Annotated in this window: 60 protein-coding genes (2 of these 60 cut by a window edge); 15 read left to right on the plus strand and 45 right to left on the minus strand. The window is 69.5% G+C overall.

Going from position 1 to position 55604, the window contains the following annotated elements:
• Positions 1-45, plus strand: the final stretch of a protein-coding gene (locus Q7L65_RS00790) for a mandelate racemase/muconate lactonizing enzyme family protein (RefSeq protein WP_304718303.1). The gene continues 1077 nt to the left of window position 1, outside the view; 45 of the gene's 1122 nt are visible here — the last part of the coding sequence; its start codon lies off the left edge, out of view; it ends in the stop codon at positions 43-45.
• An 82-nt stretch (positions 46-127) separates the two neighbouring features.
• On the opposite strand, the gene Q7L65_RS00795 is transcribed toward Q7L65_RS00790, so the two are convergent.
• The 9 genes from Q7L65_RS00795 to Q7L65_RS00835 form a co-directional block, all read right to left on the minus strand.
• Positions 128-613 carry a flavin reductase family protein gene (locus Q7L65_RS00795; RefSeq protein WP_304718304.1) on the minus strand — a complete coding sequence of 162 codons (486 nt, stop codon included), beginning with the start codon at positions 611-613 and terminating at the stop codon, positions 128-130.
• Between the two features lie 48 nt (positions 614-661).
• A complete protein-coding gene (locus tag Q7L65_RS00800) occupies positions 662-2488 on the minus strand; it encodes a sigma-54-dependent Fis family transcriptional regulator (protein WP_304718305.1) in 1827 nt (608 codons plus the stop codon).
• A gap of 4 nt (positions 2489-2492) precedes the next feature.
• Entirely contained in the window at positions 2493-3209 is a 717-nt protein-coding gene (gene ribB, locus Q7L65_RS00805) for a 3,4-dihydroxy-2-butanone-4-phosphate synthase (RefSeq protein WP_304718306.1), read from the minus strand.
• Positions 3210-3212: 3 nt separating this feature from the next.
• Positions 3213-4346, minus strand: coding sequence for an ABC transporter permease (locus Q7L65_RS00810; protein WP_304718307.1), 1134 nt, complete (start codon positions 4344-4346; stop codon positions 3213-3215).
• A gap of 55 nt (positions 4347-4401) precedes the next feature.
• Entirely contained in the window at positions 4402-5979 is a 1578-nt protein-coding gene (locus Q7L65_RS00815) for a sugar ABC transporter ATP-binding protein (RefSeq protein ID WP_304718308.1), read from the minus strand.
• On the minus strand, positions 5976-7064 hold the full coding sequence (locus Q7L65_RS00820) for a substrate-binding domain-containing protein (protein WP_304718309.1): 1089 nt from the start codon (positions 7062-7064) through the stop codon (positions 5976-5978). Before Q7L65_RS00820 ends, Q7L65_RS00815 begins: the two co-directional genes overlap by 4 nt.
• A 63-nt stretch (positions 7065-7127) precedes the next feature.
• A complete protein-coding gene (locus tag Q7L65_RS00825) occupies positions 7128-7799 on the minus strand; it encodes a gluconate 2-dehydrogenase subunit 3 family protein (protein WP_304718310.1) in 672 nt (223 codons plus the stop codon).
• Positions 7800-7809: 10 nt separating this feature from the next.
• Entirely contained in the window at positions 7810-9444 is a 1635-nt protein-coding gene (locus tag Q7L65_RS00830) for a GMC family oxidoreductase (RefSeq protein ID WP_304718311.1), read from the minus strand.
• Between the two features lie 35 nt (positions 9445-9479).
• Complete coding sequence (locus tag Q7L65_RS00835; protein ID WP_304718312.1) at positions 9480-10256, minus strand: alpha/beta fold hydrolase; 777 nt, start codon at positions 10254-10256, stop codon at positions 9480-9482.
• 269 nt (positions 10257-10525) lie between these two features.
• Here Q7L65_RS00835 and Q7L65_RS00840 point away from each other — a divergent pair, with 269 nt between their 5' ends.
• From Q7L65_RS00840 to Q7L65_RS00850, 3 genes are all read left to right on the plus strand, one after another.
• Positions 10526-11728, plus strand: a complete 1203-nt coding sequence (locus tag Q7L65_RS00840; protein ID WP_304718313.1) for a CaiB/BaiF CoA-transferase family protein — start codon at positions 10526-10528, stop codon at positions 11726-11728.
• A gap of 46 nt (positions 11729-11774) precedes the next feature.
• Positions 11775-12866 (plus strand): LLM class flavin-dependent oxidoreductase, encoded by a 1092-nt coding sequence (locus Q7L65_RS00845; RefSeq protein ID WP_304718314.1) that lies wholly within the window; start codon positions 11775-11777, stop codon positions 12864-12866.
• A 75-nt stretch (positions 12867-12941) separates the two neighbouring features.
• On the plus strand, positions 12942-13760 hold the full coding sequence (locus tag Q7L65_RS00850; RefSeq protein WP_304718315.1) for an enoyl-CoA hydratase/isomerase family protein: 819 nt from the start codon (positions 12942-12944) through the stop codon (positions 13758-13760).
• Between the two features lie 70 nt (positions 13761-13830).
• Here the strand turns inward: Q7L65_RS00850 and Q7L65_RS00855 are convergent, their stop codons facing one another.
• Both Q7L65_RS00855 and Q7L65_RS00860 read right to left on the minus strand, forming a co-directional pair.
• Positions 13831-14808 carry an alpha/beta hydrolase gene (locus Q7L65_RS00855; protein ID WP_304718316.1) on the minus strand — a complete coding sequence of 326 codons (978 nt, stop codon included), beginning with the start codon at positions 14806-14808 and terminating at the stop codon, positions 13831-13833.
• Between the two features lie 10 nt (positions 14809-14818).
• Positions 14819-16663, minus strand: coding sequence for a sigma-54-dependent Fis family transcriptional regulator (locus Q7L65_RS00860; RefSeq protein WP_304718317.1), 1845 nt, complete (start codon positions 16661-16663; stop codon positions 14819-14821).
• Positions 16664-16805: 142 nt separating this feature from the next.
• Between Q7L65_RS00860 and Q7L65_RS00865 the strand changes: the two genes are divergently transcribed.
• The 3 genes from Q7L65_RS00865 (at position 16806) to Q7L65_RS00875 (ending at position 18435) form a co-directional block, all read left to right on the plus strand.
• A complete protein-coding gene (locus Q7L65_RS00865; RefSeq protein ID WP_304718318.1) occupies positions 16806-17138 on the plus strand; it encodes a cyclic nucleotide-binding domain-containing protein in 333 nt (110 codons plus the stop codon).
• A gap of 116 nt (positions 17139-17254) precedes the next feature.
• Positions 17255-17833 (plus strand): type 1 glutamine amidotransferase domain-containing protein, encoded by a 579-nt coding sequence (locus Q7L65_RS00870; protein WP_304718319.1) that lies wholly within the window; start codon positions 17255-17257, stop codon positions 17831-17833.
• Positions 17834-17847: 14 nt separating this feature from the next.
• Positions 17848-18435: a hypothetical protein gene (locus Q7L65_RS00875; protein WP_304718320.1), complete on the plus strand. Its 588-nt coding sequence runs from the start codon at positions 17848-17850 to the stop codon at positions 18433-18435.
• Between the two features lie 101 nt (positions 18436-18536).
• Here Q7L65_RS00875 and Q7L65_RS00880 read toward each other — a convergent pair whose 3' ends face one another.
• The 4 genes from Q7L65_RS00880 to Q7L65_RS00895 all read right to left on the minus strand — a co-directional run bounded on the left by Q7L65_RS00880 (position 18537) and on the right by Q7L65_RS00895 (position 23874).
• Positions 18537-18830: a hypothetical protein gene (locus tag Q7L65_RS00880; RefSeq protein ID WP_304718321.1), complete on the minus strand. Its 294-nt coding sequence runs from the start codon at positions 18828-18830 to the stop codon at positions 18537-18539.
• 311 nt (positions 18831-19141) lie between these two features.
• Complete coding sequence (locus Q7L65_RS00885) at positions 19142-20803, minus strand: carboxypeptidase-like regulatory domain-containing protein (protein ID WP_304718322.1); 1662 nt, start codon at positions 20801-20803, stop codon at positions 19142-19144.
• 225 nt (positions 20804-21028) lie between these two features.
• Positions 21029-22585, minus strand: a complete 1557-nt coding sequence (locus Q7L65_RS00890; RefSeq protein WP_304718323.1) for a hypothetical protein — start codon at positions 22583-22585, stop codon at positions 21029-21031.
• Positions 22582-23874 carry a S8/S53 family peptidase gene (locus tag Q7L65_RS00895; protein WP_304718324.1) on the minus strand — a complete coding sequence of 431 codons (1293 nt, stop codon included), beginning with the start codon at positions 23872-23874 and terminating at the stop codon, positions 22582-22584. The genes Q7L65_RS00890 and Q7L65_RS00895 overlap by 4 nt, the downstream gene beginning before the upstream one ends.
• A gap of 837 nt (positions 23875-24711) precedes the next feature.
• Between Q7L65_RS00895 and Q7L65_RS00900 the strand changes: the two genes are divergently transcribed.
• Together Q7L65_RS00900 and Q7L65_RS00905 are read left to right on the plus strand one after the other, a co-directional pair.
• On the plus strand, positions 24712-25035 hold the full coding sequence (locus Q7L65_RS00900) for a hypothetical protein (RefSeq protein ID WP_304718325.1): 324 nt from the start codon (positions 24712-24714) through the stop codon (positions 25033-25035).
• A gap of 141 nt (positions 25036-25176) precedes the next feature.
• Positions 25177-25731: a hypothetical protein gene (locus Q7L65_RS00905; RefSeq protein WP_304718326.1), complete on the plus strand. Its 555-nt coding sequence runs from the start codon at positions 25177-25179 to the stop codon at positions 25729-25731.
• Positions 25732-25848: 117 nt separating this feature from the next.
• Here Q7L65_RS00905 and Q7L65_RS00910 read toward each other — a convergent pair whose 3' ends face one another.
• Both Q7L65_RS00910 and Q7L65_RS00915 read right to left on the minus strand, forming a co-directional pair.
• Complete coding sequence (locus Q7L65_RS00910) at positions 25849-26181, minus strand: hypothetical protein (RefSeq protein ID WP_304718327.1); 333 nt, start codon at positions 26179-26181, stop codon at positions 25849-25851.
• Between the two features lie 17 nt (positions 26182-26198).
• Positions 26199-26894 (minus strand): DUF3800 domain-containing protein, encoded by a 696-nt coding sequence (locus Q7L65_RS00915; RefSeq protein WP_304718328.1) that lies wholly within the window; start codon positions 26892-26894, stop codon positions 26199-26201.
• 57 nt (positions 26895-26951) lie between these two features.
• Here Q7L65_RS00915 and Q7L65_RS00920 point away from each other — a divergent pair, with 57 nt between their 5' ends.
• From Q7L65_RS00920 to Q7L65_RS00940, 5 genes are all read left to right on the plus strand, one after another.
• Positions 26952-27626 (plus strand): hypothetical protein, encoded by a 675-nt coding sequence (locus Q7L65_RS00920; RefSeq protein ID WP_304718329.1) that lies wholly within the window; start codon positions 26952-26954, stop codon positions 27624-27626.
• Positions 27627-27691: 65 nt separating this feature from the next.
• Positions 27692-28381 (plus strand): hypothetical protein, encoded by a 690-nt coding sequence (locus tag Q7L65_RS00925; protein ID WP_304718330.1) that lies wholly within the window; start codon positions 27692-27694, stop codon positions 28379-28381.
• A gap of 119 nt (positions 28382-28500) precedes the next feature.
• Positions 28501-28701, plus strand: coding sequence for a hypothetical protein (locus tag Q7L65_RS00930; RefSeq protein ID WP_304718331.1), 201 nt, complete (start codon positions 28501-28503; stop codon positions 28699-28701).
• Positions 28698-29261, plus strand: coding sequence for a hypothetical protein (locus tag Q7L65_RS00935; RefSeq protein ID WP_304718332.1), 564 nt, complete (start codon positions 28698-28700; stop codon positions 29259-29261). The genes Q7L65_RS00930 and Q7L65_RS00935 overlap by 4 nt, the downstream gene beginning before the upstream one ends.
• 62 nt (positions 29262-29323) lie before the next feature.
• The gene (locus Q7L65_RS00940; RefSeq protein WP_304718333.1) at positions 29324-29980 is read left to right on the plus strand and encodes a hypothetical protein; all 657 of its coding nucleotides are present in this window, start codon (positions 29324-29326) and stop codon (positions 29978-29980) included.
• Between the two features lie 37 nt (positions 29981-30017).
• Here Q7L65_RS00940 and Q7L65_RS00945 read toward each other — a convergent pair whose 3' ends face one another.
• The 28 genes from Q7L65_RS00945 to Q7L65_RS01080 all read right to left on the minus strand — a co-directional run bounded on the left by Q7L65_RS00945 (position 30018) and on the right by Q7L65_RS01080 (position 55058).
• Complete coding sequence (locus tag Q7L65_RS00945) at positions 30018-30854, minus strand: N-6 DNA methylase (RefSeq protein WP_304718334.1); 837 nt, start codon at positions 30852-30854, stop codon at positions 30018-30020.
• Between the two features lie 235 nt (positions 30855-31089).
• Complete coding sequence (locus tag Q7L65_RS00950; protein ID WP_304718335.1) at positions 31090-31773, minus strand: hypothetical protein; 684 nt, start codon at positions 31771-31773, stop codon at positions 31090-31092.
• Entirely contained in the window at positions 31770-32075 is a 306-nt protein-coding gene (locus Q7L65_RS00955; RefSeq protein WP_370552501.1) for a helix-turn-helix transcriptional regulator, read from the minus strand. The genes Q7L65_RS00950 and Q7L65_RS00955 overlap by 4 nt, the downstream gene beginning before the upstream one ends.
• On the minus strand, positions 32072-32608 hold the full coding sequence (locus tag Q7L65_RS00960; RefSeq protein WP_304718336.1) for a hypothetical protein: 537 nt from the start codon (positions 32606-32608) through the stop codon (positions 32072-32074). Before Q7L65_RS00960 ends, Q7L65_RS00955 begins: the two co-directional genes overlap by 4 nt.
• Before the next feature lie 182 nt (positions 32609-32790).
• On the minus strand, positions 32791-33885 hold the full coding sequence (locus tag Q7L65_RS00965) for a PIN domain-containing protein (protein ID WP_304718337.1): 1095 nt from the start codon (positions 33883-33885) through the stop codon (positions 32791-32793).
• A gap of 95 nt (positions 33886-33980) precedes the next feature.
• Positions 33981-34379, minus strand: coding sequence for a hypothetical protein (locus Q7L65_RS00970; protein WP_304718338.1), 399 nt, complete (start codon positions 34377-34379; stop codon positions 33981-33983).
• An 86-nt stretch (positions 34380-34465) separates the two neighbouring features.
• The gene (locus Q7L65_RS00975) at positions 34466-34828 is read right to left on the minus strand and encodes a hypothetical protein (protein WP_304718339.1); all 363 of its coding nucleotides are present in this window, start codon (positions 34826-34828) and stop codon (positions 34466-34468) included.
• Entirely contained in the window at positions 34825-35217 is a 393-nt protein-coding gene (locus tag Q7L65_RS00980; protein WP_304718340.1) for a hypothetical protein, read from the minus strand. The genes Q7L65_RS00975 and Q7L65_RS00980 overlap by 4 nt, the downstream gene beginning before the upstream one ends.
• A 4-nt stretch (positions 35218-35221) precedes the next feature.
• Positions 35222-35518: a hypothetical protein gene (locus Q7L65_RS00985; protein ID WP_304718341.1), complete on the minus strand. Its 297-nt coding sequence runs from the start codon at positions 35516-35518 to the stop codon at positions 35222-35224.
• 81 nt (positions 35519-35599) lie between these two features.
• Entirely contained in the window at positions 35600-36148 is a 549-nt protein-coding gene (locus Q7L65_RS00990) for a hypothetical protein (protein ID WP_304718342.1), read from the minus strand.
• A gap of 62 nt (positions 36149-36210) precedes the next feature.
• Positions 36211-36687, minus strand: coding sequence for a hypothetical protein (locus tag Q7L65_RS00995; RefSeq protein WP_304718343.1), 477 nt, complete (start codon positions 36685-36687; stop codon positions 36211-36213).
• A 39-nt stretch (positions 36688-36726) separates the two neighbouring features.
• On the minus strand, positions 36727-37731 hold the full coding sequence (locus tag Q7L65_RS01000; RefSeq protein WP_304718344.1) for a PD-(D/E)XK nuclease family protein: 1005 nt from the start codon (positions 37729-37731) through the stop codon (positions 36727-36729).
• Positions 37728-38132 carry a hypothetical protein gene (locus tag Q7L65_RS01005; protein ID WP_304718345.1) on the minus strand — a complete coding sequence of 135 codons (405 nt, stop codon included), beginning with the start codon at positions 38130-38132 and terminating at the stop codon, positions 37728-37730. The genes Q7L65_RS01000 and Q7L65_RS01005 overlap by 4 nt, the downstream gene beginning before the upstream one ends.
• Positions 38132-38953, minus strand: coding sequence for a hypothetical protein (locus tag Q7L65_RS01010; RefSeq protein WP_304718346.1), 822 nt, complete (start codon positions 38951-38953; stop codon positions 38132-38134). The genes Q7L65_RS01005 and Q7L65_RS01010 overlap by 1 nt, the downstream gene beginning before the upstream one ends.
• Before the next feature lie 354 nt (positions 38954-39307).
• Positions 39308-41101 carry a ParB N-terminal domain-containing protein gene (locus tag Q7L65_RS01015; RefSeq protein ID WP_304718347.1) on the minus strand — a complete coding sequence of 598 codons (1794 nt, stop codon included), beginning with the start codon at positions 41099-41101 and terminating at the stop codon, positions 39308-39310.
• A gap of 69 nt (positions 41102-41170) precedes the next feature.
• A complete protein-coding gene (locus Q7L65_RS01020; RefSeq protein WP_304718348.1) occupies positions 41171-42931 on the minus strand; it encodes a vWA domain-containing protein in 1761 nt (586 codons plus the stop codon).
• The gene (locus tag Q7L65_RS01025) at positions 42928-43968 is read right to left on the minus strand and encodes an AAA family ATPase (RefSeq protein WP_304718349.1); all 1041 of its coding nucleotides are present in this window, start codon (positions 43966-43968) and stop codon (positions 42928-42930) included. Before Q7L65_RS01025 ends, Q7L65_RS01020 begins: the two co-directional genes overlap by 4 nt.
• A 79-nt stretch (positions 43969-44047) precedes the next feature.
• Positions 44048-46774, minus strand: coding sequence for a helicase-related protein (locus Q7L65_RS01030; protein WP_304718350.1), 2727 nt, complete (start codon positions 46772-46774; stop codon positions 44048-44050).
• A gap of 418 nt (positions 46775-47192) precedes the next feature.
• Positions 47193-47366: a hypothetical protein gene (locus Q7L65_RS01035; RefSeq protein ID WP_304718351.1), complete on the minus strand. Its 174-nt coding sequence runs from the start codon at positions 47364-47366 to the stop codon at positions 47193-47195.
• Positions 47367-47403: 37 nt separating this feature from the next.
• Positions 47404-49386 (minus strand): ATP-dependent helicase, encoded by a 1983-nt coding sequence (locus Q7L65_RS01040; protein ID WP_304718352.1) that lies wholly within the window; start codon positions 49384-49386, stop codon positions 47404-47406.
• Positions 49386-49919, minus strand: a complete 534-nt coding sequence (locus Q7L65_RS01045) for a winged helix-turn-helix domain-containing protein (RefSeq protein ID WP_304718353.1) — start codon at positions 49917-49919, stop codon at positions 49386-49388. Before Q7L65_RS01045 ends, Q7L65_RS01040 begins: the two co-directional genes overlap by 1 nt.
• Before the next feature lie 61 nt (positions 49920-49980).
• Complete coding sequence (locus Q7L65_RS01050) at positions 49981-50517, minus strand: hypothetical protein (protein WP_304718354.1); 537 nt, start codon at positions 50515-50517, stop codon at positions 49981-49983.
• A gap of 132 nt (positions 50518-50649) precedes the next feature.
• Positions 50650-51525 carry a hypothetical protein gene (locus Q7L65_RS01055; protein ID WP_304718355.1) on the minus strand — a complete coding sequence of 292 codons (876 nt, stop codon included), beginning with the start codon at positions 51523-51525 and terminating at the stop codon, positions 50650-50652.
• Positions 51526-51558: 33 nt separating this feature from the next.
• Entirely contained in the window at positions 51559-51828 is a 270-nt protein-coding gene (locus tag Q7L65_RS01060) for a hypothetical protein (protein WP_304718356.1), read from the minus strand.
• A 311-nt stretch (positions 51829-52139) separates the two neighbouring features.
• Complete coding sequence (locus tag Q7L65_RS01065) at positions 52140-52382, minus strand: hypothetical protein (RefSeq protein WP_304718357.1); 243 nt, start codon at positions 52380-52382, stop codon at positions 52140-52142.
• 684 nt (positions 52383-53066) lie between these two features.
• Positions 53067-53243: a hypothetical protein gene (locus Q7L65_RS01070; protein WP_304718358.1), complete on the minus strand. Its 177-nt coding sequence runs from the start codon at positions 53241-53243 to the stop codon at positions 53067-53069.
• A 53-nt stretch (positions 53244-53296) separates the two neighbouring features.
• Positions 53297-54022, minus strand: a complete 726-nt coding sequence (locus Q7L65_RS01075) for a hypothetical protein (RefSeq protein WP_304718359.1) — start codon at positions 54020-54022, stop codon at positions 53297-53299.
• Positions 54023-54026: 4 nt separating this feature from the next.
• Positions 54027-55058, minus strand: coding sequence for an MBL fold metallo-hydrolase (locus Q7L65_RS01080; protein WP_304718360.1), 1032 nt, complete (start codon positions 55056-55058; stop codon positions 54027-54029).
• A 205-nt stretch (positions 55059-55263) separates the two neighbouring features.
• On the opposite strand from Q7L65_RS01080, the gene Q7L65_RS01085 reads away from it, so the two are divergent.
• On the plus strand, positions 55264-55604 hold the 5' portion of the coding sequence (locus Q7L65_RS01085) for a hypothetical protein (RefSeq protein WP_304718361.1). The gene runs 49 nt beyond the window's last position; only the first 341 of its 390 coding nucleotides appear in the window; its start codon is at positions 55264-55266; its stop codon lies off the right edge, out of view.

A 55604-nucleotide genomic window follows, 5' to 3' on the forward strand; every position in this document is an offset into this window, starting at 1 on the left:
GATGCCGACGCCGTCGAGCGCCGCGCCGTCGACGCATGGCGCTGAGGCGCTGAGCCGCCGCCGGCGGCCGGGGGCGGACGCGCGTGCGCCCCCGGACCGCCGGCGCCGGCCCCGCGCCGGTGCCCGCCTACGGGCGCGGCCCGACGATCCCGTACTCGCGGCGGAAGTAGACGACCGGCTGCTTCTGCGCGGGGTGCGCCTCGCCGGCCTCGATGCGGCCGATGAAGATGACGTGGTCGCCGGCCTCGATCTCGCGCTCGACCTCGCACTCGGCCCACGCGACGGTGTGCTCGGGCAGGTACGGCAGACCGCCGTGGCTGGAGTCCCACGCGAGACCCTCGAACTTGTCCTCGGCGCGCGAGGCGAACAGGGTGCAGATCTCTTCGAAGCCGCTCTCGATGAAGTTGACGACGAACCGCTGCGTGTGCTGCAGCGCCGGCAGCGTGCGGCTCGTGCGCGCGACGCAGACGAGCAGCAGCGGCGGCTCCGCGGAGACGCTCGAGACCGCGGTCGTCGTGAGCCCCTTCGGCTGCCCGCGCTCGTCGACGGTCGTGATGACCGCGACGCCCGCCGGGAAGGCGCCCATGATCGAGGTGAAGGTTTCGGTCTCCATGCTCTGGTCCTTGCGTGATCGGTCGATTCGCGGGCGCGCGGCGCCCGCCTAGTACGCGGTCCTGTCGAGGTCGAGGCCGAACGCGCGCAGCTTGCGGTAGAAGGTCGCGCGCGAGACGCCGACCAGCTCGGCGGCGCGCGACTTGTTGCCTCTCGCCTGCTGCAGGGCGGTCGTCATCGCCTCCAGCTCGACACGCTGCAGGTAGGAGAGGACGCGCCGCGGCGCCTGGCTGCGGATGTCCTCGGGCAGGTCCTTGGCGCGGATGTCCGCGCTGCGGCGCCCGGACAGGATCCGCCGCACCAGGTTCTCCAGCTGGCTGACGTTCGCCGGCCACTCCAGACGCGTCAGCATCTGCACGGCGTCGGGCGTCCATTGCGGCTGGATCCCGCCGACCGAGTGCCGGCGCGTGAGCGCGGCCAGCAGCTCGGCGAAGTCCTCCGTGCGGTCGCGCAGCGGCGGCAGCTGGATCGCGCCGGCGCTGGCGCGATCGATCAGCGCGGGCGCGGGACCGGACGGGCCGTCGTGCGGCGTGTGCGTGCCGACCAGCCGCGGTCTGCGCGGCGCAAGCGCCTCCAGCAGACCGCAGAGCGCGCGGGTGGCCGTCTCCTCCAGCGCCTCGACGTGGCGTACGAGCACGACCGCGTCGTCGCCCGCGACGATCGCGTCGCGCACCGCGGTGACCCATCGCGCCGCGCCCTCGATCGGCTGCAGCGCGGCCTCGAAGACGTGCACGCGGCCTGCCGCGCGCTCGGCCTCGAAGAGCGCGTCGAGCAGCGCGAACTTGCCGCTTCCAGGCGGGCCGACGAGAAAGAACGAGAGTCCCGACTCGCGGTATGCGATCGCCTGGTCGACGACCGTGCGCCATGCGACGCTGGAGCCGGCCAGGCCCGGCAGGCGGCCATCGGCGCCGGCCCGCCCGGCTCTCAGCGCGCGTGCCCGCGACGGACGCGGCGCAGGCTCGCTGTCGAGCTCGACGAACGCGCCGATCACCGCGCCGCCGTCGCGAACGGGATGGCAGCGCGTCGCGATCCGCTCGCCCGTCGGCAGCTCCAGCAGGTGCGCGTCGGACGCCCCGCCCGCGATCACGTGCGCGACCTGCTCCCACAGGACCGTCTGGCTGACGCCGTCGAGGATCCGGCCGGCCGCCGGGCTGCTGATGATGATCTCTTCGTTGAGCGTGACGACGGCGTGCGCGCCGGTGCGGGACTGGACCGACAGGAACTGCTCCAGCAGCAGCCGCTCCTTGCGCGAGCCGGCGAGGTACAGGCGGCGCTCGATCTCGTGTCCGGCCTCGAGCGCGAACGGCAGCAGCAGCGCGTTGTACTCGGCCGTCGGGCAGGTCACGTTGAGCACGCCGCGCAGCTGGCGCGTGATCGGATGGCGGATCGGCACGCCGACGCAGGTGAGGTCGTTGAAGCCGCCGATGAAGTGCTCGTGGCCGACGATCCGCATCGCCTCGCGCGTCTCCAGCACCGTGCCGATGCCGTTGGTCCCGACGACCGACTCCTGGAAGTTGTAGCCGCGCGCGACGTCGTGCTCGTCGAACAGCTCGGCGAGGCGCCCGTCGGTCGTCGTCACCTGCAGGACGCGGCCGCGGTGGTCGGCGAGGATCAGGCCCGCCGAGGTGTCGGCGAGCTGCTCGCGGCGCTTCTCGAGCACGGACTCGGCCGCGGTCCACACCTGCCCCTCCGATGCGCCGCCGGCCTCGTACGTCGCCGACGCCAGCTCGGGCCGCAGCCCGCTCAGCGCGCAGCGCCGCCACGAGGCGGCGATCTCCGCGCGCACGACGCCGTCGTCGTCGACGAGCGTGCCCGTCTCGAGGAAGCGCTCGCGGGCGCGCACGAGCGCCTGCGTCTGCTGCGCGCGCTCGGACATGGCGTCAGCCCGCGTCCGCCAGCGCGTCCGTCCGCAGCCGGTACGCGACCAGCTCGCTCGTCGAGACGAGCCGGATGCGGTGGCGCTCGCACCAGCGCAGCAGGTCGTCGGGACGCGCCATCGTGCCGTCGTCGTTGATGATCGTGCAGACGACCGCGGCCGGGCCGACGCCGGCCAGGCGCGCGAGGTCGACCGCTGCCTCCGTGTGCCCGGCCCGCTCCAGCACGCCCCCGTCACGAGCGCGCAGCGGCAGCACGTGGCCGGGCCGCACGATGTCCTGCGCCGTCGTCGCCGGATCGATCACGACCGCGATCGTGTGCGCGCGGTCGTGCGTCGAGATCCCCGTCGAGACGCCGGCACGCGCCTCGACCGAGACGGTGAACGCGGCGGCGTGCGGGCGCGCACCGGTGTCTGGCAGGCGGCGCAGCCCGAGCGTGTCGCAGCGCTCGCCCGTCAGCGCGACGCAGACGAGACCGCGCGCGTGCGTCGCCATCATGTTGATCGCGTCGGGGCCGGCGAATGCCGCCGCGATCACGAGGTCGCCCTCGTTCTCGCGCTCCTGCGCGTCGAGCACGACGACGAAGCGCCCGGCGCGCACGTCGGAGATCGCCTCCTCGGCGGTCGCGAAGCCGGCCGGCGGCCGCGCCCCCGGCCCGCCGATCCACTCGTTCCAGACGACCGCGCGCTGCGGCCGCGTACGGTCTGCCGCGCAGACGGTCATCGCTCAGCCCTCCTCGGCTGCCGCCGTCGCCGCACGTTGTCTGCGCGACGCGCCGCTCCCGCGGCGGATCCGCCGCACGAGCGCCCGCGCCGCGCGCGTGCCGCTGCCGCTGGTGACGTAGACGGCCAGCACGATCACGCCGCCCTGCACGATCAGCTGCGCCTCCGCGGCGATCCCGCGGATGTCCATGATGTTCGAGATCGCCGCGATCACGAGCGCGCCCAGCACGGCCCGCACCGGGTCGCCGGTCCCGCCCATCAGCGCGGTTCCGCCGACGACCGCCGCGGCGATCGAGTCGAGCTCGTAGCCGGTGCCGGTGATCGCGCTGCCCTGTCGCAGCTGTGCGGCCAGCATCAGGCCGGCGATCGAGGCGAGCGTCGCCGACGTCACGTACGCCATCAGCACGTCGCGGTTGACGGGCAGTCCGGACAGCCGCGCGGCCTCCGGGTTGCCGCCGAACGCGTACAGCCGCCGCCCGGCCGGGGTCAGCGACATCACGATCGCGCTGAGCACCATCACCAGCAGCGCGATCAGGACCGGTGCGGGGATGCCGGCGACTCTGCCGGAGAAGATCGACAGGAAGGTTCTGTCGGAGATCGGGATCAGGCGATCCTGCTGGATGATGTAGGCGAGGCCGCGCGCGACGCTCAGCATCGCCAGCGTCGCGATGAACGCCGCGACTCTGCCGTAGACGACCAGCACGCCGTTGACGACGCCGCACAGCGCGCCGACGCCGAGCGCCGCCACGATCGCGAGGATCAGCGGGCTGCCTCTCGACAGGATCAGCGCCGAGACGACGGACGACAGCGCCACGACGGAGCCGACGGAGAGGTCGATCCCGCCCGTCACCATCACGTGGAACTGGCCGACCGCGAGCACCGCGATCACCGAGGCGGTCACCAGCACCGCGAGCAGGTTGCGCTCGGTGAAGAAGAACTCCGACGACATCGTGCCGACGAGCACGACGATCGCCAGCACGACGATCAGGTAGGCGCGCGGGGCGATCGCCCCCACCAGCGAGCCGCCGATGCGCCGGGCGCCGGACGGCTCCTGCGAGCGCGGTGACGCGTCCGGATCGCGGCCGGCCGGTGGACCGGTCGCCGCGCCGCTGCCGACGGGGCTCCCCGTCTGGCTCATGTCCACGTGCATTCGATCACTGTCCTTGTCTCTGTCCGTGTGCATTTGGTCTCGCTCACGCCGCCAGCTCGAGCACGGCCGCTTCGCCGTTGGCCTTGAGCTGGTCGCTGTCGAGCTCGCCGGCGACGCGGCCGCGCTTCATCACGATCACGCGGTCGCACATGAACGCCTCCTCGAGCTCGGAGGTCACCATCACGACGCTCCCGCCATCGGCGATGAACGTCCGGATCAGGTCGTAGATCTCGGCCTTCGCGCCGACGTCGACGCCGCGCGTCGGCTCGTCGAGGATCAGGATGTCGGCCCCGTTCTGCAGCCATTTCGCCAGCACGACCTTCTGCTGGTTGCCGCCGCTGAGGTTGCGCACCGCCTGCCCGACGCCGGAGGTCTTGATCTGCAGGCTGCGCTGCATCTCGCGCGCGGCCCGCAGCTCGGCGCCGCGCGACAGCACCGGGCCGCGCGTGAACTGCGGCAGCGACGCCATCGTGACGTTGTTGGCGACGCTCATGTCGAGCACCAGCCCCTGCGTCTTGCGGTCCTCGGGGATCAGCCCGATGCCGAGCTTGATCGCCTGCGCGGCGCTGCGGATGCGGCGTCTGCGCCCGTGCACCTCGAACTCCCCCTCGGTCGTCGGGCGCACGCCCGCCAGGCAGGCGGCCAGCTCGGCCTGCCCGTTGCCGGCGAGGCCCGTGACGCAGACCGCCTCGCCGCGGCGCAGCGTCAGCGACACGTCGCTGATCGCCGAGCCGTCGGCGAGCCCGGACGCGCGCAGCACCACGTCGCCGGCCGTCCCGTCGCCGTTGCTGAGCGGTCGCAGCCGCGCCGTGCCCTCCTCGACGACGGCGTCGGACTCGTCCATCAGGCGTCTGCCCAGCATCGCCCGCACGAGCTGGTCGGGCGACGTCTCGCGCACCGCGTGGGTGGCGATCTTGCGCCCGTCGCGGAAGACCGAGATCTTGCCGCAGATCTGGAACAGCTCGTCGAGACGATGGGAGATGTAGAGCATCGCGATGCCCTCCGACTGCAGCTGGCGCAGCACGCGGAAGAGCTGCTCGGCCTCGGACTCCGACAGCGTCGCGGTCGGCTCGTCGAGCAGCACCACGCGCGCGTTCTGGCGCAGCGCCTTCGCGATCTCGACCGCCTGCTGGTGCGCCATCGACAGCTCGCCGACGGGCCTGCGCACGTCGATCTCGAAGCCGAGCCGCTCGAGGTCGGCGCGCGCCTCCGCGCGCACGCGGCGCCAGTCGACGCCGCCCCAGCGCAGCCGCGGGATGTCCTCGATCTGCACGTTCTCCGCGACCGACAGGTACGGGAACAGGCTCATCTCCTGGAAGACCGTGTAGATGCCGGCCTTCTGCGCGTCCTGCGGCCGCTTGAAGCGGACCTCCGTGCCGTCGGTCAGCAACGTCCCCTCGTCCGCCGACTGCACACCGGCAAGGATCTTGATGAGCGTCGACTTGCCGGCACCGTTCTGGCCGACGAGTCCGTGGATCTCCCCCGGCATCACCTCCAGGTCGATGTCGGCCAGCGCGCGCACCCCGGGAAAGCTCTTGCCCACGCCCCGCACGGCGAGCCGGGGGACCTCGCGGTCCCCAGCGGCTGCCGTCGCGACGCGGCCGACGGCCGGGGTGCTCATCTCTGCTTGCTATACGCGTAGGGCGAGGAGTCGTCGACGTACTCTCTCGCGGTCTCAGTCGTCACCGCCGTCGGCGGCAGGTTGATCGTCGGCGGATCGCCCTCGCAGTTGCCGCTTCTCTCGCCTCTGATCGCGGCGACCGCCTCTTCGATCGCGTAGTTCGCCTGTGTGCGCGGCTCGCCGAGGGCCTCGGCGACCACGGGGAAGTTCGGGTCGTTAGCCATCCGCGTGATCAGGTCCATGTCACCGTCGAAGCTGGCGGCTATCACGTCCGTTCTGCCGTCCTCGGACATCAGGCCGCTCTCCTTCAGCGACTGCTCGATCGCGCCCCAGACGATGTCGCTCTGGTTGTAGATCACGTTGACGTCGGGATTCGCCGCGAGCGTCGCGCGCATCGCTCTGAGCGTCGCGTCGGGCTGCGCTCTGCCGTAGATGTTCGGCAGCTTGGTTATTCTGCGCCCGGGGTGGGCCTCGAAGTAGTCGTTCCAGCCCTTCATGAAGCCGTCCTCGCGCGTCTGCGTGACCAGCTCCTGCGGGAAGATCGCCTGCACGTAGAGCTTGATCGGCGCGCCTCTGGGCAGCTTTCTGTCAGCGATCTCAGCGGTGTGAGCGCCTATCAGCTCCGCCGTTCTGATCGCGTCGTCGTGGATGTTGCATGCGACGGTCTTGGCAAGCTCGTCGGAGACGCGGTCGTTGACGACGACGACGGGGACGCCCGCGGCGTTGGCGGCCGCGATGCCGCTGGCGACGGCCTGGTCGGAGACCGGCTCGATGATGATCGCCTTCGCGCCGCGGTTGATGTAGGACTGCATCTGCTCGATCTGGGCGACGGCGTCGCCGCGTGCGTCGACCGTGTCAACGGTGTAGCCGGCTCTGGCGCCGGCGGTCTTCGCGTCTCTCGCGAGCGTCGCCAGCCACGGGTTGCCGGCGATGAAGCGCAACGAGAAGCCGATCAGCGGCTTGTCGCCGCTGTCGGCGCTCGCGGAGCCGCCGGTGTCACCGCCGCTGCTCGATCCACAGCCTGCCGTCAGCGCGATCACGCCGACGAGCGCGGCGCTCGCGCCGAGCTTCTTCAATCGACTCATTCAGAACTCTCCTCAACTGCTGCGTTGAACTGGATCTGGATGCGCGCCCCGGCGCACCCACACTCATCCCTGGTGCGACGCGGTGCGCTGCGAGTAGTCGACCTCCTCCATGTAGTCCATCGTGCTGTAGCGGCCGTGCGTGTCGGCCAACGAGGCCGGGCCGGGAAAGCCGATCGTGCGCCAGCCGACCTGATCGCGGTTGCCGCCGTAGGCGACGTCGCCGTAGAAGCCCATGCGCGTGTGCAGCACGAGCGTCGAGAAGAAGTCGAGCTCCTCGTCGGTGACCGGCTGGCTCAGCACGACCCCTTCGGTCGACTGCGTCAGGTCGGCCGCTCCGACGTCGCCGTCGAGCACGACCGGCTCCGGCTTGGGCCGACCCGACAGCTCGACGAGGATCGCGTCCTGCTGCTCGGGACCGAGCGTGCGGAAGTCGCTGCCGAACACGCTGGCGCTCAATTCGTCGAGCGCTCTCAGCCCGTCCTGGTAGCGCCGCTGCTGGCGCTCGATCCGCTGGCTCCAGGCCTCGGCCTGGCGGCCCTCCAGGCGCAGGAAGCCGCTGCCCCACGGGTTCGCGTAGACGTAGTCGATGCCCGACAGGTAGCGGTCGATGAAGCCGACCACGCCGGCCTCCGTCGCGCCCGGGTCATGGTCGGTCGGGATGATCCGCGCGGCCGCGGCCGCGACGGTCTCCCACTGCAGCGCGGTGAAGAAGAGCGGTTCGCTGCTCTGATCCATCGTCGCCTCCTCAGCCCTTGCGCTTCTCGTCGAGGATGTGCTCGGCGCAGCGCCAGGCGTTCGCCATCAGCGTCAGCGTCGGGTTGGCGCCGAGCGAGGTCGGGAAGACGCTGCCGTCGAAGACGTAGAGGTTGTCGACGTCGTGCGCTCTGCACCAGCGGTCGACGACCGACGTCGACGGGTCGTCGCCCATCCGCGCCATGCCCATCTCGTGGCTGCAGTTGCCGTTGAATCTGTCCATGTAGACGGGCATCACCTTCGCCGCGCCCGCCGCCTGCAGCACCTCGGCGCAACGGTCGACGGTCCACTTCGCCTGCGCGAGGTCGTTCACGTGCGGTCTGGCGGTGATGCGCGCGACCGGCAGGCCCCAGGCGTCGACGACGGTCGGGTCGAGGTCGACGACGTTGCTCTCCTGCGGCACGTCCTGGATCGGCACGCCGATCTTCATCGTGTGGTTGAAGAAGTCGCGGTCGGCGTCCTTGGCGGCCTGCCCCCAGGCGGGGCGGCCGGGGAAGTTCCAGTTGATCGGATGGCCGAGCGTCGAGCCCGCCGCGATCCCGCCGAGGATGTGGCCCCGGCTCATGTCGGTCTTGTAGAACTCATACGTCGCCGCGCCGGTGTAGGAGCCCGACCAGCCGCGCAGCGGCGACTGCGTCTCCTGGTCGAACAGGCCGATCGCGAAGACGTACTCGTGGAACATCGCGTTGCGCCCGACTCTGCCGCTGCTGTTGGCCAGCCCGTCGGGGAAGCGATCGGATCTCGACAGCAGCAGCAGCCGCGTGGTCTCGATCCCACCGCAGCAGAGGATCACCGCCTGCGCGCGCTGCTCGATCTCGTGACCTTCGGCGTCGAGGTAGATCGCACCGTCGACGCGGCCTCTGCCGTCGATCGTCAGCTCGCGCACGTAGCAGTCGGGACGCAGCTCGAAGCGGCCGGTCGCGAGCGCCTCGGGGATGAACGACGTCAGCGTCGTCGACTTCGCGGTCGTCGGCTCGCCGTACTCCTGCCAGAAGCCGGAGTGGACCTGCGGCGTGCGGCCCTTGTGCGGCGTGGTGACCATCGCCATCGGGAACGGGAAGGCGTTGAGGCCGAGCTCGTCGCAGCCCTTGTAGAAGGCCTTGCCATAGCCGGTCAGCGGCGCCGGCGGGCACGGGTAGTCAGCGCTGCGCGGCCCCTCGTAGCGGTTGATGCCGCCCTTGCCCGAGGCGCCGAACTCCCACTCGATCTTCGTGAAGTACGGCTCCAGCTCCTCGTAGGTGACCGGCCAGTCGGCGAGCGTCATCCCGTCGACCTCGCCGTAGACGCTGCGCACGCGCAGGTCGTCGACGGTCGGGCGCGGGAACTGCGCGTTCCAGTGCGTCGTACCGCCGCCGACCGTCTGCGGCGTCGGCGAGAAGCGCGTGACGACGGCCTCCTCGCCGCTGTGCTCGCGCTTGGTGCGCGGCTTCAACAGCTGGTCCTCCCACAGGAAGGTGCGGTTGATGTACTTGATCTCGTCGCCCGAGAACTCGTCGGGTCTGCGCCACGGGCCGCGCTCGAGCGCGACGACGTTCACGCCGGCCTCGGTCAGCACCTTCGCCGCCGTCGCACCGGACGCGCCCGCGCCGATGATCAGCACCTCGGCGATCTCTGGTCTGCGCTTCACGTTGTTCTCTCCTGTTCCACTGCGAATCTGCGCGGTCAGTGCTTGTCGAGGAAGCGCTCGACGGTCGTGACGAGGCTGACCGGGGACTCGTCCATCGGGTAGTGCGCGGCGTTGGCGATCGTGTCCAGCTCGGCGTTGGGGTACCAGCGCAGGTACGTCGCCTCCATCCCCTCGCGCTGGATCGCCGGGTCGTGCTCGCCGACAAGCACCAGCACCGGCGTCTGGGTGCCGGCGATGTCGTCGCTGAAGCCGTCGTTGGCGTGCGATCTGAGGTAGCCGGCCATCGCCATCGGGTCCAGCCGCTGAAACGACTCGCGCGCGATCCGCTTGACCCACGTCGGCGAGGAGCGGTCCCCCGAGGTGACGGTGAAGACCGTCGTGCGCGCGTCGAGGTCGTCGACGGCGCGGCTGAAGAGATCCCATGCGCCCTCGTCGAGCTCGGCACCGGAGGCCGGCACCGGCGTGATCCCGATCAGCGCGCGAACGCGGCCGGCATCGGTGCGCAGGACGCGCTGGACCGCCATCGCGCCCATCGAGTGGCCGATCAACGAGAAACGCTCCCAGCCATGCGCGTCGGCGAGCGCGAGCACGTCCTCGCCGATCTCGGCGATCGTGAACTCGCCCTCCACCCCGCGCGCCGCGCCGTACCCGCGCGCGTCCATGAACGCGTACGTGAAACGATCACGATCGAGGTCGTCCCAGAGCGGCTGGAACGAGCGATGATCGCCGACCCAGCCATGCACCACGATGACGGGGTGCTCACCGTGGCCGATCAGCAGGTGCGCCGGCGCGTGGGTGGTTCCTGAAGTCACGAAGCTCTCCTTGTCGATGACACGTTCATCGCTCACTGAGTGACGAATTCACCTCTCTGCTCGCGCCAGTATCGCGGCGCCCGAAACGCCCGATGTGTCGCATCTTGCGACACTCGTGTGCGACCTTGCGACGCCGCTGAGACGGCGGTTGCAGACGCCTGCGGCGGGACCTATGGTGACCGCCAGCTTCACTGAACGTGCGCGACTCGGCCACCCGTCGATCGCCGTCGTTGAGTGACATCTGTTCGGTAAGAGGAGCGAGGCAAGACGTGGGCAGAGAAGACCCTCCGCGGGGACTCGCGGGCATCCGCATCGTCGCCTTCACCCAGTTCCTGCTGGGTCCGGTCGGCGCTCAATACCTGTCCGACCTCGGTGCCGACGTCGTCAAAGTCGAGAACCCGCACGCGGGCGCGTGGGAGCGCAGCTGGGCGGGCGGAGACGCCTTCGTCGAGGGCGTCAGCGCCTTCTTCCTGCTGTCGCACCGCAACGTCCGCAGCGTCGCGCTCGACCTCAAGCGCCCGGCCGGCAGAGCCGCCGCGCTGCGGCTGATCGAGCACGCCGACGTCGTGATCGAGAACTTCCGACCCGGCGTGATGGAGTCACTCGGGCTCGGCTACGACGACGTGCGCGGCGGCAACCCGTCGCTCGTCTACGCCTCGGCCTCCGGCTTCGGCGCCGACAGCCCGTTTCGCGCACTCCCGGGTCAGGACCTGCTGATGCAGGCGCTCACCGGCCTCACGGCCGCGACCGGCTCAGCGGAGCAGGCGCCCGTCGCGGCGGGCGCACCCGTCGTCGACCAGCACGCGGCAGCGCTGCTGGCGATGGGCGTCCTGGCGGCACTCGTGCACCGCGAGCGCACCGGCGAGGGCCAGCACGTCGCGGTCAACATGCTGCAGGCCGGCCTGGACCTGCAGACCGAGCCCGTCACCTACCACCTCAACGGCAGCCGCATCGCAGCGACGCAGGAGCCGCTCGGCTCCGCCTTCCACGCCGCCCCCTACGGCCTCTACCCGACGCGCGACGGCCACGTCGCGGTCTCGCTCTCGACGGTCGCCGCCCTGCGCGCGGCACTCGACGGCGCGCCCGAGCTGGAGCCGTTCGAGGATCCGGCGCTCGCGATCTCGCAGCGCGACGCGATCTACCGCGCGCTCGCCGGTGTGCTGGCGCCCTGGGGGACCGAGGAGCTGGTCGCCAAGCTGCGCGCCGCCGGCGTCTGGTGCGCGCCCGTCAACGACTACGACGCGGTCTTCGCCGACGACGCCGTGCGCGCCGTCGACCCCGTCGTCGAGCTCGACCACCCGGAGGCCGGCCCGATCAAGCTGCTGCGCCACCCGATCAGCTACAGCGCGCTCGACACGAGCGTGCGCACTCCGCCGCCCGCACTCGGGCAGCACACGCGCGAGGCGCTCGCGGAGGTCGGCTGCAGCGAACAGCAGCTCGCCGAACTGACCGACTCCGGCGTCACACCGTGACGCCGGACACCCAACCGATCTTCACAACCACCCGGAGGGAACAAAGATGGACCTTGGTCTGATCGTCATGCCGAACCATCCGCCGGAACGCGGCGTGTACGAAGGCGCACAGTGGGACCTGCAGGTCCTCCAGTGGGCCGACCAGCTCGGCTACAAGGAAGCCTGGTTCGGGGAGCACTTCACGATCAAGTGGGAGCCCCACTGCGCGCCCGACATCCTGATCGCGCAGGCGCTGATGGTGACGGAGAGAATCAAGCTGTGCGCGGGTGCGCACCTGCTGCCGTACCACCACCCCGTCGAGCTCGCTCACCGCGTGGCGTTGCTGGATCAGCTCGCCAGAGGCCGCTACATGTTCGGCATCGGCACGGGCGGCTTCAGAACCGACGCCGACCTGTTCGGCATCGACCAGAGATACAGCGCCGCGATGACGATGGAGGCGCTGGAGATCATCGAGGGCCTGTGGGCCGCTGACGACTCTGGCTTCACCTATGACAGCAAGTACTGGGGCAGACTCGACTTCAGAAACGAGGACCCCGAGCGCACCGGCCTGTTCATCAAGCCGTTTCAGCAGCCGGGGCCGCCGATCGGGATGGCGGGCCTGAGCCCGCGCTCCTCGACGCTGAAGCTGGCCGGCAAGCGCGGCTTCTACCCGCTCAGCCTCAACCTCTCCCACCACTACCTCGCCTCGCACTGGGAGGCGTACGAGGAGGGTGCGGTCGAGGCGGGGCTCGTCGCCGACCGCCGCAACTGGCGCGTCTCGCGCGACATCTTCGTCGCCGACACCGACGAAGAGGCGATGCGCCTCTGCGTCGACGGCATGATGGGCCGCACCTACCGCGAGTTCTTCATCCCGTTCTTCAAGGCCGGCGGGCTCGACAGATACATGGTCCCGGACGGCCAGGAGCTGACGGTCGAGTGGCTGGCGAAGAACGCGTGGCTGGTCGGCTCGCCCGAGAGCGTCGCCGAGCGGCTGCAGGAGCAGTACAACGCCGCCGGTGGCTGGGGCGTGACGAACCTGCAGACGTGGGACTACTCGGACAACCCCGAGGCATGGCGCAACTGCCTCGAGCTGCTGGCGACCGAGGTCGTCCCGCGGCTGGAGCTGCGCGACATCACCCCGGCGGGCGCCGCGGCCTGAGCGGCCGCGCGCCAGGGCGCCCGGCACGCGCCGGGCGCCCCCTGGCCCCCTTCCATCGAGCTGAGGAGCAGCAGCGTGCAGAGCAGCGCACCCGCGCCCGCAAGGGCGCTTTCCGATCTGAGCCTGGGCCTTCGCAGCGAGCGCCGCCTGCTCTGCGGCGGAGCGTCCGTCGAGCTGCTCACGCTCGACCGGCCGCGGCGGCTCAACGCGATCGACGCGAACACGCTCGACGCGCTCGAAGCGCGCCTGAAGACGCTTGCCGCGGCGCCCGAAGTCCGCGTCGTGATCGTCACCGGCGCCGGCGATCGCGCCTTCTGCGCCGGCGCAGACGTGACCGGCTTCGACGAGCTCGGCCCGCTCGGCGCCGAGGCGGTGATGGCCCGCGGCCAGTCCGTCATGAGCCTGCTGGAGCAGCTGCCGCAGCCGACGATCGCCGCGATCAACGGCTACGCGCTCGGCGGCGGCCTGGAGGTCGCGCTCGCGTGCGACTTCCGCCTCGCGGCGGACACCGCGAGGCTCGGACAGCCAGAGATCACGCTCGGCCACATCCCGGGATGGGGTGCGACCCAGCGGTTGCCGCGGATCGTCGGCGAGGCGGTCGCGAAGGACCTGATCCTGAGCGCGCGCACGCTCGACGCGCAGGAGGCGCTCGCGCTGCGGCTCGTGCGCAGCGTGCACGGGCGGGCGCAGCTGCTGGACGCGGCGCTCGCGCTCGCTGCCGAGATCGCTGCGCACCCCGAGCCGGCAGCGGCCGCGCTCGCCAAGCGCGCGATCCACGCCGCCCGCGGCGGCGGCGAGGCCGGCTACGAGGTCGAGCGCCAAGCGGTCGCGCTCTGCTTCACGACCGCCGCGCAGCAGGCGGCGATCCGCCGCTTCGTGCGCAGAGACGGCTGAGCGCGCGGCGCACGCCGCCGCTCACCCCGGCGCCGCGGGCCGCCGCTCAGCCCGCGGCGCACGCCGCCGCTCAGCCCCGCAGCGCGGGCCGCTGCTCCGCTGCGCCCGGATCGGCATCCGGCAGCCCGCGCACGAACGCGGCGACCTCGTCGAGCGCGACGACGGCGCTGTCGAACAGCGCCGTCATGCGCGCGAAGCCGTGGATCATGCCGTCGAAGCGGCGCCGCCCTACGGCGTTGCCGGCGTCGCTCAGCCGCAGCGCGTAGGCGTCGCCCTCGTCGCGCAGCGGGTCGTACCCGGCCGTCACGACGAGCGCCGGCGGGAGGCCGGCGAGATCCTCGACATGCAGCGGCGAGGCTCCGGGCGCCGGCGCGGAGCCGTCCGTCTCACCGAGGTAGTGCTCCCAGAACCAGGCGACGTCGGCCGCGGTCAGCGAGTAGCCCTCGGCCAGCTCCCGCATCGACGGCATGCTCATCGTCGCATCCGTCATCGGATACAGCAGCGCCTGCCCCGCCAGCGGCGGCCCGCCGCGGTCGCGCGCGGCGATCGCGACGAGCGCCGCGAGGTTCCCGCCCGCGCTGTCACCCGCCACGACGACGCTCCCGCCCTCGGCCAGCGGCTCCGCGCCGCCCGCGGCCGCCCACCCCGTGACGGCGAGGCAGTCGTCCAGCGCGGCGGGGAAGCGGTGCTCGGGCGCACGGCGGTAGTCGACGCTGACGACGGTCGTGCCGGCGCGGTTGGCGAGCGCGCGGCAGAGCCCGTCGAAGCTGTCGAGCGAGCCGACGACGAAGCCGCCGCCGTGGATGTAGACGAGCGCGCCGCGGCGCTCGCGCTGCTGCGGCGCGTAGAGGCGGACGGGGATCTCACCCCCCGGTCCGGAGACGACGACGTCGCGCACCTCCGCGACGGGCTCCCCGAGGATGCTGACGGTCGCGGCCGCGTCGTCGTGGGCGCTCCGCGCCTGCGCGGGCGTGAGCGTGTGCTGCGGCGGCGCGCCGGCGTCGGCGAGCCGTCGCAGGAACGCCGCGGCCTGGGGTTCCAGCGTCATCTCTCTCCTGTCATCTGAGGACGCGGTCGGCCTCCAGGCCGAACGCACGGATCTTGCGGTACAGCGTCGCGCGCGAGATGCCGAGCTGGGCGGCGGCCTCCGCCTTGTTGCCGCGCGCGGCCTCCAGCGCGGCGACCAGCGCATCGCGCTCGAGCCGCTCGAGGCAGGACAGCACGCGTCCCTGCTCGTCGCGCTCGCGCAGGTCCTGCGGCAGCTGCGCGAGCGTGATCTCGCGCCCGCCCGCGGCGGTCGCGAGCACCCGCCGCACGAGCGTCTCCAGCTCGCGCACGTTCGCCGACCACTCCTGGCGTGCCAGCGCCGCGACCGTCTCGGGCAGCCAGCGCGGCGCCGGCGCGTCGACGGCATCGACATGGCGCAGCGTGAGCGCGTCGAGCAACGGCTCCAGGTCCTCGCGCCGCTCGCGCAGCGGCGGAATCCTGACCGTCACGACGGCGAAGCGGTCGACCCAGCGCGGGTGGGCCGCGCGTGGGTGCCGGTCGCTCGTGAGCGTGCCGGCGAACAGCGTCCCGGCGGGCTCGAACGTCTCGATCAGGCTGACGAGCGCCTGCGCCGCGTCGTCCTCGAGCGCCTCGAGGTGCCGCACGACGACGACCCGCCGCGGATCGACGAGCGCCTCGCGCAGCGTCGTGATCCATCTGGCTGCGCCCTCGATCGGCTGCAGCCGCGCCTCGAAGACGGACAGCAGGCCCTGCGCGTCGACGTCAGCGAACATCGAGCGCGCTAGCGCGAGCTTGCCGACGCCGGCCTCGCCCTCGATCAGCAGCGGCAGCCGGCTGTCGCCGTAGGAGCGCACCTGCGTCGCGACGGCGCGCCAGGCGGGGCTCGTGCCGGAGAGGCCGTCGAGCGCCCAAGCGGGCGTCGCGACGGCACCGGCGCCCGGGAGCAGCTCGGCGGCGGCCGTGCTCGCGCCGGTGCTCACCGGCGCGTCCAGCTCGACGAGCGCGCCGACGACCTCCTCGCCCTCTCCGATCGGATGGCAGCGCGTCGTCAGCGTGCGACCCGAGGTCAGCTCGAGCGTCCCCTCGCGCGAGGCGCGCGCGTCGATCGCGCCGCTGGCGTGCTGCCAGATGCGCGCCTGGCCGACGTCGTCGAGCAGCGGCGCGGCGGCCGTGTTGCTGATGATCATGTCCTGGTTGAGCGAGATGATCGGGCGGCCGTCGCAGCGCGCCTTCGCCGACAGGAAGCGCTCGAGCACGAGCCGCTCCGCCTTCGAGCCCATCAGGTACAGGCGCCGCTCGATCTCGTGCGCGGCGTCGCGCGCGAACGGCAGCAGCCGGTCGTCGGCGTCGTCGATCCGGCAGCAGAGGTTGAGCACGCCGACGAGCCGCTGCTCGAGCGGATGGCGGATCGGCACGCCGACGCACGCCAGCTCCTGCAGCTCGTCGAGGTAGTGCTCGGCGCCGTTGATCACGACGGCCTGCTCGGTCGCGAGCACCGTCCCGACGCCGTTGGTGCCGACGAGCGTTTCGTCGAACGAGGTGCCGACCTCGACGTGCGCGGTCCGCAGCGTTCTGACCGTTTCGCGCGTGGCCGGGCTGCAGTGCACGACGCGCCCAGCCTCGTCCGCCACGACCAGGCTCGCCGCGATCCCGCCGAGGCGGCGCGTGCGCGTGTCGACGACGGGCGCCGCCGCCTCCCGCAGCGGCCCGTCCGCGGCCGCGGCGCGATCGTGGCGCAGCTGGAAGCTGTCCGGCCTGATGCCGGAGTCGAGCGAGCGCTGCCACGACGCGGCGATCTCGGGTCGCAGCGACACCTCCGCGGGCAGCGACCCGGTCTGCACCCACGTGTCGCGGGCGCGCGCGAGAGCCGCGCCCTCCTTCACGAGACGCGTCATTCTCTCCTCCCGGTTGACGGAACGGGAGGCCGATCTTAGGACCGCCGAACCCGCCGCTGGCGTCTCAATCTGAGACGCTCGAAGCGCGCCCCCAGCCGCCGCATTTGTCGAATGCGGCCGTCCGGCCTAGGAAGCAGGAGTGATGAACCGCTCCGTCGCCGACGAGCTGCGCGAGACCCCCGATCCGTACGGCGCCTATCCGCGCCTGAGCGCGGAGCAGGTCGAGCTGTTCGCACGCGCGCCCGGCGCGGCGCGCCGTCGCACCGAGGCAGGTGAGGTGCTCTATCGCGAGGGCGACCGCGACAGCGACTTCTTCGTCGTGCTCGACGGGACGATCGCCGTGGTCGAGGGCCTCGGATCGCGCGGCGAGCGGACGGTCGGAGTCCACGGGGCCGGTCGCTTCCTCGGCGAGCTGAGCCTCGTCACCGGCGAGGCGGCGTTCCTGTCCGCGGTCGTGCGCGTGATCGGCGGATGAACCGTGTCAGCCTCGCCGCTCCCCCACTCGACAGCGAAGTAACGGCGGGCTTGACTCCGCCGGTAGCGGGTAGCGGGTTGTGGGAGACACCTCACGATCGAAAGGACGGACGACCAATGGCCAACGAGCTGAACGGCAAGGCGATCGCGATCCTCGCCGCAGACGGCGTCGAGCAGGTCGAGTTGGAGCAGCCGCGCAAGGCTGTCACCGACGCCGGCGCAACGACGGTGCTGCTGTCGATCCACGAGGGTGAGATCCAGGCGACCAGACACGACATCAACCCATCCGACAGATTCGCTGTCGACAAGCTCGTCGGCGACGCGTCCCCCGGCGACTATGACGGGCTGATCCTGCCCGGCGGTGTCGCCAACCCCGACAACCTGCGCCTCGACACCGACGCGATCGAGTTCCTGCAAGCCTGGTTCAAGACGGGCAAGCCCGTCGGCGTGATCTGCCACGGGCCTTGGTCGCTCGTGGAGGCCGACCTCGTGCGTGGCCGCACGATCACCTCCTACCCGAGCATCAGGACCGACATCGTCAACGCCGGCGGCAGATGGGTCGACGAGGAGGTCGTCACTGACCAGGGCCTCGTCTCCAGCCGCAGACCGGACGACCTGCCGGCCTTCTGCGCCAAACTCGTCGAGGAGTTCGCCGAAGGCCGCCACGAGGTCCACCGCGAGGGCGCGACCGCCTGAAGCCGCCCCGCAAGGTGGACGTCACGACCCCGGTCTACCGCGCGCCGATGCGAGCTCGCGCGCACGGCGCCCCCGCGGGCGCCGGTGCCGAGCACGGCGTCGCGAACGGCCTGGTCGGGATCGGCGAGGCGCTCCCCGCGACGCCGCCCACGCTCGATGAGGCAGTCACGGCGACCGGCGCCTGCTTCGGCGCGAAGGCCGGCCGGATGCTGCGCCGGTTCGCGGAGCTGCCGGACGGGACCAGCGTCTGGACACGCCTCGGCGACGGCACCTACCGCCTCGGCCGCATCGCCGGACCGTGGCGCTACGACGACTCGGCCGCGGCCCGGGCCGTCGGCGTCCACCACGTGCGACCCGCGGAGTGGCTGGAGCGGCCCTTCGGCGAGCATGACGTGCCGGCTGCCGTCGCCGCGACCTTCGCGCGCGGCGGCCGCAACCTGCAGCGCATGCACGACGCGAGCGCCGAGCGCAGCACCGCCGAGCTGTGGGCCGCACGAGATGCCGCTCGGCGAACGTCAACGTCGGTTGTAGACCGACTCCAGCACCCGTCTGCGCGAGTAGTGGCGCTCACCGCGTTCTCTGAGCGTCGGCGGAGATCGTAGACCGACTCCCCGCGCCGCCGCGCCCGTCCCCACTATGAAGGCCATCACCGCGGGAGCCGCGGCGAGCACGAAGATCAGGTCTGCCATCGCCGCTGGCGACCTCAGCCGACCACTTCGAGCAGCAGCGCGTACGTGCCACCGATCGTGAGGATCGCGCCGAGGGACCACGCCCAGAGCCGCAGCTCGCTCCAGAGACGGCCCTCGCTGCGCTGTTCACGGGACCACAGGACGAGGAAGCTGACGCCGAGCACAGCCTGCACGGCGAGCATCGCAAGAGCGACGATCCGCCACCCGACACCATCCGCGTCGATCCCGACGAGGCGCGTCAGTCCGACGACGACCCACGCGATGATCCACAGTCCGACAAACGTCTCCTTGGCACGATCGGCCGTCATCGCGAACGAGAACATCCCCGCTCCCGCGGGCCGCATAACGAGAACGCGCCAACGCGATCACGGCGGAGCGCGGGAGTGACGAGCATCGGCTGCCCGGCGAGATGTTCAGCCCGCAGGCAGCCGGTCGCGTCGATGACGTCGGCACGCACGTTGCGGTCCTCATCTGCAGCGCGGCGGCACCGAGCTGCGGGTCGATGTGCGCGAAAAACGGTACAAAATTTGACGGTATCGGGCCGCATCGATCGGATGAGCGCCCGGGTCGGCGACTCTTGCCCACCACGACGCAGACAGCGGGTCTCGCCGACGTCCCCCTATGGCCTCACCACGACCTTCATCCGCCTGCTCGCCGTCTGCACGAACGGGAAGTTCGAGTCCTCGCCGACGACGAGGCGGAATCTGTAGACGACACGGCTGTAGGTGCGCGCGAAGCGGTACGCGACGCGGAAGCGGCCTCTGAGCCCGGTACGTGGGCTGGGCTGCTCGGTGCGCGCCGGAGTCCAGCCGCGTCCGGCGACCCACGCTTGCAGCGAGAGGGGCACTCCGCCGCGCGGGGTGCTGAGCACTCGGCCGACGAAGACGGCGGCCTGCCCGTTGCGCACGCTGGATCGCTTCGCTCGAATCGCGACGTGCGCGCGGACGCTGACGCCGAACTGGGCCGCGGAGGTGAATCCGTCCTGCGCGAGGTTCGCCTTGTACGAGAACCGGAGCACGCGCGAGGTCGTCGTCGGGATGCGGGCTGTGAACCGACCGGCTCTGTCGGTCGTCACCTTCCCCAGCGGCGTCCACGAAGCGCCTCTCGGCCCGCGACGGGGAATCAGACGACGCGAGTCCACCTGCAGCTTGGCACCGGCGATCGGTCTGTCGTGCTCGTCGACGAGACGTCCTCTGATGTCGAGCTTCGCGCGATAGCGGACCGTTCGGCTCTCGCGCGCGAGGCGTACCAGTGCCTTCGTGCTCGCACCCTGGCCGTTGTTCGGCGCAGGCGGCTCGACGATGCCGAGCGGTCGTCCCGGGTCGGGCGCGTCGATGTGGATGATGCGGGCCGGGACGATGTCGGTGCGATTGCCGGCGGCATCCTCGATCTGCGCACGGACGAGGTGGTCGCCGACGGGAAGCTGGCTGGTGTCGAGCGACACCTGGGCGTCCGCGACGGCATCCGCACAGGGCTTCGGGTAGAGGAACTCGTGCAGGTCACCGGTCTCGCCAGCCGGTGCGCAGCGCCCACCGACGCGATCGACGATCTCAGCGGTGAACTGACGCCAGTCGCCGGACTGGTGCACTTTGACGTCGACGATCGCCCGGTAGATCCCGCCGCCGACGTCGTGAGCGTCGAAGGTCGCCGAGAGCCTGCCGTTCTCGGGCACGCCGTTGGCGAGGCTGCCGGCGGCGCGGTCAACTGTCGGGGCCTGCTCGTCGCGAAGGCGGAGCTGCGCGGCGGCTATCTCGACTCGAACGTACGGGTCGTGGCCTGGATTGCAGTCCTCGACGCCGCACCAGCTGGTGAAGTACAGGCGCTCGGAGTTGAGACCGTTCAGGTCGATGTAGTTTCTCCCGCCGGTCTGAGGGTCGCTGCGCCACCAGGGGTCGCCGCCGCATCCAAGCCACCCGTCCAATTCCGCCCGCGGGAACAACACGGTCATGCCCGGCGAGATCCAGCTGATGAGCGGGCCGATCGAGACGCGGCTTCCCGTTATCGCGTTCGCGCGGGCGCAGAGCCCGACTCTCGCGTCCTGGATCAAGGTGCCGTCGGGACCGCCGACTCCCCACGCGGCGTAGTCCCCGGCTCTCGCATAGTCGGGCAGAGATGGCGGCTCACGCAGCTCGGCGACCAGGTTGCCGCTCGGGTTCGGCTGCCCGGACTGCTGGCAGTCCTCATAGGTTCTGGCCGCACCAGGGTTCGTCGAGACGATCGAACCGGTCCATCCTTCTGTCGATGCCCATCTGCCCGATGGCGTATGGCAGCTGTAGGCCACGTACGTTCCGGCAGTGGCTCCGGCTGGTACCGCGACCTGAGCAGCGCTCGCTGCGCCGAACGCGACCAAGAGCGCGAGAGCTTTGAGAGGGCGCGACGAAATCGACCGAATGGGCATCGCGGGTTCCTTCCGCTACACGACGGATTGGGACGTACCGACACCCCCAGCGTGTCGGCAATCGTCGGTTCGTTTCTTCTGTCGCGAATTCATGAAATTCCGCCCCTCTCAGTTTCTGCCGAGACGGCGCAGCGCCGTCGTCGTACGGAATTCAGCGCTGCCGGGAAAGTGGATCGTCACGAGGTAGCCCGACAGCGAGCGACGCCCACGGACGTCGAGCCGAGTCGACACGCCGCCGTTTCGAACTACGACGGTCCGCCTCGTCACGAAACGACCGTGGCGGCTCCGCCGCAGCGCGACTCTGACTTTCCCCGTGAAGGCTCGGACCGCAGTTCCGCGCACTCGAAGCCACCCGCCGCGCCGGGCGACGCCGGCGATCCGCAGCCTGGTCGGCTGTCTCCCTGCTTTCGGGGGAGACGGTCTTCTCGGCTCGGGGTCGGGCGGCGGCTTCGTCGGGGCAATCAGCTGACGAGCGGCGGCCGCTCGATCGGCGTGCCCTGCGGCGTCCTGCAGCCAGATCACGAGGTCCCATGGCGCGCTGCCTGCTGGCGGCCGGATACGCTCGAGCGAGTTGATGCCGTCACCGGCGACGATCCCGCTCCCGACGCAACCGACATCGGACGCGATCGGGCAGAACTGGTACTGGACGGCCACGATCGGCGCGCCGGTGCCTCGATCGGGGTTGCCCCACCTGGCGTTCACCGTCGCGTCGACGTTGCGCGAGACGGCCATGCTGACCGGCGCCGAGGGAGCGTGCGTGTCGACCGCGATCGCCGTCGGCGCCGAAGTCGTCGACTGACCAGCGGCATCGACCGCGAGCCCAGCCACCTGGTGGATGCCATCCGTCAGCGTCGCCAGATCGACGCTCGCGGTCAGCTGCGCGTCGCGCGGACAGGGGCGCATCTGCGTGTAGTCGCAGCTCTGGTCTGTGGCAGTCGCGGCGGCACCGTCCACCAGCAGCTCGAGGCGTCTGATCCCGCTCGCGGCGCTGGCCGAGACGATCGCCTGCTCAATGCCGGCGTGCCAGCGCGTCGCCGCGACCAAGCCGCCGGCGAGCGGCTGCAGCTGCGGTGGCTCCGGATCGTTGACGGTCACCGTCGCGCCGTACACGACGGCCCAAGCGCTGCGCAACGACACGCCCGTCGCGCAGTCGCCAAGCGACGGTCTGCACGAGATGCCCCAGGTGAGTGCCTCTGTGTCGAGGTTCGGGTACGTCACGATCGATTGAGGGTCGGTTGGGATCGCACCGACCGTGCAGCTGATGGCGGAGGTGATCTCGCACGTGTCGAGCGTCTGTCCCTCGCCGGTCCTCGTCCAGACCTGCCAGGAGTTGGAGCGCTTGCCGAGATACCGGCGCACTCTCGCCGAGACGATCCTCGTCCCCGGAACTGCGGTGATGGTCCACCCGGCGCCTGCTCCGGCGGACGCGTTGGGGGCGCCGCTGACATCGGTCGCCGCGAGCCCGTCGAACTGGCTGACGGGATCTCTGCGGCAAGCCGCGGTCGCCGCCAACGTGGTCGGCTGCGAGTTCGACGCGGTCGCGGCCGACGCTGTGAGAGCCGGTGCGTCGGCGCAGACGCGGACCTCGAACGTCGCCGCCGTGGTGATCGCCGGAGCAAGCAGCACGACGAGCGCCGCCCCGATCGCTGTCACGAACGTCTTCATCGGCTCCCCTTCCGAGCTGCACCGATCCGGACGACGAGCGGACGGCTGTCCAACCGCTTGTGCGACGGATCGACGAAGCTGATCGTCAGCCTCAGCGGCCGTCGCGAGCGCACCGTGATGCGGTTGAGCCGGGTCCCGGTCTGCTTGCGGACGATCCGATGCAACCGCTGGCGTCTGCCCCTGCTGCGGCGATCCGCAACGACGATGACGCCGCGGGCTGCCCGCGGGAGGTTGCGAAGACGGACCTCCAGCCGCGACGGGTGTCTCGCCAGCCAACGAGTCCGTACTCGCGGTCTCGGCAACCGATCCTTCGGCGGCGCGAGATCGGGCAGCCCGCCGTCGGGCGGTGGCGGCTGTGGCGGCGGCGATCCGATCGGCGGGGCGCTGTCGACCACAGCAGCGAGACCGGCGGCGCGGAACGCAGCGGCAACGTCGAGCCGGCCACCGCCGGCCGCGGGCACCGCGGTCGACAGCAAGAGATGCTCGGCATCGTCAGGGGAGAGTTCGGGGCGCCATGAGCGCAATGCGTCGATCGCTACGGCAGCCACGGCCGCGCTGGCGGTCGTGCCCTGAAAGGTGAGGGGCGTGCCGGAGGCCGTGTCGAGCGCGTCGATCCCGCATCCAGGAGCTTGGAGTCGAGCCCCTGCAGCGCTGATCGCGCAGCGCGTCCCGTCCGCAGCCGATCCGCCAACCGACAGAACGCCCGGCAGCTGCGCCGGTGTCTCGAGCGCGCCGCCGTTGTTGTTCCCCGCGGCTGCGACGACGTTGAGCCCGTGTCCTCGCACGCTCGCGATTCTGTCGTTCAGGGCAAAGGTCTCCTCCTCGGTCAACGGTGCCTCCGATCCGAGCGCGAGCAACACGACCTTGATCCCGTAGAAGCTGGCGAGCTCGTCGCATCGCTGCAGCGCTTGGTAGTAGGAAGAGACGCTGAACTCGTCGCCGCCGGCAGTGTTCGCGCGAATGCTGACGATATGCGCCCCTGCCACGGGCCAGATGCCGACGATGCCCCAGCCGTTCAGAGGTGCGCCGATCATTGCGGCGACGACAGTTCCGTGATGCGTCGGGCTGGTATCGCCGACGATGTCGTCCCAGAGCGAGAGGCGGGCATGCACAGCGCTGGTATCGGGTGTCAGATCGACGCCGGTGTCGATCAGGCAGATCGAGCCGACCGCTGGCGGCGGCGGCGCCGTCGCCAGAAACTGCGCCGCAGAGTCGCGCGTCTGAGACGTGCTGAGCGTCTCTGCAGCGCTGGTCGTGACCCCCATCGCCAAGAGAGCGAGCACGAGCACCGTCGCTGCCCCCGCCTGCGTCCGTCGTTGGCTTCGCACGCGCTTCACGCCGACCACGTCGTCCCCTCGCGACCCTGAATTCCAGGCGCGCCCGAGGCGACAAATCGCCCGGCGCGACACAACAGATGAGTGGGAGTGTGCCCACAGTGAGGAGGTTTTGAGCATTTGCGCGCCTCAATCCAGATATCTCTGTTCGCCCATGCGTCGCGCGGCGGCCTCGACGGCCAACGCGAAGCGGCCGTAGACGCGCGTGACCGTGCTCGCCGGCGGCCAGCGGCTCTCGCTCCACCGCGCCCATGCCGCCCCTCCGCGCTCCCGAGCGCGGGTCGCATGCCAGTCGGACGCTCTCGGCCACCGGCCGTGGCGCCGGCGCCACTCGATCGCCCTCGACGCGATCACCGACGGCGGCCATCGGCGGGACTGCTCTCCGGCGCAGCGACGGCAGCGCCGACGAGCAGCTCCCGGCCGGTTCCCGCTCGTCCTCGTCCCGCACCGGTCACAGCGGGCGCCGTACCCAGCCTTCCGCCGCCGTGCGCACGAACCGTCCGGGTCAGCGAGCCACCCACGGACGGTGCTGGGAGCGGCTCCGAGTCGCATTGCGATGTCGCAACGAGAAACCCCGTCCTGCGCGAGCCTCACAGCTGCGGCACGTCGATTCACTGAGGTAGCGTCGCGCCGGTCTGCGGCGACGACGCACCCGCCGTTGGCGCAGATGACGGTTCGCGCCTGAGAAAAAGAAAGGCGACGTATCGCCGCCCTTCTGAGGCGCTGAGGGAGGTCGAGGATCGGGCTCTTCGTGGACTCGAAGCGGCGATCAGCGAACACGGCGCCGAGCTGATGCAGACCGCGGTCGAGACAGTCGAGAACGCCCGCGCCACTGTCCGCGACACGCTCAAGCTCCTCCAGACTCAGCTCGCTGCCCTGGCGACAGCCAAAACCATCGCCGCGTACGTCTCTGGCGAAGACAGCAGCTACCGCGAACGGCGTCCCGCCCGAACCGATGCAATCGTCCGTCTCGATCAGGTCGGCCTCGACACGGCCCTCTCGCGAATCGCGATCGAGGCGGCTCCCGAAGCACCGAGACCCGTCTGGACGTACAGAGCGTCCGACGGTTCGCTTCAGGAGGTCAGACCCGGCACCGGCGCCATGCGAGCCGGCTGAAGACGAGCTTCGAGCGCCCGATGCCCACGACAGAGCAAAGCCCAGGGGGTGCGCTGATGACTTAGCGCACCACGGCGACCTTTCGCCAACCCCCGGGAGTGCCCGATGACAACGAGAACGAGATACCGCAGCTATCACCGCGTGGAGTTCAGAGACCCAGCGTCCATCGAGACGGCGGTCGGCACGCCGCTCGACGAGATCGACGCCGACGTGAACGCGATCCTCACAGATCCCCGTTGGGCAGACAGACGCACCCCTGTCGATGCGAGCGTGGTCGAGGCGTCGCTTGCCGACGGAGCGGTCACGTCTCGCAAGATCCTGCCGACCATCGTTGGCGCGGCGAGCAATTCGACAATCTTTGCTGGCAACACCCTGACCGACGTTCCTGGCACATCGGTCACCTTCTCGCTTCCTGTGAGAAGCGTCCTGCTGCTCTCGATGGTGTTCGAGTTCGCCATCATCGCTGCGCCGCTCCAGATGGGCGGCTACGCATATGTCGACGGCGTTCTCCAGAGATCGAAGCCTGCGCGGTTCGAACTGAACGCGCAGGGGCGATGCACCGCAGCCCAACAGAGCGAGCTGACGCTCGCTTCCGGCTCGCACACGATCAGACTGGTGGCAACGGCCAATGTGATCAACGCAGGCCAGGTCATCGAGGTCACGACCGCGTGGCGAGCACTTGTCGTTGCGGCGTGACCGTCTTCCAGGACGCACTTTGCCTCCCACCAAAGCGCCCCGGAGTCAGGGCTTCCGGGGCGCAGGAGCGGATGATCGTTGGTGATGATGCGAGCCGGCATCGACCGAGCGGTGGATCTAGAAGTGCTCCGTGTACGTGACGCGCACCGGGACCCGCGAGCCGTTGTCGAGCGTGCGGCGTCCTTGCACCCGACGGCTCACGAGGACCGTGCAGCTCTCCTCGTAGACCTCTGCGGGAGCCCAGCACCAGCGCCCTCGGTAGTCGAGCGCAAACGGCGCCAGCAGGGCTCGATCAGGAACGGTGCGCATCCACAGCACGTCGCCGCGAATGGTCTCCTTCGACTCCGGCGCCAGCACCATCGTGGTGCGTGCCGATGCCGTCGGCGCTATTGCGGCCAGGACGATCGCTGCGACAAGCACGGCGCGTGCGACGTGGTGCTTCATTGCCATCGGCTCTCTCCTCGTAGTCAACGCCCGCGAAGCAGCGCTCGTTCGATCCGCTCGACGCGAAGACGCAGCTCGTCCGTCTGGCCGGCGTGCGGCAGCCACGTCGCCATGTCAACGACCTGGAGCATGCGTGACCAGTGAGATGGCGCGAAGAACGGCGTCTCGATGATGTGGTCGATCTTTGACCAGCTCGTGCCACCTCTGCGATAGCGCGAGTGAGCCCTCCGGATCTGGTCCTCGGAGCCCTTCTGATCATCGCTGACGATAACGCCGACCTCTCTCTTGATCTTCAGGAACCGGTCGAAGCGCTCGATCATGAACTCGTACGTGATGTCCTCGGGCGGGCCTGGCGTCGTGTACTTCGCGACGTGTTTCTGCTTGTCGAGCGCGATGAATATGAACGTCGGTCTGTGCGCATCGATCACGTCGAGCGTGGCGTTGCAAAGTGCCTCGCGTACACCCCGGTTGACGCCTCTGAAGCAGCCTTTGCCGTTGACCATGTCGGTCATGTGCAGCTCCCATGTTTGGGCACGAGGAGGCGGCACGAGCGTGTCGATCCGCGCGTTCAAGGGTTTCTCCATCGCTTGCCACTGTCCATCGTGGACGGCCAGGCCCTCGAGTACGTGAAACGGCTGCTTCAGGTCCTTCAGGCCCGACTTGCCCGATTCGTCGCGTGGAGCATGTACATCAGCCGATGCACGGTACGCCGCCGTCATTCGCGGTGCGCCAGTGACCTGCCGCGTGACAGCACCAGCTCGGCGATACTGCTGTTCGTGTCGACTGGTCTAACGATCACCGGGGCAGCTTTCGAATTTGTCGGCCTCGCGCTCGTCTTCTATGAGCTGGCGATGATCCGCAGTCAGGAGTTCGGAGTGCTTCCGCCGTGGACCCGCGCGGTCGGTCGATTCCGGCGCTCGCTCCGATGGTTGCTGAGACCAAAGGCAGTCGAGCACATCGGCCGTGGAGGAGCGACCGCGGGCGGGACGATGACGGCCGACGGAATCGCTCGACCTGGTCTTAGGCCGAGCGCGACTGACAAAGAGCGTATCGCCCTGCTTGAACGCTACGTCGACTACATCGACAGAGACCTCTCCGAGCTGCGCAGGTACATCAAGGAGCGCGCAGATGCAGCGGTCGAAGAAGCCGCACGACTCGGCCAGGAGCTGAGGGACTACATCGACACGACCGAAGCCGAGCGCCGGGAGACGTTGAAGCCATCGATCAGGCGACAACTTGCAGGTGCCGCATGCGTCACGATCGGGCTTCTGCTCGGGCTCGCCGGGAGCCTGGTATCAACGAACGAGACACAGATCGTTCGGGTATACGAGCCGGTCGTGCAGCTTGTCGAACCGACGCCGCTTGCACCCCCACAACAAACCGATCCTGCGCTGGGCCGGCTTATCGGCCCGTTGCCCCCATTGTCCGCGCCCAAGCCCGTCGGACCTTGACCGGCTCCACGCTCCCGACTTCGACCGGCGCACCCGTACCAGCGGCAGGCAAGACTGCGGCTGCGATGCGTGACGCCCCCGAGGCTACAAGTAGCGCTGACATCGCGCTCGCGGTCGGTCCGATCCTCGTCGGGTTGGTGGCGGTAGCTGTGGCGGTCCTGGTCAACCGGAGGACGCTGGCGCATAGCGAGAACATGCAGGACCTCAGCGCGAAGCGTGCCGCCATCGATGATGCACTCGTCGCGCTGGACGCGGCGAATGCCGCATGGACGAATCTGCAAAGAAGGACGGTCGACCAGCTCCCATACCCTGCCGGCCCCGCTAGAGGTAGCGACGAGCCATGGGACCCCGCTTGGCGCAATGCTGTTGACGAATCGCTCGCAGGACTCAGATACCCGCTCGCTCGGCTCCGGGTCCTTATGGGTCGAGATCACGTCCTCGTCGCCTTGATCGACGAGGTATCCAGCAAGGTGCGCGAGGGAAGCGACTACGCCGAGTTTGCCTACGGTCGCCTGCCATGGCCCAAGTTCACCGGTCACATGCGCCCAACCGACGCTGCGGCAATAATGCAGGACGCAAGCCGTGACACCGATGTGCTGCTCGAACGGTTCGAGCGCGAAGCGATCCTCGCGGTGGGAACGGCCGAGGCGCGCCGAGCACAGGGTAGCTCGAACGTCACATCACGTCGCTGGTTGATGCTGCTCGGCGCGACCGTTGTGGGCCTCGTGCTCGCGCTCGTGTTGATCGTGCTCTAGCCCCCGGCCTTTTGCCCCGGTCGCCTGTACACGCTTGTCTTCGTCAGGCTTGTTCTCGACACGATCGGCGACCTGACGTAGGGCTGTCCCATCCGCCTGCCTGGCTACCGTCGTCTCAAATGGCCAGATCCGGCATCCCGCTTAGCGAGTGGAACGGCAGCGCGGAGACGCAGCGGCTACGCGAGTCGATCGAGACGTTCAACGAGCAGTCCGCACGACAGAGCGCGGAGATGATCACTCCGACGCGATGGATCTGCGCACTGACCATCCTGATGCTCGTCGGGCTCGTCGTGCAGATCCTGCTGGCGGTCGTGGGTTGACGCTGACCGATGTTGTGGCAGTGCTGACGGCAGCGTCCACCGTCGCCGCAGCCGTCGCGGCCGCCGCAGCTGTGCGCACGAGCAGAAGTGCCCTCGCGATGCAGAAGTTGAGTGTCGGACTTGAGGGACGGCGCATCGCTGCGGCCGATATCGCGCGATGGGCTCTGACGGCCGGTGAGGCGATCGAACGAGTGCATGACCCGAGAACCTGGCCGCTTTACGCCCCCGCCGGGACGAAGCCAGAGGATGTGTTGCCGCCCAGTCACGGCCTTATAGGGCAGGTGATCGCGATCCAGGTGGAGCCGTTCGAGGCAGTGCGAGAACTCGCGCAGCTCTCCTTCGGGACAGACCACGAAGTGAGCCGAACAGTCGATGAGGTCATCGAGGCCATCAGAGAGGTCGCGGGCCGAGGCTTGATCTCCGGGCCTGACGAGGACGAAACGATGACACCGGCCGAGTACGTCGCGAAGGTCTTCTGGCCGCGGGTCGAGCATCTGCACGAAGCTCTGACCGCCGCACTCGATCTCTCTGCGTCTGACCCGAGAATCCGAAGGGCTTAGCCCGCCGGGCAACCCATTCGTACTGCCACGCCGAGCAAGCTGCGCGGGCTAGGGTCCAGCGAGTGAGCACTCTGGGCGACATCGCGACCATCGCCGCGCCGACCATCGTTGCCGTGTCCGCCATCGGTGCGAGCACGTGGCAGCAGGCGAGTTCCCGCAGCTTCGACCGTGCCGAGCGCGAGAAGGAGCGGCAGCACGAACGCCGGCTTCAAGAACTCGATGATCAGCGGGAGCTGCTGGACGAGATCGCGTCAGCCCTCGACCGCGCAACCATGGCGCTCGCGGTGGCGACTGGGGCGATGGTCGAGGACGCTGTGTCTCAGAAGGCCATCTCTGACGCTGAGACCAAGAGCACGACCGAACTTCAGAGGCTCGTCACCCGGCTGTCGTACCGCTTCGGAGAGGAGCACGAAGTCGTCGCTGTGCTCAGAGACTTGCAGCTGACCATGTTCTGCGCGACCGACGCAACTGGGAAGCTCCTGGCGCAAAAGCGCACGATGGAAGAGACTCGGCGTGTGCTGACCAGATGCATCAGCAAACTGCATCGATCGACACGACGGTTCAGAGATGCCGGCTACCGAGTCATCAACGACCTCCCAGCCCTGCCGTACCAGTCCGAATGGCCACCAGTACCTGCATCGTCGAGCGAGACGAACGAAGCATCGGCTGCTCGGATTACGTCGCTCGCGGCAGGCGCCGCTGAGCCAGAGGCCGAGTGACCTCCGCCGACGGCGCTCTGGCGGGATAACGACCCACTCATCGCGCCGGAACCGGTCGATAGAGCACGCGGTCGGGAACTACGAGCGGCTCGCGCAGCTCAGCGCCGGTACCACGTGACGCTGCACGACCGAACGGTGGGTTGGTGAGGATGTGGGGGAACTGCAGCTCTCTGAGCCGTCCCGAGCTGCGGTCGCGGCCGACGAGCGGCTGCGTGAGGGAGTTGCCCGTGCCGACCCAGAACTGGTCGGGGTGGGCGCCGGCGAGGACGAGGCTCGCACGAGCGATCTCAGCTGTCCGCACATCGAGTTCGACGCCGACCAGCGTCAGTCCGAGCGCAGCCTCGACGCCGTATCGCTCTCGGACGACGTCGAGTGCGGCTATAAGCATCGCCCCGCCTCCGCAGCACGGGTCCAGCACCCACTCGTCGGGCTGTGGCTCGAGCAAGAGAGCCTGCGCCCGGGCGAGCTTGTATAGCGTGAAGTACGCGCCCTGCCATTGTGAGGTCGAGAGGCTGCGAGTGGTCTGATACGCCTCTGCCAGGCAGGTCGCCGACGGATACGCGGCGACGACGCGCCCGACCAGTTCGATCGAGCGCCGCAGCGCCGGTGCCGGGCAGCGAGAGAACTCGACGCCGTCGAAGAACCCCTTCAGCGCTGGCCACACCTGCTCGCAGGCTCGGCACGTGTCGTCGAGCGCGGCGCCGAGCTGCCGTCCTGGAATCGCTGCGAGATGTTCCCAAGCGGTCGATGACTCGTTCGCGCCGGGAAGGTGCTCCCCGAGAAGCCGGAGGAACAGGAACCCGAGCGCGTGCTCGGCGGGACGCGGCTCACCGCCGAAGGCCAGCAGCGTGGTCAGCTCCAGGCGGCGGCTCATCGCAGACGCCTGATTCGGTCGGTGGAGCGAACGTTGCCGAGGACGCTCACGACCTCCGTGAGATCGGCGAGTCGGACGTGCGAATCGCGCACGTCGATCGGCTGGTCGAGCATGAGCTCTCCCTTCTGATTCAACTCTGCTGGTTGGCACGCATCGCACGCGCATCGGCAGGACCGACGCGCGTGGCGGGCAAATCGCCGCCTACGTGGTGCGGCGAGCCGCGAGAGCCCGCCGTTTATTCATCGGACTGCTCGTCGCTCTGAACGACGTAGAGCAAGGCTCGGAGGAAGTAACCGGCCTCCCGCGCGTCGGCGAGCAGGTGCGCCTCGTATGCAGACGTCCCGCCAAGCGTCGGTTCGCGCACGAAGCCGAGCCCGCTGGCGACGGCGATGAGGGATCGGGCAGCGGCTCGATCAGCGGTCTCAGGAAAGATCGCCGTGTCCTCGACCGGATGCACCCGCTGCTCTTCCATGGAGCAGCGGACGATCCGGAGGCACTCCGCGACCACAGCGTCGTCGACTGCGGCGCACAGTTCGTCATCAGCCGCGATCCGGGTGAGATGGCACGCGAACGCGACCACGACTGCCAGACGATGTCGATGAGTTGAGAGGTGGCCTGAGAGATCGCTCGGCATCAACTCGCAGCGGCGCAGGCGCCGGCCCAAGTCGCGCAGGAACACGCGGATGTCTGCGACCTCGGAATCAGGCGCGACGCCCTGGGCTTCGAAGCCCAGCAGCCCCGCGAGGTAGGACTCCGTGTCCTCCCTCACGAACGCGTCCTCGTCGGGCGCTGTGGCGCCGAACGGTCCGAACAGAAGCTGGCTCATGAACGCCAGCGCAGTCTCGTCCTGCAGCAGAGCGGCTCCGCAGCTGAGCGCCCATGGCGGGGCATCGCTCAAGAGCGCGTCACAGGTGTTCATGAGGTTTCCTCCTCCTTCCACCCCCGCATTCGCCAGTACCGTGCGGTGTACTCTTCGCGGCGCTCTTCGTACAGCAGCGCCAGCTCCGACAATCTCGTCTCCAGCCCTCTCACAACGACGAGGAGCGTCTTCAGAGTCGGGTTGATCTCGCCGCGCTCGATCGCACCGACGTAGTTGCGGTGAAGGCCCGACCGCAGGCCCAACGCTTCCTGGGAGGCCCCACGACGGGCCCGGAACTCTCGAACGCACATGCCGAAGGCGTAGTGGTCCGCCGAGATCGCGCTGGTCATCTTGGATGTCACAGCGATCGACCTTCTCGACCACGCGTCGACGGCCAGAGGGCGCGCCGCTCAGCGACATCCTCGAGCACCTCGATCGAACGCCGAGCGAAGAGCGCCTCTTGCCCCGCGACCCGTGCCTCCTCGACCTGGGCCCGACGCCGATCCGCGGCACAACCGACCAGATGGGCGACGGCCGCGTCCAGCTGCGCGTCCGGGAGGGTGATCGCGAACGACTCGCCAGGGTCGAGCGGGCTCCAGCCGAGGTCGTCGAGTAACCACATGAGGCCGACGAAGCGCTGCTTCAATTCGCGGGCGTCGCGGTAGTCGCCGCGACGCGCGGCAAGGTGGATGTCACCGACGCCACTGAGAGCGCTCAGCAGCTCGTCGTGAATGATGTCGCGCTCCCTGCGGGAGAGCACGATGCCGTGCCGTCGGCGCTCGCAGTTGGTGCCGCGGCGCCGGATGTGCGCGCGCAGACGGCGCGCTGCGTGATCGAATCCGCTGGGCGCAATGAGCCTCTGCAGATCCGCGAGTCGGTTACGCTGAGAGCGCATGGAGCTACACCTCCGTGCGGGGTCCGGGGGTGTTACAGCACCCTCGGACCCAATGATTGCGGTGAATCACAGACTCTAGGTTGTTCGTCGCAGTGCTTTGCCACAGCGCCGCGACGAAACTGCAACAACTTGACGTGCCAGTCCGCCTGAGGCGTTATGGGACGTCAATCGGTGCGCGCTGCCTAGAGCGGAAGCATCGATGCCTGATAGAGCGCGACATCAGTGAGCCCCATGGTCGCGCTGAAAGTCGCTTCGACATCGAGCCAGACGGGGGTGGCCAGAGTCGCAATGGTGCCCGCACGACTTGGTCGACCATCTCTTGCGTTTCGACCGGCTATCTCCAACTCAGCCTCGATCAGCAGTTCGGCTTCGTACAGTAAGACCGCGACGACATCGCCGGTCGAGAGTTCCTCCCCGCTATCGACTCTCGCACCAGACAAGGCACGGACTTCAAGAATCTGGAAATCACCGACGTCGACGGTCTCTCCGATCATCCAGGAGGGCGCGAGATCGGTGTCCTGGGACAGCACCGCCTTCAACTGCGCTCGCGAGAGATCCAGGTCGAGAAGCAGCTCCTGCAGCCATTCGTTGAGCCCTCTTTCCGCCTGTGGCAATACTCTCTTGACTGTCGCGAGTGCCACGACACTTACCTCGACGTGCGCTTCAACGAATGCTTTCAAGTCGGACTGGAGAGTCACGCTGTTAGCCGAATCGCCCTGCAGCGACAGGTCGTCCGCAAGGTCGCCAGCAAGTTGTCCGTCTGTGGCGAAATCGCTCCGGTCCTTCGTAAGAAGCACAAGTGGTCCGTGCTGGCGAACCTCATTGAGGACGGTCTCCCAGAGCAAGGCGTCCCGATATCCCGCCCCGTTCTCACCAAAGGGCTTCTTGCGCGCAAGGGCGCGATCAACCATTCTGGAGTGAGAGATCGACGCGATACGTGGGATCCTCACGCCTGCTGCTTTCAGCGTCCGTCGAAGGTCGCGGCCGTACCGCGCTGCCTCTGTCGCAGGGTCGATACGCGAATGGCCCGACCAATCGACGCCCAGTCGCGCCAACCCGCCAGCTGCACGCTCGAGCGCCCGCCGCTCCTCGTCACAACGTTCGCGGTACTTGTTTGTCGCCTCGCGGATCACCAACTCTGGAACGCTCACGCGCAGTTGCTCGGTTCGAGCCCCGTCCATGAGCAACTTGAAGGCTCGCCCTGAGCGGAAGTTCGCGATCAAGATGTTCGCGTCAACGACGACGTGAACAGCAGCCTCTCTCCTATCGGTTCCCACGTCCCGCACCCTACTTTGACCGCCCAGGCGAGCAATGCGGTTCAGCGCCAGGAACGAAGAGGTCGCTCTCCCGGAGGAAAGCGACCTCCTCTTGCTCAGCGCGACGTCCGCCGACGGCGCGCGTAGTGGCGGACGGTGTCGCGGAGCTGCTCCGTCACGACCGCGTCGTCGGGAGCGAGCAGTCTCACGCGCAGGCGGCCGCGCTGCTTCTGCAGCACGGTTGCGACGAAGGCCCGGCGGCCTTCGGGGGCCAGGCGGACCAAGTCGCCTGAGCGGATGGTCGTCGTCGAGACTCGGCCGTCGCGAAGCGGTCGCTCACGCCAGTGTTCGACGATTTCACGGCTGCTCGCGCTGCGGTAGCCGACGCCGGGGCGAAGCGGCTCGATCGCGAAGCGGCGCGTCTCGGGATCACGTCCTCGCACCGTCGCGATGAAGAGCCGGCCTTTGAGGTCGATGCGGACGAGATCGCCTCTGCGAACTCCGGCGGTGTTCATCGGGTTCCTCCTCGCCGGCAACGGGGCGACAGCATTGAATACCTCCAGCTTGGGACTCGGGTTGGGCCGCTGTCGCGGTCCGGCGGTCAGTCGCCCCTGCGGGTGACCGGCCAGAAGCCAACGACCTCCTCGACGAGACGCGCCGCTGCCATCGCGAGACGGCGCGCTTCGCGGTCGTGCCCGTCGCGTTGTGCTGAGATCGCTGCGCCGACGAGCTCCGCGATCACCTGCTGGTGCGCCGACTGCACGCGTGCGGCCTGCGCCGGATCGCCTCCGAGCAGCTCGAGAAGATGCCGCCGCGAGCCGTCCTCAGTCTCGTGCCAGTACGGTCGATCTGGCGTGGGCGGCTCGACCTGCGTCCAGATCGGCTCCAGCTGGGTACGGATCGTGATCGGCACGACGTGGTGTCGCACCGCGCCGCCGATCCGCCCCTCGAGCAACCCGGTCACTGCCTGCGGGCGGGCCAGCTGCCGTGCAGCCGGAAGTGCGCGAGGTCGTAGACGTCGCGACGGGTTCCGCCCGGCAGGTGACCGACGCCGGCAGCGACGTAGACCAGGCCGAGCCGTCCGTCCTGCAGCCGGCCGACCTGGAAGACGATGCGCCACGCGCCGCCGCGGGCCGGTACATAGACCTTCACGCAGCCCGGCAGTCGTGTGCCCGACGCGTGTTCCGCCTGACACGGGGCTCGCTCGTCCTGGCCGACGCCGTCGCGCTCGAGACGCCGGCGCGTCGCCTGCATTGCGAGCCGACCGCGTGCACCGAGCCGCTTCACGTCGGCCGCGAACAACGTGTCCTTGAAGATGACGGGCACCTTGCGCCCGCCCCCGGATGTCGGCATGGCGCTACCCCTCGTCGTCGGAGAGGAGCGACGGCCCGTACAGCTCGTCGAACTCGCGCAGCTCGGCGGCGGTCGCGGGCCGGCTGCCGAGCTCGGCGTGGACCGACTCCATGGGCGATCCGACCGGCGGGTCCTTCTCGTCGAGCACCGCCGTGACGAGCCGGAACACGTCCGGCTCCCCGATGTGGAGCAGTTCGGCGACGTCGTGCGGGTGCCGGCCGGCGGCGACCAGCTCGAGCGCCTGTCGCTCGACCGGGTCGAACCCGTCGAGCTCCTGCGCGGAGAGTGAGAGTGAACGCATGTCGAACATGCCTCCTAAGAGTCTAGTCAGGGGTGGAAGCGGCCGTCCATGCCTATGGATCGGCCGCGACGACGGCGCGCCCTACGGCAGGTCGCGTCGCCCATGCTCTTCGCGGAAGTAGCGGGATGCCCGCGGAAACGCGACGCCTCTGCGCCGCAGGATCTCGACCCGCAGCGAGAAGCTGTCGAGGCCGTGCTTGTCGAGCAGCACCGCCAGCTCGGTCGAGAGCCATCCTGCTGCGAGGTCCGTCTTACCGCGGCCGTCGAAACTGAGCACGAGGTGTCCGCTCCGCCGCTGCCCGAACAGGAGCCGCCCGCGCTCGTGGCTCGCCGTTCTGCCGTCGAACTTCCAGCAGCAGATGCCGTCGACAGCCGATCTGTAGATGATGGTGCTGCCAGCGCTGACGTACGGCGCGAGCGTGTGGATCGCACCCCACTCCGCCGCGATGATCGGACTGAGTTCAAGCGGGTCTTGAAGAAGCGTCCTGCTGAACGCGAAGCCGTTACCGAAGCGCTCGTAGTCGCGCCCGGTGCCTGCCGCCCAGTTGTCCAACGCCCGCATGGCGCGGTACATCCGTCTCATGCCGTCGAACGTGATCGTCGAGTCGAGAACTTCAACGAATTGATCCATGAGTTAGTCCTTTCGGACGAGATCGCGACGGTTGGAGCCCCGGCGGGCTCGGTGCCGTTGCCTCACGCAACGGCATCCGGAAGCGGATCGGCAGGCGGCTCGAGCTCGTGCTGGGCGTACACGCGCATCTGGCCGCTGAGGCGGTCGAACGCGAACCAGCGTGTTCCGCCACGGTCGACGTCGCGCGTGAGGTCGAGCGCGCGACGTGCGGAGTCGAGCGGCCCGTCGGCGTCATCCTCGCCGTACGAGACGATCAAGCTGACGATCCAGCGGTCGTTCCAGCCGCAGTAGGCCGAGGCGGTCTCCTGCCACGTGTAGCCGCGCGGCGGCCACTTGACGTACGGGACGCCCGCGATCGACAGCGGATCGGGTGCGTCCAGCATGCCGAGCTCCTCTTCGAGGATGTCGCGCGCGGCTCTGAGCGTCTCGACGTTGCCGGTGACGAGCGTGCGCCCGATCAGCGCGAGCGCCTGGTCGAGGCGAGGCAGCGACGGTCTCTCCTCGGTGCGGCGGTCGGTTGGGTCTCTCTTTTCGGACATGGGTTCCTTTTCGGAGCCGACTGGGTTGGCGATCGGGCGCTAGAGGCCCGACCAGCCGGGGCAGCGCTGCGCGTAGGCACAGAAGCGCTGCCGGCACGGGAACGACTGACGTGGGTCCGCGAACTTCCACGGCCGCTCGAAGCCGAACTGCTCGACGCGCGCGGTGATCTCGGACGCCATCTGCGCGAACCGGTCGAGCACACCACGCATCTGGCGCTCAGTGCGCGTCGTCAGCAGCAACCGACCGTCGATCGCGGCGCGGCGGCCACCGGGCTTGATGAGGTTCGCGAACACGAACCCGCCGGCAGGGTCGCCGCGAAGGCGGCGATCGAGCAGGTAGAGCCCGGCTTGAAGATCGCCGTCCGCCTCCTGGCGGGTGATGTATCTGCTCTTGACCTTGTAGTCGGTGACGATCGGTTCGCCGGCCTCGCAGCGGGTGACGACCGTGTGATCTTTCGGCGGCGCGGCGTCGATCGCGAGGACGAGTCCGTGATCCGTCACCGCGACCGGCTCGTCGCGGATCGTCTCGAGGTCGACGTAGCCGCGGATCTTCCACTCGCAGGCGTCGTTGAGCTTCAGCGTCAGCTCGCGCTGCACGCTGACCGCCCGACCGACGAGCGGGGCGATCCGATCGAGGAAGACCTCGACGCAGCGCAGGCCCCAGGCGCGTATCAGCTGCTCCGGCTCGGCCGCGGTCCACACCGCCGATCGGCGGTCCCGCTCGTTCTCCTCGTACAGGCGGGCGTAGGCCACGAGCACGTCGCCGCGCTCCGGCAACTCACCCTCGATCCGGCGCTCGTACATCCAGCCGAGCGCGCGATCGACTGCGGTCCCGAGCATCATCGCCGGCGACGGCGGCTCGCGCTCGCCGAGGAGGTAGCGACGCCGCCAACGCTCCTCGCACTGCTGCCACAGCTCATACGAGCTCGCCGACAGCGTGTGCATCCGCCGCCCGTCGGCGCGCGCGGGGAGCCGTACCGGAACCCCGACGTCGAACGCCGGCGGCCGGACGCTGGCGCTCGCCGTGACGGCTGCCGCGCTCATCCCGGCCTTCCGATCCGCGACGGGCTTCCGGTGAGGCGCCGGAGATCCGCCGGCAGTGGGCCGCGCGGGAGCGTCGGGCGGTCGCAGGGCGAGAGGCCGTATCGCCGGCGGTGGACGAAGCGCCGGTTCGCGGTCGCGAGAATCCGCGACCAGAACCTGACGCGCCAGTCCTCCCCCGCGTCCGCGTGGGCCTGGCTGCAGACCGCGACTTCGGTCAGCTGCTCGTGGTCAAGGCCCGCTTGGGCGCACGTCTCGAGCGCATCGCGCAGCTGTACGACACGCGAATCGTCGAGCCGCTCCAGGTCGTCGCAGCGGAGCGCCAGCGCGCTGATCAACGAGACGGTGCGCAGCCCGTAGCCGGCCCGCCACGCCTGCAGTGAGAGCTGCTCGCGCGGCGTCATCAGAGGTCCCGGTAGTCGATCGGAACGTGGCCGTTGGTGCCGGCGAGCGCGAGCTGCCGATCGCCGCCGGCGTGAACGATCGCGTCGACGATGCGCGGCATGTGGTGGGCAGGCGTCGTTGCGAGCAAGCCTCCGTCGAACTCCCGCGCAGCCGTCTCGGAGTCGGCCGCGGGGTGGCCGGAGACCGTGCGCACCACGTTCGCGACGTCGCCGCGAGTGAGACCGTGAGCCTCGGCGAGCTCGCAGATGCGCTGCTGCTGCTCGTCTGACAGGGTCGTCACCGCGCGCGACGCCGGAGCCTGCCGCTGGCCGGACGACTGCTCGCCGACGAGGGCGACGGGGGCCGACGGCGGCTCGGGCCCCAAACGTCCGACGGTTCCGGCTTCGGTTTGCGTCGCGGGCAGGGCCTCCTGCGCTTCCGTGCCCTTCTCGGCCGCCGAGTCATCGTCGGACACGCCGATGCCGCCGTCGGGCTCGCCGTGCGCGAACACCTGACCGAACGTCCCGATCACCTCCGACCGAAGGACGTGCGCCTGGTACTCGCGCCGAAGCCGCGCTTGGCAGGCGACGGACACGACAGCGTCCCCTCCGGGGAGCATCCGGATGTCGGATGAGTTCAGCGGCAGGACGATCTCCGGCATCGCGGTGTACAGGTATGCGCCGATGCCAGCCGCGACTCCGGCGCGCTTGCGCGCGTCGGAGTAGAGCGCCTTGACCGTGTTGTCGAACGCGCTCGACGTCTCGCCGACATCCTCGTACGACATCTCGACGTCCGGCTCTCCGACGTCGTACGGCAACGTGATCGTCAGCCGGCACAGCACGCAGAGGGCTCCCGGCGTCACGCCGGTGAGCCGCTCTCCGGCAACCGGTTCGAACGTCTCTCTCCAACGCCCCGGCGTCACGACGCTCAGCCGCACGATCGAGCTCTGCGCGCGAACATACGGCCCGACGACGACGGCGGACCCGTGCTGTTCGGACTCGACGCGTCGCATCACGCGAAAGCCGATGGCACCCGTGGCGAACGGTCGCCTGAGTTGCTCCGCCGCCTCGCGGTGCGTGCGCGCAGGTGCCACGCCGTGCGCAACGATGGATCTGGTCATGTTGGTCTCCTCGACGGAGAGGAAGCGGTGGACGCGGAGTTGTCGATGACACACCGCGTCGGCGCCGACGCCGCTTCAGGCCGCGTCAGCCAGGTCGCCGTCGCCCAGATCGATCTCGTCGAGATCGACCGCTCGGTCGCGATCGGCAAGGTCGACGGTGCTCTCCGAGACGTCGAAGACGAACGCGTCCCGCGCAGTCTCGACGAGATGCGGATTCAGCATCGGGCGCATGAACTGCCAGGTTGCGGTGCGCAGCGGCGTCGCACCGCCCGGCAGCGCTCGGCGGAGATGTCTGGCTGCGCGATCGGTGCCGAGGTGCTTCGTCGCGGGGATGCCCTGCGGATCGAGCACGAAGGCCGCGCAGAAGGATGCAAGCAGGCCGGCCAGTCCGCGCAGCGGATCCCGGTCCGAGAGCGCGCGGTCGAGTTCCGTGGAGACGATCTCGTCCGTGCTCACGGGCACCTGCCGGCCAGAGTCCCCGACAGCGCGCTGAAGGTCCCGATCGCTCCAGCCGGCGCCGAACGCGATCACCTCCGGGTAGTCGCGGGCGAGCAGACGGCACAACACCTCGCGCAAGGCGCTCAGCTGCTCGTCGGCGACGTCGAGGAGGCCGGCTCGGATGTCGAGCCCGAGGGCGAGGTTCGCGCTGATCGCCTCGCGCACGACGCGGTCGGCCCGACGGCGCGCTTCCGCAGCCTCCTCGGTCGCCGCCTGCATCTGCTGGTCCTGCAGTCTCGCGGCGCCGAAGTACGACTCGTCTGCATGACGGGACCCGTCGTCTCTGTCCTCGTGCTCGGCAACGGCACCGTGCACGAGATCGATCGCGAAGACCGGGTCGACGAGCCAGACCGTCGGAGCGAAGTCGCCGCCGCGGTCGTAGACCCATGCGAAGTCGCCGTTCGCCGCACGGTCACGGGTCGAGCCCTCGACGCGCACGTGTCGAGAGTGGGTCCGTGTCTTCGAACGCAGCGCGACGAGCTGTCTGTCGACGTCCTCCTCGTCGCACGCGAGCACGCTCGACACGCGGGCGCGATCGTCGTCGCCGAGGTGGTTTGTCGCGGCTCTCAACAGCTCGTCCGTGTCGAGCAGATCTCCCTCGTCGAGCCGGACCGCGTAGACCTGCTCGTCCTCCACGACGGTGCGCTGAACGAAGGCGCCGAGGTCGTGCTGCAGCTGCGCGTGGAGCTCGGGCGTGCTCACGCGGTCCGCGACGGCTTCGGCCAGCTGCGGCGCGACCGTCGCCATCTCGGCGAGCCGGTTCGCGGTCCCGATCGACAGCTGGTCGTCGCTGGGTTTGTCGGCGACGCGATGGCGGACCCGCTCCGGCAACGTGCACTGCCGCCGCAGGTTGTGCGCGAGCTTCGGCGCGTGGCCGAGCTCTTCGCAGACGGCGGCGATGCGCTCGTCGTCGGGCAGCCCGACGAACTCGTCCCACACGTCGCGGAACTGGTCCTGCAGGTCGCGCAGGGACAGCCCTTCCCGCTGGTTCTCCTGTGCCTGGATCCTGCGGATCTCGCGCAGCGACGGTCTGTGGTCGAGCATGACGGCGTTCAGCCCCAGCACCGGTCTCAGGCCTTCGAAGCCGTCCTCGCCGGCGAGCTGGACGCTGAGTCTCGCGGCGAGCAACCGGCGCTGGCCCGCGTAGACCGTCACGACTCTTCTGGACGTGCGGCGCGCGAGGACGGGCGTCGTCTGGCCGGACATCATCAGCATCCGCGCCAGCCGCACGATCCCGTCGTGAGAGATCTCGCGGCGAGGGTTGGGCGCGGCCCGCAGCTGCGACAGCGGGATCCGCTCGAGCGCGCACTTCACCGGCGCGACCTCGTCGGTCACGTCGAACAGCGCGGGCGGGGACATCGAGCCAGTCATGACTCGCTCCTTCCTTCAGCGACGCCGAGTGGGCGCCGCGCCGATCTGGGTGGCGGGCAGCTGCCCGCGTCAGCGACCGCTGCGTGCGGTCTGCTCGTCGAGTGCGGCGACCGTGTCGCGCGCGACGATGTCGAGGGCGTCGGCGGGATCTGAGATCACGCAGACGCGGTCGGCCTCGATGCTCAGCGGCTCGATGCCGATCGAGATGTGGATCGTCGGGACGCCGAGGTCGGCGAGCCGGCGGATCTTCGCGACGCCTTCCTCGGTGTCCCACCAGCCGCCGTCGGACAGCACGTAGACCGCGCGCGGCCGGCGGCGGTTCTCCATGTCGAGCTGATCGGCCGTCATCACCACTGCGTCGCCGCCGTGCGCGGTCCCGCCCCCGGTCCTGATGCCGGGGACCTGGGCGAGCGGAGCGGCGCCGTTCGTGAGCAGCTCGGAACCGTTTCCGAACAGACCGATCGCGAGCCGGCCCCCGACCTTCCCGAGTCCCTCGGCGAGGATCCATGCGATCGGGCCGAGCGCGTACTCGTGGATCCCCATCGAGCCGGAGGTGTCGACGACGAGCGCGACGTGCGGTTCCTCGATCGGCGCGTGCACGTCGCGGCTGATCTGCCAAGGCCGCGCCGTCACCCGCCGGCGCGCCGCGCGTTCGGCCCGCGCGCGCATGTACTGGCGCGGACTGAAGCGTCCTCCGGGGGTGCGCTTGTCGATCGTCCGGTGCACGACGGCGCGGGCGCGCATCAACGCCGTGGCGAATCTGCGCGCCGCAGCCGCCTCATCGGGCATCGGCGGGCGGTCGACTCCGCGATCTGGCATCCGCCCCGTCGGCGGCCCGATGCCGTCTCCTGTGGCGACAGCGCGGTCCGCAGCGGCTCTGCCCACGGTTTCTGCGATCACGCCACCGGGATCGTCGCCGGCGTCGATTCGATCCTGCTGGCGCTCTCGGACGCGCTCGACCGCATCGCTCAACGCCTCCGCCAGCGAGCCGGGGATCGGCTCCGACGCGTCGGCTCGCTCAGACCTGGAGTCAGACGCGGGCGACGGGTCAGGCGGTCCGACGATCTCGCGATACCTGCGCGCGAAGTCGACCAGGACCGGCAACTCGCCATCCGGCACCCAGATCAATCTCGCGTAAAGGTCGTCAAGCGCCGCGACGTCGGCGTCGCCGAGCACTTCCCGCCACACCCGCTCGAGCCCGCTGAGATCTCGGCGATCGACGATTCCGTAGTGAGTGCGCGCCTGCAGATACGTCATGGCCCGAGCGCACATGTCGCGACTGAGGGTGCCGGTCGCAGCGGCGGTGACCGTCTGCGCGACGAACCGTGACAGGATCGCATCGACGACAGCGATCCCCAACGTCGACCGCACGAAGCGACCGCGCGCCGACGCGGCCGGAAAGTCCCGGACGCCGTGCGCTTCCATCCGCGGCTCTTCGAGCAGCTCGACGTCAATGGCGAGCTGCTCGTCGTCGAGCTCGGCCTCCGCGACCCAGCGCTTCGTGTGCTTGGCGTGCGCGGTCTCGTGCAGCGCGACGCCGAACGTCCGCAGGATCGCGCGACGATCGAGCGTGCCGGCGAGGAGATCCGCGCGCGAGCCGAGCAGCTCGTCGCTGTCGAGGAACACCGTGCGGCTGCGCAGGTGGATGTGGGCGGGGTCTGCAACGCCGGGCGCGACCACGAGCCAGACCGGGTACAGCCGCTGCATGATCTGCGTCCAGTGATCGGACAGATCCTTGTAGATCGGATCGCTGCGACCGCGCTGCGCGAGCGCCCACTGCAGCTGTCCGGCCAGCCGGGCGCCTGGCGTGCGTGTGCCGGGCGAGCTCATCGCGTCACGGCGCGGGGATAGCCGTTGAGGTTCGCGACGCCCCCGGACTCACTGACGCGGTAGCGCCCGTATCCCGCCTCGTCGAGCATCCGCGCGACGGCGCTCGCCTCGGCCGGCTGCAGGTTGCCGGTCTCGACCTGCTCCTGCACGTTCGACATCCAGAGCGCGATCGCCCATCGCTCGCCGACACGTTCGGCCATGTCCCAGAGTGCCTCGATGTCGCGGAACTGCGGCGTCCAGACAAGGCCGCTGTCGCCGGCAAAGCGCTCCTGGTCGAGATCGCGGGCCGCCTGGACGAGCCTCTCGGGAGCGCCCATCTGCAGCAGCGCCGGCCAGTTGCTCGTGACCTCCACTGCCGCCGGGAAACGCGACCGCCAGGCATCCGGGATGTCGCTGGCGCCGACCAGGCCCGGGTTGTACGCCAACAGCACGCCGAAGCCCGGCTGCGCGATCACCGTTTCGTTCGTCGCCGGCAGGTGCAGCGTCAGGCGACCGTCGAGCGTCGCGTTGATACTCAGCAGCGCGACGTCGCGCGCGAGGTTGACCTCGTCGATCACGACGAGCCAGCCGTTACGCATCGCCTCAACGAACGCCGCGTCGACGAGCTGGACGCGATCACTGTCGGGGACGGGCACGTAGTCGTAGCGGAAGAAGTACTCGTCGGACGACGGGCCGGGCTGCAACTCGACGAGCCCGTAGAACGGACGCCCATCCCGCAGCTCGACGTCGCGCCCGGCCGCGGTCCAACGGTGGTGGGCGATCAGCCGCGCCACCTGGCTCTTGCCGGTCCCGGGCGGACCGACCAGTCGCAAGAACCGCGATCGCGACGGATCGTCGTGGTCGAGCAGCTCGCACGCGATCTCGTGGATCGGCCTGCCGAACAGCGCCGGCGGATAGATCCGCCGACCGTCGGGCAGCTCGACTGGATCGCCGACGGGCTCCAGCTCGAGCCCGTCGCTCTCTCTCGCCGACGCCTTCAGGTCGCCTTCCGCGGCGACGTCGTCGACGGCGTTCAGGGCAGCGCTGAGTGCATTCATGCGCTATGCCTCCGATGCAGTTGGACTGGCTCGGAGCCAGTCTCGGAATGGGTGGCGGTTCGCGACCGCAGGGGTTGCTTCAGACGGCCCCGAACACCGACGCCGCGACGCGCAGCTTCGCCGCCGAGGTCTCGAAGCCGTCGGCCCGACGACTCTCGGCGACCTGCGCCGTGATCTCGCCGAGCTGGCTCGCGACGCTCGACTCGGCGGCAGCGAGGCCCTCGAAGCCGTCGAGCAGCTGGTGCGACTCTGCACCGCGCGGTGCGAGCAGGCCGACGATGTGCTCGATCGCCCCGCCTCTGATGTACGGGTTGATGACGTCGATGTAGTCGTGCGGGGAGCCCGCGCGCGCGGCACGGCCGACGCGCTGCTCCAGCGGCGGCGGCGTGTACGGCAGGTCAAGGTTGCAGAGGAGCGACGCAGCCTGGAGGTTGTGACCCTCCTGCCCAATCGAGCTCAGCAGGAAGATCGGGAACTCGCCCGCGACGAACGCGTTCTTCATGGCTCGGAACTCGTCCGGGTGGACGCTCCCGTCCCCCACGCGTGCATCAACGCCGTAGCGGTCACGCAGCGTCCCAGCCAGCTGCCGGAGGCAGTGGACGCGTTCTGCGAAGACGAGGCTCTGGACATCGCCGGCGGAGTGCGCGAGCGCCTCCGCGACGACGCCGCGCAGCAGCGGCAGGCCGTCACCACCTCCGCGTATCGCCGGTGCGACCGCGCCGTCCCGCACGAGCGCGATCGCCAGCGAGCTCTTCGAGTGCGTCAACGTCTCTGGATCGACCGACGCATCCAGGAAGACACCGACGTGGCCCAGCACGACGCCCTGCGCGCGTGAGATCTCGACCAGCGCCGCCTTGTGCGCCGCGCTGCCGCTCGGCAGACCGCTCGCGCGATCGAGCAGTTCGAGCAGATGCTCGTAGGCCTTGCGGCCGCCCTCGCGGATCGCTGTGAGCAGCTGCTTCAGCGCGTCGTCTGGCTCGATCGGCATCGCGCGCGCGGGCCGGACGTCCGGCATCCACTGCGCCATGTCTTTGCGCGTGACGCGCAGGAGGTGCGGCCCGTGCCCGATCCGAACGCGGTGAGCGTTCTTCTCCCGCATCAGGTCGCCGCCCTCGCGCACGCCGGGCCGGTCGTCGATCATCACCTCGTCGCCGACGGCGAGCCCCACGAGGATGTCGACCTCCTCCGCGCGTCTGCTGCGAGGCGTTGCGGTCAGCAGCCAGCAGTCGATCACGGCGCCGAAGCGCAGCAGCCGAAGGCTGCGATGCGCCTGCGTGGCCGGGTTCACGTACTTCAGCGCCTCGTCCACGATCAGCAGGTGCAGCGCGATCACCTGCAGCTCACCTGGAAAGCGCTCAAGCATCGTCTTCGAGACGAGCATCAGCAACGGCTCGTCGCCGTGCTCGCGGTCGAGTCGCCGGATCTGCGCGGCGATCGAAGTCGCGTCGTCGAGGATGACGACCGTCGTGTTCGGCGCGAGCGGCGGGAGCCCGCGTGCCGGCGCTCCGGCCGTCAGCTCCTCCGCCCACTGCGGCAGCAGCCGCGCCTCGGCGACCAGCATGCCGCGGAAGCGCTGCGTCGTCGCGGCGCGGTGGAAGATCGCCCGACCGGACATGATCGTCTTGCCGACGCCCGTGTGACTGGCGTTGAGTCCCGATCCGACGACCATCCGAGCGGTCGCGTCACGCTGACGGCCGAGCAAGATCTTGTCGTCGGCGAGCGGCTTTGCGACCGTCATCGCGACCGTCTGTCGGGCGCCGGCGTCAAGCGTGACGGGCTCGCCGTCGCGCTTGAGCTGCCGCAGGACCCCGACAGCCTGTTCAACGACGTACCGTCTGCTGCTCGCGCTGATCCCGTCGGCGCGCGTGACAGTGAGGATCCCAGGCCGACCGACGGCCCGCCCCACGCGCACGCGTCCCGTCAGGTGCACGGCGGCCTGCTCGCTCAGCAGGACCGGGATGCCGCGACGCACCGCCGTGTCGACGGCCTCGCCGAGCTCCATCGGCCGACCGGGCGTCGACTCGATCTCACGTCTCGACCAGCCGCGTCTGCCGAGATGCGAGACCGGGAATCCGCGCGTCTGACGCGTGACGACATCCAGCTTCAGATGCTCGCGACCGGCGGCGGCCGCGTGACGCACCGAGAGTCGGCCCCACCGGTCGCACGGGTCGTCGAGCGTGCCCGGCAGCATCGTCACGCCGAGCTCTTGGCTCAGATTCGCGGCACGTCGCGCCGCATCGTGCTCATCGCCGAAGCCGCCGTGCTCCGCCAACAGGACGTTCGTGTTGAGCAGCGGCATCAACGTCTGAGTCGCGTCTGGGACAGACGCCGTCGCGAGATCTCGCGACACGGTGCCGCCGAGCCGCAGCACCAAACGAATCAGATCTCCCGACAGCGTCGGCTCCAGCACCCAGAGCCCGGCATGTCGACGAGCAGGTCGCACGAGCACGCCGACCGGCCGGGCTGCACGCTCGACCTCGCCGAGTCGCTCGCGGACCGCCTCGCCCCAGCGCGCGCTGCCCATACGCCAGCTGTGCGGATCGCCCGGATCGAACTGCTCAGGTCGGTCGAGCGCGACCGCAGACACTGCGTCGACGACATCCGCCGGCAGACCGGTGCGGCGCCGGAACGCCTGCCTCCGATCCCACTCGCTCATGTACATCAGCGGATCGTCGAGGTCGACCGGCGCGTCGCGGTGGGCTTGCTCGAGACGCTCGTCCAGTCTCACCGTCGGCTCCAGCAACACGGTCCAGTCGAGGCCGGCGGAGGAGTCCGCCGCCGCCTGCCGCGCGATCAACGCCTCCATCGCGCTCGTGGACAGCTGCTCGGTCGGGTCTTCGACAACGCCGTGCCGGCGCAGGATCGCGTAGGCCTGCGCACGCCGCGACCTCCACGTCGACGCGTCGTTCGGGTCGACTGGCTGGTTCTCCGCGAGGCTCTTCAGCGCTCGTGGCTGCAGCTGCGAGAACGCCTCGCCCCACCGCGGGAAGCAGCGTTGCAGTTGCGCTCCGGCGGCGGTCCGGTGGGCGCGTCGGTGCAGATTGTCGTGGCTCTCGTGACCGCCTTCCGCAGATTCACGCGACCACCATCCGCCAAGGTCAGGAAGGCGCGCTCCAGACGCCGTCGAGGCGGCTGCCGGAGCGTCCGTCAGATCGTCAGTCATCGTTCTCCAAACTCGTTGGAGGATCGGTTGGAGCCAGGCATGTCGCTGGCTCGGTGCGCCGCTACCGCGGTCTCTCGACGAGGCGCTCGGCGGGGGTGGACGGGATCGGCACGACGCCGCTGCCGCCGCACTGGCTGCAGCGATCACCGCCTTCCTTCAGCGACGATCCGTAGCCGTTGCAGTGCGGGCAGACCTGCATCCCATCGTCCAAGCCGTGGATGCTCCAGCCTCTCATCGATACCTCCTGATCAATCATCTGGTGGGTTGTCGTCTCAAGCGACGACGCCCGCTTCTACGAGGAAGCGGGACGGCCCGGCCGTCGGGCGGCCGCGGCGAGCGTTGCTGCGCGTGAGGATCAATCGCTTTCTCGCCCGCGTCGCCGCGACGTAGAACAGCCGCCGCTCCTCTTCCAGGTCTCGAGGATCCGCAGATTCGGTCGCGCGCCACGACGGCAGCACCCGCTCCTCGCAGCCGACGACGATCACCGTGTGTGCCTCGCAGCCCTTCGCGCGATGGATCGTCGAGATGCGCACGACGTCGTCAGCTCCGTCTGCGTCGTCGGCGTCCAGCATCGCGGACTGGACGAAGGCGGCGAGCGTCGCAGCTGGGTCCCGGCGGCGGTGCGCCGCGGCGGCGCGGCAGAGCGTCCTGAGGTCCTCGATCGCCTGATCCGCGTCGTCTCGGCGGGAAGCTCGACCTTGGTGGTGAGCGACCAGGCCGCCGGGCATCGAGAGCGCCGCCTTCACGACGACGTCGACCGGCTCGCCGGCGAGCATCCGCCGGCGCAAACCGGCGAACGCTGCGGCGAACTGGTCGAGCGCGGCGCGCGTGTCCCGCTGACGAACGCTTCCGTCAGCCGCGACAACCGAGCACGCTGTCGTGATCTCGACCCCTTCCTCGCGGGCGGTCTCGATCACGCGGTCGACGGTCGCATCGCCGATCTTGCGCCGGGGGCTCTGGACAGCTCGGCGGAATGCGCGACGGTCGCGCGGGTTCGCGATCAGCTCGAGATACGCGATCGCATCCTTCACGACGGCGCGCTCGTAGAAGCCGAGTCCGCCGACGACCCGGTACGGGATCCCCGCCTCGGTGAGCGGCCGCTGCAGCGGTTGCGTGAGATAGGCGTTGCGAGCGACGACGTAGATCTCGCCGACGGGGACGCCGCTGCCGATCGTCTCCTCCACGCACGTGCGAATCCACTCCGCCTCCGCGTGCTCGTTCGCGAAGACCGGCGTGTCGATCCTGCCGCCCGGCCCCCGCGCCGACACCAGCACCTTCTGCGTCCTCGATCTGTTGTGCTCGACGCATCGGCGTGCTGCCATCACGATCTCGGCACGGCTGCGGAAGTTCTGGCCGAGCGCGATCGTCGTCGCGTTCGGAAACCAGAACCGGAATCTCAGCGTCCCGTCGACCTCGGCGCCGCGGAACCGGTAGATCGCCTGGTCGTCGTCGGCGAGCGCAGTCACGTTGCCGTCGCTGCCTGCGAGCAGTGCGACGAGCCAGATCTGCGCCCAGTTGTTGTCCTGGTGCTCGTCGACGAGGACCCAGGGCCAGCGGCGCCGGTAATGCAGGAGCACCGACGGCCGGCTCATGAACAGCGCGTACGCGAAGACGAGCAGATCGTCGAAGTCGAGCGCATTGTTCGCGGCGAGCTCGTCGGAGACGTGCTGCCAGACCTGCGCGATCACCGTCTTCATCGGATGGTGGCTGCGTTCGACGTATCCCGTCGGCGTCAGCAGATGCGTCTTCGCCAGCGACATCACGCGAACGATCTCCGCGCGCGGGCCGTGACCGAAGCGATCCAGTTGCTCGCGCAGCTCGGCGCGCGACGGGTCGGCGAGCAGCTGGTCGACGATGCGCCCGAGCTCGTCGGCGTCGTAGATGCTGAATGCGTCGGTTCGGCCGAACAGCTCGGCGTGGTTGCGCAGCACGTGTGCGCAGACGGAATGGAACGTGCCGACCATCACGCCGCGCGCGCCGGCCTGTCCAAGCATCCGCGGATCCGCGAGCCGATCTCGCAGCTCGTTCGCGGCGCTGACCGTGAACGTCATCGCGAGGATCTCGCTCGGCCTTGCGATGGAGTCGCGAACGAGCCGGACGATGCGCTGCGTGATCGTCGAGGTCTTGCCGGCACCGGGGCCGGCGGTGACGAGAAGCGGTCCCGTGCCGTGCGCGGCGACCTGCTGCTGTTCGGACGTCAGCGTGTCCGAGCCCGCCGCGCCGAGCAAAGCGGCTGCCTGTTCGGTGACCGACATCAGCTCTCTCCGTCGATCAGGCGGTACCCGAGCCCCCACACGTTCACGACGAGTTCATCTCCGTCGCGCCGGAGCGTCGTTCGCAGCCGATGCGCCGTCTGGTCGAGCATCCGCGTTGATCGATGCCCATGGGTCCATTGCCAGACGTCGCGCAGAAGACGGTCCTTCTCGAAGACCCGGTACGGCTCACGGATCAGCGTGCAAAGAAGCTCGTACTCGAGCCGGCGCAGCGACAGAGGCCGGCCGTTGAGCAGAACCGTGCGCGCGAGCGTGTCGACCTCGATCGGGCCGACACTGAAAACACCGTCGGGCGGGGTCGATCGAACCGCACGGAGGAGGTCTTCGAGGAACAGATCGAGCTTGTGCCCGTCACCGCGCAGGTCCACGACCAACACGTCTGGGTGCTGGTTCGCGATGCTGCCGACCGCCTCGGGCGAGAGCGCGTTCACAATGACGACGCTCGGAAGTGCTTGGGGTGTCGGTCTCTCAGGGGGCGACGACGCGTCGGGGCTCGCCGCGTGCTTCTTCGTCATGGCCGGCTTCCTCTCGATGCCGAACGTAGGGCGGTCGCAGCGCGTGCGACGGAGGCCGGGGCTAGCGAGCCCGCCGAGCGGCGAGAAGCTCCTCGTGGTTGGCGAGTCGCAGCACCTGCCGGACACGACGCTCCAGCTGGTCAGAGGCGTCGGCGATCAGCTCGTTGCCGAGCTGCCACCGGCGTGGACCGCGGTCGAGCAGCTTGGCGATGGAGTTCGCGGAGACGGTCACGCCGCTGCGCTCCACCGCCCAGCTCACGGCGCCAGCGCGATCGTGCATCTGCTCCGACTCGGCCTGGTCAGCCAGCGCGCACATGATCGGCGTCTTGAGCGAACGTGCCTCGAGCGTGCTGAGGACGAGCCACGCGTCACGCTCGGTCTCGGTACCGGCGACGAGCGCACGTCTCGCGAACAGGCGGCCGGTCGGATCGTCGCTGATCAGGTCGTCGCACGCGGCCATCGCATCGACGTCGTGGAGCGCGTCGGCGGCACGCAGCTCCTGCTGAGGGATCGTGAAGTGCTGATGCTCCGCGGACATCGTCCTGCGACGGGCGTGCAGCGCACGCTCCGACGGCACGATCAGGGAAGCGATCGACATGAGGGACCTCCAGGGTCACGTCGGCGCCGAGCGCCGGCGAGTCGTTAACGACAGAAAGCCCGCCGCCTCGAGAGGCGGCGGGCTTCGCGTTCGGTCGGGTGACGGACGAGCAGTTCGCCCGCGGTCAGTGGATCAGGAGACCAGCTGCGTCACGGGCGCCGACGCGTCCGGATCGGGATCGCCGTCCACCGCCCCGAGGCGGTGCTGGACGAACAGGTCATGCATGTCCGGCAGGTCGCCGACGAGGTCTTTCAGCGAGTACGGCGGGAGCGCGAAGTCGGCCTCGACGATCCGCGCCCAGCGCTGGTGCTCGTGGTTCGGAGCGCCGGCGAGCTCCATCAGCTGCGAGCGGTCGGCCCGCTCCACGTCGGCACCGAGCAGCCGTGCTGCCGCCGTGTCGTCCTCCCACTCGCCGATCGCCGCGGCGAGACGGAGATTGGCGCGGTCGATCCACTCGTGGACGCCGCCGCTGCGCGGGTTGAGCTCGGCCGCGGGCAGCGGTCGCGCGAGCCGCCAGTAGACGTGCTCGCCGATGCCGTCGCCGGGTTCGATCCGCAGATGTGCCGGGTGGTCTTCGAGGAACCGCCGCAGGCGCGGCACCGCCGCGGCCCGATCGACGTCGACCCACAGCCAGTTGGTGTAGGCGACGGCGTCGCTCATCTCGCTCGGGCGCGAACGAACGCTCGGCGCGACCATGACCTCGCAGCGCGTCCAGCTCAGGTAGCTCCGCATGCGCCCGTCGAGCACGTCGAGCCAGTTGATCCGATCGTTGCCGCCGAGGTGCAGGAACGACTCGACGTGGCCGCGGTCGTCCCACCGGATCTCGCCGTCGTCGGTGCGGATCCCCCGCCCCATCTCGACGAATCCGACGCTGCCGGCGTGCAGCATGCCGAGATGGACACGGCGGTGCCGGGCCGCCGGCAACGCCCCCTCGAACATGCGGCCGTCGCTGAGGCGGATGCGGCACGGGAGCATCGGCTCCGATCTCGACCTGGGTCTCTGAGGCATCTTCAACTCCTTCTGCGTCGTCAGGGTGGACGGCTAGAGGCCGTCGATCTCGATCGGGTCGATCCCGCTGGCGTGCACGATTCGTGCCGCCTGCTCGACGTCGATCTCGGTTCGGAAGCGCGCGGGGTAGTCCCGGCCGTTGCGCCGATAAGCAGACGTCTTGATGCGACCGAGGAGGCGCGCCACGGTCGTCGCGCTCGCCAGCGGCGGCTGCGCGCGTCGCGCGATCTCGGAGAGGCTGAGTCGCGGATCGCGCTCGATCGCGCGCTCGACGGCATCCCGCAGCTGTGCGTTCGGGATCATGCACCGCCGGTCGTGCAACGCCCGCCGGATCGTGCCGCGATCCGCTCCAGTCGCGCGAGCGGCCTGGCGGATCGACGCACCCGATCTGACGAGGTCGATAGCAGCCTGCCTGCGACGGAGCGCACTTCTGCGGACGCACGTCCCGCACGTCGCCGTGGGCGCGGATCCGCACAGGGCGCAGACCCCGAGCGGCGAGACGTCGACCACTTCCGCTGCTGCTCCGACCATGGGGATCCTCCTCGACAAGACCGATAGAGCTGGCTGTCGCCAGCTGCGCCGATCTCGCCCCCACGAGCCGTGGTCGAGCGCGTTCAGAGCAGGCGCTGCACTTCGATCCGCGCGAGGTCGCGAAGGCCGAGGCCGCGCTGCGCGGCGCGGAGCTGCCGTGCGACGTACCGCACCGCCTCACGTCTGGAGAAGCCCTGCGCGAGCCGCAGATCGACGAGCCGCTGGATCTCGTCGATCTGCTGCCTCGCAGCGCTGTCGTACTGCTGCGCCTGGACGGCGACGCGCTCGTGCGGAGCGAGGACGCTCGTCGGGATGACGTCGAACATGAGGACCTCCTGCTTGGGTTGGCTCCTCGGCCGGCTCGCAAGCGAGCTGACCGTCGACCGCGGAGCCATCCCGCGTCCTCAACGTGTCGGCCGCCGGATCACGGACGTCGGCGGCGCGAGAGCGGCGTCAACGGCAGCGCGTACTGCTGGCTGGCCTATGTCGGGTGCCGGGACGTGGTGTCCGGCGGGGCGGGTGACGGGATGCCGTCAGCTCCAACGATCAGAGCGAGGGAGGTTGGACCTGGGGTGCGACGACGGGGCGGCCGATGCGCTACCGATCATCGGCCGGTTCGACATCGAAGTCACCGAGCCAGATGACACCGGTCGGACGGGCGCTGCTGACTTCGATGGTGCTCCAGCGGCGCGGGTGTTCGAACAAGACACTCGAATCCGCGAGCGGCTCCGGCTTCGACCGCGAGGTCGTAGCCGCACGGTTCGGATAGGTGCTTGGCCGAACTATTGGGAGCGTCCGACCGAACTGCAGATTGGTAATGGTGACCGTCGGCGGTTCCTCGACATGGCGCCAGACGATCGTCCTTTCGCGCCACGCCGGTGTGCAGCGTGGCCGGGCGTCGGACGTGCCGGCCGCGCACGGTGCACCTCTTCGACCTCGCGTTCGTCGCCGCCGCGCGAAGCTCCTCGGCGAACACCCCGAGGAGCTTCGCGTCGTTCAGCTCTGTTGGTCTACTTGTGCTTCGTCTTGTCCGGTCGGCCGTAGCCCATGCCGGCTCTCGGCGTCGGCGGCAGGGGGCGGCCTCTGATGGCTGTCACTTCGACGCCGGTTCTGCCGCCCTTCGGTCCTTCGACCGGGAACTGGCCGCTGAACGGGGCTGGCTGGCCGGGTCTGTACTTGGGTGCCACGTGACTTCACCTCGTTGGTCTGGAGTTTGCGCGACGTGATGGAGATCGCGTCGCTATCGCGGTACTGCGCGCTCGGCTACGAGCGTTTCTGCGGTCTCGATCAGCTGCCGGGCGTACGCATCGGCAGGGACACGAACCCATGACTTCCTGACGACGAGGAGCCAGAAGGTGAGAAGCACGATCGCGACGACAGCCGCCGGCGCGTACCTCGCGAGGCGCTCGTCGGCGGTCCCCTCCGTAACGGCGAACAGCACGATCGCTGCCACCAGCGTGAGCACGGCGACGGCGATGCCGACCCCCTTCAGGCCGAGGAGGTTGCGGCGCTGGCCGTAACTTTGGTTCTCGGCGCCCAGCAAGCCGAATTTCTCCTTGTCGCGTGTGCGAGCGATCAGGCGGACGGCAGCTTCGCCGTAGCGCTCGTCGGCAGCCGCCGGGTCAGCTGCCTCCTCGGAGGCGGTCGGCATCTCCATGTCGGTGACGGCCGTGATGCACTCGTGTGCGCGCGCGACCCGGCCGGGATGCTCGGCCTCGCGGTGCCGGAGCGCGATCACCGTCGGCGCGCCGCCCCAACCGGCCCAGAGGCCTGGCTGCAGCGCTCGGCCGCGATCGCGGCCGAGCTGGCTCGCGAGCGCAGCGAGCGCGGTCGTCACCAGCCCGGCACTGATACCGAGGGCAGAGGTCGTGATGATCCCCGCCCCGAGCAGCACCAGCGGTGGCATGCAGACGACCACGACGGGCACGACCCGCGCCTGCAAGGCGTAGGTGTCGATCGCCGTCATGGCCTCAGTCGTCGTGGTCGTCTTCGACGAGCGGCGGCAGCGGCGTTGCCGTGCTGTAGTGCGGCCGCGCGGGCGCGTCCGAGCTATGGCTCCAGAACTTGCTCCCAGCCGTGGTATAGACGGGGTAGCCGCGTCGGCCAGCAGCGTTGGCGACGCGCGGCGACGGGTACTTCGGCGACTCCGAACTGACGCTCGCTACGACGGTCCCCCGCCACCCGGACGTCGGGTCGCCGAGGATGCGGTTGATCGTCTCGCGGTCGATGTTGTGGCGGCTGCCGTGGTGAGGGAGCGCAAGCAGGCGCGGCACCGAGGCGGTGCGGCCCTGCGAGTCGAGGAAGTCGAGTGCCTGCGTGATCGCGGGCACGCCCGCGTCGCTGGGCAGCAGGATGTGCTCGCCATCTATGAGCAGGCTCAGGATCGCGGCGCTGTTGTTGCGCGGGTTCGTGCCGCCGGCGTCACCAAAGAAGATCTCACCGGGGAACGCGTCGAGCACGGCGCGCGCCTCCGCCAAGACCGCCGTCCCGGCGCGCCCGAAGAAGCCCTGTGACGCCGTCGCGGAGGCGCTCTTCGTCGTGACCTCCTGCGCGGCGAGCATCTCCTCGTAGTACGCCTGCGTCGGCCCTGCAATCAGCACCGCGCCGCCAACCCCCCCGACGCCCTGAAAAGGTTCCACGACCGTCGTGCCCTGCTCTTCCGCGAGCGCGACGAGTTCCTCGGCAGGCGTGTCGCCCGAGTTGCCGGCATAGCCGTGCTGGCCCGGTCGGTGGATCAGCAGATTCGCGACATCGAGCCCGCGCAGCACGACGCCCATGCCGCCGATGTGATCGAGGTCGGGGTGGGTCGAGAGCACGAAGTCGACCGAGCTCGTGCCGTACTCCCGTTTCACGTGCTCGACCAGCGCCTCGCCGTCGTCTCTGAAGCCCGAGTCGACGATGCCGACTGCAGGCAGCCCGGTCTCGGGGTTTGTGAAGCGAAGCGCGATCGCGTCGCCGCTCTTCTCGCCATCGCCCACGGGCAGAAAGTCCACTTCGTACACGGCCTACATCTCCTTGTCGCTGCTTCTCGACGTGCTCCCTCGTCGAGGCAGCCAACGTCCTTGTGGTGGGAAGTTTTACATATACGTAAAAACACAGTCAAGGAGGCTGTCGCGCCAAGACGATGCACCAGATAGGTTGTGCATTCCTCTCTAGAACGTGAACGTTCTTACCGAACCGCCGCCGGGATTTTTACGATTGCGTAAAATGGACCATCGTCAGCAGCTCGCCATAGGGGCGAGCCTGCGTCTCTTCTGGGGCGCAGATGCGACGGGAACATTCCGCGCGATGACCTACTTCAACGCCCTCGACCGCCGGCAGCAGCTGACGTTCGACGCTCTCTGGGAGCGTTTCCTGGCGACAGGAATCATCCGACCCCACGAGCGTCTCGACCAGTTCGACGACGGCCTCTTGCTGTTCCGCAGCTCGACTCATCGGCTCGTCGGCTTCACCGAGCGACGCGACGTAATCCTCATCGACGCGTTTTCTAGAAGAGACTTTCCGGGCAGGCGACCCAAAGAGCGCCTCGAAGAGTCCCGCCAACTCCG

This window comes from Conexibacter sp. CPCC 206217 (assembly GCF_030646165.1).
GTDB lineage: Bacteria > Actinomycetota > Thermoleophilia > Solirubrobacterales > Solirubrobacteraceae > Conexibacter.

Bases quoted from the DNA above. Each gene is read 5' to 3' on its own strand.
- Q7L65_RS00915 (WP_304718328.1), bottom strand. From the start codon at position 26,894: ATGACGGCGGCGTACCGTGCATCGGCTGATGTACATGCTCCACGCGAC.
- Q7L65_RS00860 (WP_304718317.1), bottom strand. From the start codon at position 16,663: ATGACGCGTCTCGTGAAGGAGGGCGCGGCTCTCGCGCGCGCCCGCGAC.
- Q7L65_RS00925 (WP_304718330.1), top strand. From the start codon at position 27,692: ATGCGTGACGCCCCCGAGGCTACAAGTAGCGCTGACATCGCGCTCGCG.
- Q7L65_RS01045 (WP_304718353.1), bottom strand. From the start codon at position 49,919: ATGACGAAGAAGCACGCGGCGAGCCCCGACGCGTCGTCGCCCCCTGAG.
- Q7L65_RS00980 (WP_304718340.1), bottom strand. From the start codon at position 35,217: ATGCCGACATCCGGGGGCGGGCGCAAGGTGCCCGTCATCTTCAAGGAC.
- Q7L65_RS00970 (WP_304718338.1), bottom strand. From the start codon at position 34,379: ATGAACACCGCCGGAGTTCGCAGAGGCGATCTCGTCCGCATCGACCTC.
- Q7L65_RS00950 (WP_304718335.1), bottom strand. From the start codon at position 31,773: ATGAACACCTGTGACGCGCTCTTGAGCGATGCCCCGCCATGGGCGCTC.
- Q7L65_RS00990 (WP_304718342.1), bottom strand. From the start codon at position 36,148: ATGGATCAATTCGTTGAAGTTCTCGACTCGACGATCACGTTCGACGGC.
- Q7L65_RS00870 (WP_304718319.1), top strand. From the start codon at position 17,255: ATGGCCAACGAGCTGAACGGCAAGGCGATCGCGATCCTCGCCGCAGAC.
- Q7L65_RS01015 (WP_304718347.1), bottom strand. From the start codon at position 41,101: ATGACTGGCTCGATGTCCCCGCCCGCGCTGTTCGACGTGACCGACGAG.
- Q7L65_RS00900 (WP_304718325.1), top strand. From the start codon at position 24,712: ATGCAGACCGCGGTCGAGACAGTCGAGAACGCCCGCGCCACTGTCCGC.
- Q7L65_RS01035 (WP_304718351.1), bottom strand. From the start codon at position 47,366: ATGAGAGGCTGGAGCATCCACGGCTTGGACGATGGGATGCAGGTCTGC.
- Q7L65_RS00795 (WP_304718304.1), bottom strand. From the start codon at position 613: ATGGAGACCGAAACCTTCACCTCGATCATGGGCGCCTTCCCGGCGGGC.
- Q7L65_RS00820 (WP_304718309.1), bottom strand. From the start codon at position 7,064: ATGAGTCGATTGAAGAAGCTCGGCGCGAGCGCCGCGCTCGTCGGCGTG.
- Q7L65_RS01050 (WP_304718354.1), bottom strand. From the start codon at position 50,517: ATGTCGATCGCTTCCCTGATCGTGCCGTCGGAGCGTGCGCTGCACGCC.
- Q7L65_RS00815 (WP_304718308.1), bottom strand. From the start codon at position 5,979: ATGAGCACCCCGGCCGTCGGCCGCGTCGCGACGGCAGCCGCTGGGGAC.
- Q7L65_RS00890 (WP_304718323.1), bottom strand. From the start codon at position 22,585: ATGAAGACGTTCGTGACAGCGATCGGGGCGGCGCTCGTCGTGCTGCTT.
- Q7L65_RS00995 (WP_304718343.1), bottom strand. From the start codon at position 36,687: ATGTCCGAAAAGAGAGACCCAACCGACCGCCGCACCGAGGAGAGACCG.
- Q7L65_RS01060 (WP_304718356.1), bottom strand. From the start codon at position 51,828: ATGATCCCGAACGCACAGCTGCGGGATGCCGTCGAGCGCGCGATCGAG.
- Q7L65_RS00930 (WP_304718331.1), top strand. From the start codon at position 28,501: ATGGCCAGATCCGGCATCCCGCTTAGCGAGTGGAACGGCAGCGCGGAG.
- Q7L65_RS00880 (WP_304718321.1), bottom strand. From the start codon at position 18,830: ATGACGGCCGATCGTGCCAAGGAGACGTTTGTCGGACTGTGGATCATC.
- Q7L65_RS01040 (WP_304718352.1), bottom strand. From the start codon at position 49,386: ATGTCGGTCACCGAACAGGCAGCCGCTTTGCTCGGCGCGGCGGGCTCG.
- Q7L65_RS01000 (WP_304718344.1), bottom strand. From the start codon at position 37,731: ATGAGCGCGGCAGCCGTCACGGCGAGCGCCAGCGTCCGGCCGCCGGCG.
- Q7L65_RS00825 (WP_304718310.1), bottom strand. From the start codon at position 7,799: ATGGATCAGAGCAGCGAACCGCTCTTCTTCACCGCGCTGCAGTGGGAG.
- Q7L65_RS01075 (WP_304718359.1), bottom strand. From the start codon at position 54,022: ATGACGGCGATCGACACCTACGCCTTGCAGGCGCGGGTCGTGCCCGTC.
- Q7L65_RS01065 (WP_304718357.1), bottom strand. From the start codon at position 52,382: ATGTTCGACGTCATCCCGACGAGCGTCCTCGCTCCGCACGAGCGCGTC.
- Q7L65_RS01020 (WP_304718348.1), bottom strand. From the start codon at position 42,931: ATGAGCTCGCCCGGCACACGCACGCCAGGCGCCCGGCTGGCCGGACAG.
- Q7L65_RS00800 (WP_304718305.1), bottom strand. From the start codon at position 2,488: ATGTCCGAGCGCGCGCAGCAGACGCAGGCGCTCGTGCGCGCCCGCGAG.
- Q7L65_RS00945 (WP_304718334.1), bottom strand. From the start codon at position 30,854: ATGAGCCGCCGCCTGGAGCTGACCACGCTGCTGGCCTTCGGCGGTGAG.
- ribB (WP_304718306.1), bottom strand. From the start codon at position 3,209: ATGACCGTCTGCGCGGCAGACCGTACGCGGCCGCAGCGCGCGGTCGTC.
- Q7L65_RS01030 (WP_304718350.1), bottom strand. From the start codon at position 46,774: ATGGAGGCGTTGATCGCGCGGCAGGCGGCGGCGGACTCCTCCGCCGGC.
- Q7L65_RS00810 (WP_304718307.1), bottom strand. From the start codon at position 4,346: ATGAGCCAGACGGGGAGCCCCGTCGGCAGCGGCGCGGCGACCGGTCCA.
- Q7L65_RS01025 (WP_304718349.1), bottom strand. From the start codon at position 43,968: ATGAATGCACTCAGCGCTGCCCTGAACGCCGTCGACGACGTCGCCGCG.
- Q7L65_RS01005 (WP_304718345.1), bottom strand. From the start codon at position 38,132: ATGACGCCGCGCGAGCAGCTCTCACTGCAGGCGTGGCGGGCCGGCTAC.
- Q7L65_RS01055 (WP_304718355.1), bottom strand. From the start codon at position 51,525: ATGCCTCAGAGACCCAGGTCGAGATCGGAGCCGATGCTCCCGTGCCGC.
- Q7L65_RS00985 (WP_304718341.1), bottom strand. From the start codon at position 35,518: ATGCGTTCACTCTCACTCTCCGCGCAGGAGCTCGACGGGTTCGACCCG.
- Q7L65_RS00960 (WP_304718336.1), bottom strand. From the start codon at position 32,608: ATGCGCTCTCAGCGTAACCGACTCGCGGATCTGCAGAGGCTCATTGCG.
- Q7L65_RS00865 (WP_304718318.1), top strand. From the start codon at position 16,806: ATGAACCGCTCCGTCGCCGACGAGCTGCGCGAGACCCCCGATCCGTAC.
- Q7L65_RS00845 (WP_304718314.1), top strand. From the start codon at position 11,775: ATGGACCTTGGTCTGATCGTCATGCCGAACCATCCGCCGGAACGCGGC.
- Q7L65_RS00855 (WP_304718316.1), bottom strand. From the start codon at position 14,808: ATGACGCTGGAACCCCAGGCCGCGGCGTTCCTGCGACGGCTCGCCGAC.
- Q7L65_RS00910 (WP_304718327.1), bottom strand. From the start codon at position 26,181: ATGGCAATGAAGCACCACGTCGCACGCGCCGTGCTTGTCGCAGCGATC.